We start from the raw sequence: 57671 nt of genomic DNA on the forward strand, positions 1-57671 counted from the left end.
GTATGCGCTACCGTGAGACGAGTCGCTCAAGACACGTCCCTTCGGGGATATGGGTGAAGACCCAGAACCGAGTTGGCCCTCGGTTTGAAACTCAGACACGGCCCCGCCCTTGGCGGGGCTCTTGTCATGTCAGGGGTCGATCACTCCAGCTATTGAGATGTGTTGGCGTCTGCCGAAAGAGGCTGGGCGGACGCGGGCTTTCGGGCTTGTGGCGCTAGGCGTCCCTCCTTAAGTAGGTGCGGATGTGGCCGGTGTGGGTGACTGGCCGTGAGGGTTCGGTGCGGTCGCGGATCGCTGGGTCCTGCGGAGCGGGTGTGCTCGGTCGCGCGCCTGCCAGGGCAGGCCCCGGCACAGATACTGCTTGGGGCGTAAGCAGCGAAACCGTTTGTGCCATGGGAGGGTTGAGGACGCTCGACGGGTGGTGCGGCACGTGGAGTAGTTGCCGTTATCAGCGATGGCGAGGCGGTCCTTCCGTTGGGGCAGATGGTGCTATCGCGCAAAGTGTTACACCGGCAACGCGGTACTACCGCGCATCTGGTGCGGCGTGTCTTGAAAGACAACAAAAGTCAACAGGGCACGTGGACATGCTCCGGGCGCCGGTTTTTCACGAATGTGTCGTTGTTGGTAGCGGCTAAAGCCACCCGGGATTTATCGTCCCGAACATGACTGTCTGGACCGATAGAGCGCTGTCCCAAGTGTTGGGCGGAGTGTCGGAGGTTTTGGGGTCACCGTTCCCTGAGAACCCGGCACCGAGCGGCCCGCTGCCACGGGACCCGGCGCCGACGGTTCCGGTCACGTCGCGCGATGAGCTCACCAAGCTTGACCGGGCCAAGCTCACCTACATGGGCATTGATCCCGATACGGCTCCGATGCCCGAAATCAACAAGGCGTTGGGTCGCGATCAACCGGCCTCACCGCCTCCGCCGCCTCCTCCGGGGTCGCCTAGCCCGACGACGCCGGCCGGGACGCCGCCGCCCCCACCAGGACTCAGCGGGGCAGGTGCTGAGGCGGCCAAACGCCTCGATGCGGCGCTGGCCAAGAACCATTCGGCACTCAACGACGCTGATGACAAACTCGCCGACGCGCTGCTGCAGGCGTCAAGCTCTAGCGCCGAGGGTCGCCAGCGGCTGCAAAGCTTGCAGCAAGAGGTCATCGACCAGGTCACCAAGCTGGGGCCCTCACTTGACACTGCGACCGGCCAGCAGCAATTCGCCGAGTTTTTGCAAGGCAAGACCGATGACATCCTCAATGTGCTGAAAAGCGCTGGGCTGGACTCGGATTCACAAGCGAGGGTGTTGGACGGTCTCTCGGCGCGCTACCAGGCTTTGCAAGACAAGACCGGCGATGACCCTCGCACCACAAGCGGCGGCGATCCCGCTCCCACACCAGCGGGAGCGGGGGGAGGGGACACGCCCGCAGGCGCGGGCGACGGTACCGGCAGCGGCAGTGACCCATTGCTTGACGGATTGGCCTCCGACCCGCTGATGTCACGGTTGGGCATGATGGCTGGTCCTGCGCTGGGCGCTCTGGGCTCACTGCCCGGCGCGCTCGGTTCATCGCTCGGCGGTGGCGGTGGACTCGGTGGTGGCGGGCTGGGAGATTTGGGGTCGGCAATCGGTGGGGCGCTCCGCGATGGCGGCCATGATCCGGAGCTGGCCTCTGATGAGCACGCCGATCCGCTCAAGGACCCGTCCGGCTCGCACATCAGTGACGACAAGTCTGAAGATCGCACGCAGCCGGCCGGGCTGCACGATGCGGGCGACAAGGGCGACCAACAGGACAAAGCGGGGACTGAAAACGCTGGCAGTGGCACCACGCCGGCACCGCCGGCACCGGCAGCAGCCGGGCAGGCGCCGACGCCGTCGACTCAGGTTCAGTTGCCCGACCAATCAGTGCGCACGGCGGCCAATGGGGCCCTCGCACAGGCCGGGCGCGCGGTGCTCTCCGGGGACAGCATCGACGATGCCTATGCAGGGGCCAATCTTCAGTTGCCGCCGCTGGGTTCCCCGGTGAACGCGCCGATTGCGCCTTCGCGGTTGCAATTCGGCGATGTGGGCCAATATACCGATCATCGGGTCATGGCTCTCGACAAAAACCATGTGTGGCTCAACGGTGAGGTCACTCCGATTGATCAGCTCGAGACTGGCCCGAATTTCTTGGGGTGGACACGACAGTCGACCCCGACAACGACCACGGTGACCGCTGCGGCCACCGCACCGGCAGGGCCTGCACCAGCGCCGCCGACAACTTAAGCGCGACTTTTACCGTAACGTGAGGGAGTAGCCTAATGACCGTGAACGAGCAGGCCTTGCAGGTCAACACCGACGACCTGATTACGTGGGCGATCGCCCATGAGAACGCTGCCGAGGCATGCGAGCAGGCCCGCGCTGACCATGCCCACGCCGTGGCTGCGGCCCAATCCTGGGGACCGCTGTTTTACGAGGCGCGTCGTGCTGCGGTCGCCGCGGTCAACGACCGGGAGACGGCTTTGCGCGACCAGCAAGAGCGGCATGAGGCCATGGCCCAACAGCTTCGCAAGGCTGCGGCGCAGATGGCGGAGATGGACGCTGCCAACCGTGCGAATTTGACCATTTCCACGGACTAGAGCCATGTCTGAAGCGCCATCGACCGACTACGAGACCGTGGTGTACGAGGCCGCAAGTCGCGATGAGTCGATCGTGGTGGCGGTGGGTCGAAGCGGGAACTCTTTAGGTGTGGAGTTACAGGCGGCCGCGATGCAGCTCAGCGACGCTGAGCTGGCTAACCGCATCATCAGATTGAACACGCTGGCTCACTTGCGTTCGCAGTTGGCGCTGCGCCAGGAGTGGGAGGCCCAACACGTGACGGTTTCGAGCGCGTTGCCCACCGAGGATCAGGTTGCCAGCTATGAGGCGCTGATCGATTTCTAGACAATAGGTGGCAGCGTCAGAAAGACCAACGAAGGGAGGGCCGCGGTGCTGCAGGTCGACGTTGCGGGGCTGCAAAGCGCGGTCGCGGGCCTGGTCGCTGCCGCCGATACCCTCGCCGAGCTCGGCGCGCAGGCACCGGTGCATCCTCCGCTGGCCACTGACGAGACGTCGACGAGCGTGGCCGCCCGGCTCACTGAACACGCGGTAGTGATGGCGTCGCGGGCCGCTGATGGGGCCGCGGTCCTTGCCGCGGGCGCTCAGGCGATAACGCAGTCAGCCGTGGCATACGGGCAGATGGACGAGGCCAATCGATCCGTGGTGAGTTTGCAAGGCAACGCGACACCACCCGGGCCGGGCTTCACGCCGGCGGTCACGGTCAACCTGGTTGCTGCTGATGTGCCGGTCGCCCCGCCCGCGCCACGCCCGGCTGAAGCCACGTCGGCGATCATGGAAGCAGGCCAGCCCGCGGCTGGGGCGTCCTTCGTGACCGAATGCGCCGCTCTCGCACAGGGATTCAGCGCGGCCGAGCAGTCGGCCCGGCGCGGGGCGGTAACGGTCGGGGAACATCTCAAAGGGGAGGCGGCACCGCGTATCACCGCGGCGCTGAATCGTTATGCCGATTGGGCACAGCAGATGGCCCGCCATGCCAATGCGGTCGGGCAGCTCGCCGACGACCACAGGGGTAGGTTCACACAGGCCAAGCAGGCAACTCCGACGCCCACGGAATTTGCTAACCGTCACCGCGAGCTCCACAACGCGATAGCGCTCAACAGCTCCTATCCCAGTCCTGGGTCGGCGGCCGCGGTGTCCCAAGCACACACCAACTTGACCCAGCTCACCAACCGCACCCACGTTGTGGCCGCTAACTACCACACCGGGGAGCAAATACCCGAGGCGCCGCCGGGGCCGCCGCCAGCGCCCGCCATCGTGGAGCCGGGTAGCGATCAGGGCGACGCCCCATCATCGACAACCCAGCAGGGACCGGGTTCGAAACCCGCGCGCGGGCATGCCGGCAACACCGGCGGGGACGACGTCGACCCCGATACCGACGCCGCAAGCGCTGACGGTCTGGACGCAGGCGACGGTGATCCCGCCGCTAATCCGCTCGCGCCCGCAGACGCAGGCGTGGGGCCGGGAATGGCCTCCTCACTGCCACAAATGTTGACCGGCATGCTCGGGGCCGGTGTCGGCATGGCCGCCCAGCTACCGCAGAAACTGGGCCAAGAGCTCCAGCAATTGGCCCAGCAAGCGACCCAGGGCGTAACCGGCTTAACACAAGGGCTCGGGGCCAAAGACGGCCTGGACGGTACCCCCCAAGATGATCAGCTGGCAGCCGACTCCCTGGGCGGCGGTGCTGGGGGAGGCGGCGGTGACGACGGCGCGACCGCCCCGGCGGCCAGTGGCGGCGCTGACCTCAAGCCCGCCGCGGGGATCTCTGGAATGAGCTCACCGGCGTCAGCCTCGCCCCCGTTGGCCGGAGCCAGCCCGACCCCGAGTCCCACCGCTGCCGCCGCAGAAAGCGGTGTGGGCAGTCCACCGATGTTCATGCCGCCGATGGGGGGCATGGGCGCCGGCGGCGGGGCCGCCAACCGCACCGTGAAAGACCCCGATAAGTCGATCGACATGCCAGCGCGACCTCATTCGGAGCCGGTCAAAGGCGAACGCGGCGACTCGCTTCGACACACCGCCACCGTCGACGCCGCTGTCACCCCCAAAAGCGGCGCCAAGCGCACGGTGACTATCAGGTCACGCAACAGGCCCGTGGACCCCGACCCCGGGGACTCGCAGTGACGACAATCCGATCACGAGCGCCTGGCCGGGGCGTCGAAACTGCCAAATCCGACGCCTACCAGGCCGATAAGAAGCTGACCGCCGGGGTGCTGGCGAGGCTCGAGCTGGCGTCGACAGCCCTGAGCAAGCTGCGGGAAGAAATCGCGGCCAACGATGATCGTGAGGTCAAGTGACGGTCTACGAATACGACGGCTATCAGGCGGACAAGAATCTAGCCGCCAGTGTGATAGCGCGCATGGAACGGGTGTCAACGATGCTTTCCAAAGTCCTCGAGGAGATGGATAGCATCGACCTCGAAGCCACCGGCGGAGACGGCGACGTCGTGCTGTCGGTGAACTCGCACGGGCAACTCACGTCGTTGTCCCTGGCTCAGGGCTGCACCACCCGCTACTCACATGGTGCGTTGGCCGAGTTGATTAACACGACGATCGACGAGGCAGTGAACGCCGCCGCCGCCGAAACAGCCAGCGTCGGCGGCCAGGACCAAGAAGCGCTCGACGCCGCAGTGCAAGCCTTCATCGACCCGAACAGTGAAATCTGGACCGCCCCCTGAGAAGAAGCGGTAGTCCCTGGATTCGGGCGCAATGGTAGCCCGATGTCGTAGGACAGCGATACTCTGATTGCATGTATCCGCAGGCAGTTGGGCAGCCAGGCTACCCGGTCGTGCCGGGCAGTCCGCCCATCCCGACCAGTGGAGGCGGCGCGCCGACAGGTGCCGCGGTGTTGCCGCCGCCCCCCAACTACCTGCCGCCTGCGCACATCCCTGCGCCCCCGCCGCCGTATCGGGGACGCCGGCCGGGCTGGCTCGCGGTATGGGTGATGCTCTCCCTTGCAGTGCTTTTGGCGCTCAGTGCGACAGTGATGAGCGCTTTCAAGCTGACCGCATCAACCCCGCCCGCGACAACCACCACCGTCACCGCCCCGCCGCCGCCGCCCAGCTACAGCACCGACCAAGTCGCCGCGGCCAAAAAAGAAGCCTGCGACGCCAGCAATGCTGCCGCCGGGCCGATAGCGAACTCACAACAGAACTTCGCCGCAGCTGCGCGCGACCGGCAGACGCCGCAATACCAGCCAGCGCTTGCCAACTTTCAGCTTGTGGTCATGGTCGAGACGCAGTACTTGCAACAACACCTGACCCCAGCTGCGCCAAGACCTGTGCAAGACGCCATTAACGGCTATATCAGCGCAGTTTTGGCCGCGGTCGATGCAGACACGCGCGCAGTGCCAAACCATGATGCGCAAGCCTTTGTCGATCGGGTCGACAAGGCCAGCACTGAACTTGACAAGGTGTGTGAGTGATGCAATCCGAGGACATTCTTCAGGTCGTGCCTGCGGCCGCGCAGTCGGCGAACATGTTGACGGGCTCGGCAACCGTAGAGTTTGCTGCGTCGGTGCCCGAGCACGCAGCCCACGGTGCGGCGGCCACCGCACTGGGGACGGCTCACGCGGCTTCGATGTGGGCGCCGAGCGTAACAGCGAGCACAGGGGTGGACCAGCAAGTGGCGGGGGCCGGGGCGGCGCTGGCGCCGTACGGTGGCAAGGTTGCTGAGCGCAATGATCAATCGTTGACCGAGGTCGTCGAAACTGACAATCAAAATACTCAGGATTTGTCGCCGCATCCGGGCGTGACCATATGACTACTGTCCTGGGCCCGCTCCACGCAGGGACACCGGTCCCGCCGACCCCGCCGCCATTCCCAATACCACCACCGCCTCCGGTGGGGCCGGGCCGCGGGGCGGTGGGCGCGTCGGTAGCGGTGCTCGTCGTTTCGGCCGCGGCCGCAGCGCTTGCGACAGCGGCTTGGATGACCCCGTCGACGGTTACCAGCAAGGTGGTTGTGCCGTGGTCGCCGCCTACTCCCAGCTCCGACCAGGTGGCCGCCGCGCGCGCGAAAGCGTGCGAGTTGTGGGGGTTGACCGCGACGACCATGGACGACGCCACCAATGCCGTGGCGCATGCTCCTGCTGACTGGAACGATCCTGGTACTCAAGATGCCTTGGCTAAAGAGGCTCGGGTGATCTTGGTGGAAAGCGCCTTCTTGCGCCGCGAGTTGCCGATCGACACACCGGCAGCGATCCGGTCAGGGATCGACGATTACTTGGCGGCGAGCTCCGATATGGAAAATGCCACCACCCACCGCAAGGGCAGCCTGCGGGATGCCGCGATCGAGCGTGCAAACACCGCAGAAGCGAAGGTCAACGCCGCTTGCCGGTAACGGGCCGAAAGGGGGAGCCGTGGCGGACGTGCCCGCTACCAGCATCGCTGGCAACATCATCATCACGCCCGATATGGTGCCGCCAGCAGCGGAGCCGTTAGAGACACAAGCCGCGCACTACAAGGCGTTGGCCGAGAAGGTTGGTGAGCTAGAGCAGCAGCTCAGGGCCGCCAACGCGCTACGAGAAGAAGCCGCGCAATCGCCCGGTTTCGAGGCTGGCCACGAGAAGAATCGGCAATTGGCTGCTGACTATGGTCGCATGGCCGGCATCTACGGCGCGGCGGCCGACTATTTCAACGGCGTGGCGGGGGTCTACCGGGACGCGCACACGGCTCAGCAGAACATTGTGGTGAAAGCCAACGCTGAACTATCCCAGGCCAAAAACCCGGTACAACAGCAAGAGATCGTTGCGCGTTGGCACACCCGCGCGCGGGCTCTGACTACCAGTTTCGTGGGGGACGCTACGGCCAAAGCTGGCGTTTTCGAGCACACTGCAGGCACGGATATCACGGCACTGACCTCACGGCTGGGCGGGTCGGCACCTCAATACCCCGTCCTGCCCGTCAACGGCGGGGACGGCATAGCCGTCCCGCCCGGCAAGCAGGGCACCGGGCTGGGCGATGACAACGGAACTCCCGGCGCAGCAAATGGTGACGACGGTAACGTGCCGGCAGGCGCACATTCTCCAGGTGGGCACCATCCAAAATGGGGCGATCGTGACGTCAACGGAACAGACCCGCAGCCCGCTCCTGTACTGGGAAACCCTTTTGCCGGCGGTGGCGGGCAGATGCCTGGGGGTGGCGGAAGCGGTATACAGTCGGTTAGTTTCCCGCCGGGGTTGACGTCGATGTCTGGGCTGGGCGGGTCGATGCCGGGTGCGGGAGGCATGGGCGGCCTGGGCTCGGGTGGAGGTCTGGGCGGGCTACCGGGGGGTTTAGGTCAGCTGCCTGGTACGCAGGCCGCTGGGTTGGGGAACCTGCCTGCCAGCGCCACTCCGGCTGCCGGGGCCCCGGCTCAGTTGGGGCCGGCGTTCTCTCAGGGCGTCTCCGCAGGATCGGCGTTGGGGTCGTTGGCGCCCGCGACGGGCACGGGGACTCCGGCCGCGGGGCAGGCCTCCGCAGCTCCGGCGGCGGGCATCACGTCAGGTGCCGGTGTTCCGTCGGCGGGGGTGGCGTCGGCGGGCGCAGCTCCGGCCGCGGTCAGTCCCGCGGGTGCGGGGCCGACTAACGCGGCCGCTCCAGCTGGTGGTGCACCGGCGGCGATGATGCTTCCGCCTCCGGGGATGGGCGCTCCGGCCGCCCCTGTGGCTGCGGGCGGCGCGAGTGCTTCGGCACCGGTCGTCCCGGCCGGCAACACCGGTACATCTGGTGCGGGGGCGTCCGCGTCTGCGGGGCCAGCGGGGGGCTCGAGTACTGGCTCGGGTGCGGTGGTTGTGCCCGCAAGTATTGCCAGTGCCGGGGCTGGTTCCCGGCAGCGCGGGCGCCCGGAGTCCGCTGAGTTGGCGACTGCAAAAGCGTTGGCGCGCAAGCTTCGTCGTGACAGTGATGTGGTTAACTACGCGTGCATTGAGTGGGCAGTCGGGGTGTTTCGCCGTGAGGCTGGTGGGCCCACTGAGTGTGTGGTGATGTCCAATGAAGGCTTCGGCTACATTCCGCAGGGAGTGTTTTTGCCGCGTACTGCGCGCCTTTTGGCCGCAGATAAGCTGGTGGACAATCAATTTCGGGATCGTTGGTTCGGGGCGTCGGATCCCGCTGAGGTCTTAGCCGAATACGCAAGGTTACGAGGCCGCGGCGGTACGCATCTGGTCTCCATGGCGGTGACTGCGGACAGTCCGTTCGGTCGGGCGCCTGGTGTTGAATACGCGGTGTGCCAACGGGAATTGGACGAGAGGGCCTACGTCCGGCCGACTCTCGACGATATGCACATGCATCGACTGGAAGCCCTGCACCCGGAGCTGCACGCTCGGCTGCAGGAGATGGCCACGGCGGGTCCCGAGGCGCGTGTCGTTGAAAACCGCGCAGTTGTGAGCCTCGCCGATCAGATGATGGAGACGGTGAAGAGGTCCCAGCAGATGACGCCGGAGCTGCGGCAGATGTGGGACGCGCTGGGCACCGGCGATGAGATTTCCGAGGATGCGTGGAGCCATTACCGGATCGCCTCAACCGTCTACTACGTGAACCTCAGCGCGAATAGGCCGCGGCCGGAGGCCACCACGGGAGATCGCGAGCGTTATCAGGCGCAATGGGTTACTGCTCGCACGATGGAACTGCTGCAAGGCTGGGAGCGGCGCCCGGCCGATGTCGCAGATATGGTCTACGCTGCGGCCGCCGCCTACCCCGGTGATTTCGGCTCGAAGTTTGACTTGCTATTGCGCGCGGTCGAGTCCGAAGTCGGCTGCAGCGTTGGGTGAGCAGCGGACCTTCGTGGCACGGAGTCCTGTCACGTGACGAAACTTCGATGGGCTGGCGCGTAAGGCCCTTTCCGCTGGTTTTGGTGTTGTGTCCGGTTCTAGGCTGGGGTTTCATCCATTTTGGACGCCTTGGTAGCGGGGGCGTAGTGATTGGCGGTACGGTGCCGGTGTGCCGTTGAAGTTGGCGTCCAAGACGCAGGTTTCGGGTCATTTCTTCGTGCGGCGACGCTTGTCGTTTGCGTTGCTGCGCCGTTCGGTGAGCATGGAGGTCAATCCGGTTCGTTGGCATCGAACGTTGCTGATGCTGTCGGCGGTGTTGGGTGTGGTGCTGGTGGTGGGGTCGTTCGTCTACGGGTGGTTTCGGCCGGCTGGGGTGATCGACGACTCGTCGAAGATCGTTGCTGATCGTTCATCGGGTGCTTTGTTTGTCGTCGTCGACAAGCGCCTGTATCCGGCGTTGAACCTGGTCTCGGCGCAACTAATTGCTGGTGAGCCGGATCGGCCGACGTTCGTGGCGTCGGGGGAGATCGCGAAGTGGCCGAAGGGGCCGACTGTGGGAATTCAGGGCGCTCCGGTGGAGACACCTGCGGTGCTGTCGCCTCAGGTTTCCCGTTGGGCTGTGTGCGACACGGCGCCGACTACCATTGATGGTTCGCCGCAGGTGACCGGGATTGATGGGCAGCTGTCGCTGGGTGAGGGGGCGGGGGAACTGGCGGGCGGTGAGGCCTTGTTGCTGTCTTACGGCCCGCAGGTATACCTGGTGACAAATGGTGTACGGATGCCGATCGATCTGTCTCAGTCAGCGGTCGCCGGGCCGCTGGGGATTGCGCCCGCAGCGAAGGTGACGGGGATGTCGCGGGCGCTCTTTGATGCGTTGCCGGCGGGGGGACCGTTGGTGGTTCCGGTGGTGCCCGGCGCTGGCGGACCCGCTCAGGTGGATTTGGGTCCAGGTGTGGTGATCGGTGCGGTGGTAGCGAGCCGGGACGTGGCCGCGCAGTCGGACCGTTTCTATGTGGTGCTGGCGGACGGGGTTCAGGAAGTCTCGCCGGTGGTGGCTTCGATTCTGCGGCAACATGATTCGTTCGGTTTGGCGACCCCGCCGCAGGTCTCGCCGGATCGTCTGGCTCACATTGCGGTGCGTCATGTGCTTGACGTGGAGTACTACCCAAGGTCGCCGGTTCGCTTGGTTGATGCGGGCAGTCGGCCAGTGTCGTGTGTCGCGTGGCAGTGGAGTGTGAGCGAACGCCAGGCGAGGCTGGCGGTGATCTCGGGCCGGGGGCTGCCCATACGGGCGGATCAGCGGTCGAAACTGGTGCCGCTTGTGGGTGCGGGCAATGGCGGGGTGCAAGCCAATCAGGTCTTGCTCAGTGATAGCGCTTCGACGTTTGTGAGCACTACTGGTCAGGCGTTGGATTCGCCTGCCCGCGAAACGATGTGGGTGATCAGTTCTACCGGGTCGCGCTATGGTGTCCCGTTTGACGACAACAGCGTGCAGGCGTTGGGGCTGGTGTTATCTCAGGTTCGTCCAGCGCCGTGGTCGATGCTGCAGGTGTGGCCTGCGGGGCCGGAGCTGTCTCGGGCGGCGGCGTTGACGGTGCACAGCCCGTCAGATGCTGTGGCGGTGTTGCCGACGAAGACCAATGTACGGGCTGGCGGGTAAAGGGGAAGCTGGTTATGTCGACGATTCGTTTCAGCCCGTCTCGGCGGATGGCGGCGCCCAAGGTTGACGGCGGCGTGCAGTCAGTGCCGGATTCTCCGATCGCACCGCGCCGACTGCCGCTGACCAAGGCGCAGATTATTTTGCCTGCCGTCATGGGCGCGGCGTTTCTGGGCATGATGGCGATGATTTTGACCCAACCTGGGCTGCGCTCGGGTCCGATGAGCTTGTTCTCGCTGTTTGTGCCGGTGATGATGATTGTTTCGTTCGCCGGGGTGTTTATGCAGGGCCGGTTTGGCGGCGGTGATAAAGCGTTGTCTCCGCAGGCGCAGGAAGAAGAGCGCCGTGTGTACATGGATGAGCTTGACCAGACACGCGATGTGATCCAAAGCGACGCCGAGCGCCAGTTCACCAACTACCAGTTTCTGCATCCTGAGCCAGCGTTGCTGCGTGGGTTGGTTGGGTCGCCGCGGATGTGGGAGCGGTCTAGTCCAGCTGAGGACTTGGCGATGCACTTCGGATTTGTGCGGTTCGGCACTGGGACTTCGGATTTGGCGAAGAAGCTGGCTAAGCCGCGGTTGGGAGAGTCGGCCGATTACGAGCCCGTCTGTTATGACGCGCTGCGGAAGTTCTTGTTAGAGCAATCCAACATTGGTATCGCCAAACCGCTTTCGCTCAAAGCGATCCCGTTGATGACGTTGGTAGGCGAGGACGGGCCGGATACCGTGCATGGTGTAGTGCGGGCGATGATTTGTCAGGCGGCCTGTTTTCATTCACCGCAGGACTTGAAGGTCATGGTGGTCACCGACGAGCCGGCGCGATGGGATTGGCTCAAGTGGCTGCCACACTGCCAGCATGATCAGCTCGTTGACAGTGGCGGGCCCTTGCGGATGGTGTGGACCTCGCCGGCGGCGATGGACGCTGCGGTGGGTCACGAGCTGCACGGGGCCCGAAAGAATTACGGAGACCCGGGCGCCGGAGACAAGGTGCGCCCGCACTGGCTGGTAATCAATGACCAGCTACGTGTGGACAGTGAGTGGGATACGTTGAATCGCAGGGGTGTCGGGGGGGTCGCGGGGGTGACCTTCGTGCGTGTTGTGGTTAAGGAGGGTGGGGCAGATGACAGCTGAGTTCACATTGCACGTCAAGCGCGACGGCGCATATGACGAGGCGGGGTTTTTCGCGCTCCCAGACACGTTGGACACAGCGTCCGCGGTCGCGTTTGCGCGGAAAATGGCGCGTTACCACGCGGATTCGCGGATCGCTCAAACCTCGGCTGTCGCTGCGTCGAAAGTCGTTGATTTGTATGAGATTCTCGGCCACCCCGACCCAGGCAATATCGATGTCGAGGAGGCCTGGGCAGCGACCCGGCTGGGTCCGCCGCTGCAAGACGATGAGGGCGAGTTGCAGTGGGGCCGGGAGTGGATGCGGTTCCCCATCGGGATAGATCCACGCAACGGCCAGACGGTGGCGCTCGATTTGAAGGAGACGCACGAATTCGAAGGAATGGGCCATCACGTCGTCGTCGTGGGCACGACGGGAAGCGGTAAGTCGGTCTTTTTGACGGCGCTGATCACCTCGGCGTGCCTAACGCATTCGCCTGACTCGTTGAAGGTCGCGGTGTTCGACTTCAAAGGTAGTGCATTGGCGCATTTGGTGGCAGGGTTCCCGCACACCGTGGCCGCGATGAGCAACTTGCGAAACGACCGTCTGTGGATCGTGCGTATGGAAGATGTGCTTTACGGCGAGATGGAGCGGCGCAAATCCTGGCTGGACCGGGCTGGGGTCAGTGACATCGCCGAATATGAGTATTTACGCATCCACAAGAAAGAGAAGCTGCGGCCGATGCCGCACCTGTTGCTGGTCGTCGATGAGTTCACACAGATGTTCGCCGAACATGACGGCGCCAAAGCGGTCATGGACGAGGTAGGTCGCCAGGGCCGCTCGCAGGGGCTTCGGTTGGTGATGGGCTCGCAACGACTAGGTCACCAGATGCAAGGCGGCATCATGAGCAACATCCCGGTGCGGGTGGCGCTGCGCACGGTCGGCGACAACGATTCCCACGAGGTGTTGGGTAGCGACGAGGCCAACCACTTGCCTAAAAAGCCGGCCGGCGCGGGGCTATTGAAGGTCGGCGCGAGCAAGAACTTGACCCGCTTCCAGACCGCATTCGTGCTCAAGAGTTACGTCCCGCCCCAGCGTGCTGCCGCGGCTGCTGCCCGGCAAGAAGCCGGTTACGTTGAGCCGCAAGAGTTTCAGGCAGTCGGTATGCCTGCGCTACAGACGGTGCGCGACGTCGAAGCCGATCAGGGCAACGTTGTCGAACCGCGTGCCGTCATTGGCGCTGATGGCCGTACCGTCAAGCAAGTGCAGGCCACGGTGGAGTGTCTGAACCGGCTGAATCTTCCTCCGCTGCAGCCGATGTGGCTACCTCCGCTGGAGCCGTTGCCCGTTGAAGAGCTGGTGCGACGGTTGCGGGGCCAACCGTGGGATGTCGACTACGGCGCGGCGCAAAGCGAGCTTTCGCGGCTGATGTTCCCGGTCGGGATTGAAGACCGACCGCGCGATCACCGCCAGCTTGTCTATGCGCCGAACTTGGCTGAAGGGAACTGCGCGGTCGTCGGTATGGGCAATTCAGGCAAGACGGTGGCCATCGCCACAATGCTCTCCGGTGCTGCCCTGCTGTATAGCCCTCGGCGGCTTCAATTTTACGTCATCGCACTGAGCGGCCCGGACCTGAACGTGGTAAGGGATTTGCCGCATGTCGGTGGCTTCGCGCGTGAGGATGATATCGAGCACGTCAAACGAATCATCGCCGAGATGCTGGCGCTGATCGATCAGCGCGAGCAAGCCTTCAGCAAGCTCGGATTGACGCTGACCAAGCTGCGGGAGCGCAAATTCGGCGGCGCCGCCGGTGAGCTACCCCGGGATGATCCTTTCGGTGATGTGTTCCTCGTGATCGACGGCTGGCCGACATTCGTGAAGAATTGGGAGTTACTGCTGGTCCCTGAGGTGGAACGCATCTTGGCGAAAGGGCCCGACGTCGGCGTGCATTGCATTGTGTCGACAAGCGGCTGGGTGGCCAACAAATTCACCTCGGGAATGAGCAAGCTTTTCACCAGCAATGTGGAACTCAAGCTCGACCAGATGGATGATCTGGCTGTCAACGAACGCAAAGTCGCCAAAGAGGTTCCGTTCGGGGAACGCAAGATATTCCTGGACGAAGATGACGACTCCGGCGGAGAGGTCGAAAGCGTCAATACGGTCAAAATCCGGGGCCGCGGCACGACCATGGACGGGTTCCACTTCCAGGCCGGGTTGCCGCAGGTGACGGCGGAAGGGCGACGCGTCGACGTGGGGGCAGCCGTCGAGACGATCCAGCGGCTGGCTGGACCCGACAGCGCGGCCGCGAAAGTTCGTTTGCTGCCCAAACTCATTGACATCGACGAAGTTTTCGCCCAATGGGAGCAGCGTGAGCCTGGCCCGGGCGGCCTAGACCGGGCGGGCGTGGTGCCGTTCGGGATTTCCGAAGTCGGTTTGCAGCCAGCAGTCGTAAATTTCGCTGCCTCACCGCATCTGCTGTTCGTCGGGCGGCCCGAATGCGGACTCTCGAGCGGGTTAGCCACCGTCGCCCAGGCCGTGATGAGGGTGTACAGCCCCGAGCAGGCCCAACTTTATGTGGTCGACCCGCACAACGAGCTGCTGCGGGTAGTCGAAGGCGAACATCTGGGCGCCTACGTTTTCCGAGAGGACCAGGTCCGCGCGTTGGGGGAAAGCCTGGGCGCGATCTTGACCGAGCGCATGCCGATGACCGATCAGAGTCAAGAAGAGTTGGCCGCGGGCACACGGCGCTGGAGCGGCCCGGAGATCTTTGTCTTCATTGATCGCGAGGAAACCTTGGCCAGCTGGGACAGCGGCGGGTTCGTACCTGGTACGGGATACCCCTTGGGGCCGGTCACGCGATTTATCCCGCGCGGTAAAGAGGTCGGCTTGCACTTGATTGTGTCGCGCCGGATCGCCCAGTGGGGCCGCACGCAAACCAATCCGGTGATTGCCGAGATGGTCAAAAGCAAGGCCCCGGCGGTGGTAATGGACGGCGACCCTGACGAAGGGCCGATCATCGGCCACACGAAAGCCGCGCCGGCCGACCCCGGCCGTGGACTCTACGTCACCGACCGGGTGGTGGCGCCGGTGCAGGTCGCGTTCCCGGCGAGCACGCATTGAGCCAGGTGGACCCCGCGCGGCTGCTAGCTGACTGCGTCGATCAGGCCCGCCTGGAACAGGGGCTGTCCAAACATGACCTGGCGCGGCTGGCGCGGGTGGCTCGCCCCACGATCTCGCTGCTGATCAACCACGGCAAGGTCCCGTCTCGTGCGGCCACGCTGGACAGGATCGGCGCGGCGCTGGGCTGGGAGGCTGGCACCTGCGCGGCGTTGTTGGCAGGCCAGCCCACGCCAGGCCCGCGCCCGCCGGCGACCCGCTCGGCGCAGCTCCTGGCGCAGCGACTCACCGAGATCGCCGAGGAGGCGCGCACGGCCGTGTGCGCGGCCGAGCAATCAATTGTTCGGCTCAAAACGATCGAAGAACGTGCGCGCACGGCGGCTCACTTCGTCCTGGGAGGCTCAGCCATCGAGTAACCAAAGGCAACAGGGGGTGTTGCCTTTGGTGGAATGTGGCCGGTTTGGTTGCCGGTGTCACTGGCGGCGATTATCGTCGCAAGCACTACGGCTCTATCGCTTGGGGCGGATAGGATAAGCGGACAGGGGATGGATTGCAATGATGTTTGTTGAAGCACCTGCGCTCGCGGCGCAGGCGGCAGCGGAAGGCTCGGGCGGGGCGACCACGGCCGCCACGCTAGCCGCTGGGGCACCGGCCATGGGCGCTGTGGTGCCGATGGGCGGCGAAGAAGTGTCGGCCATGTTCGCGCAAGCTATCGCAGCGCACGGCGCGCAGTTCTTGGCGGCAGGTGCTGTAGGTGTGGCCCAACGTGAGGCGTTCGCCGCCACCGTGGCGACCTCGGCAGCCACCTACACCGCCGTGGATGCCGTCGGCCAGGCGCTGCTGTCGCTCTAGTGCGGCGGTGCACTGATGTACTGGGGGATCCCACCGGAGATTAACGCCTTCCGGTTGACCAGGATGGGCGCAGGTCCGACCGCGCACATTCCGCAAATCACCGCCTACACCGCTGCGGCGGTCACCCACTTCGAACAAGGTATGCAGCAGCAGGTGACCGCAGCGGCGACCGCACCGGTTTTCCAAGGCTCGGGCGGAACAGGGATGCTCGACAGTGCCACGCCGATGGCGGCCTGGCAGCAGACCGCCGGGATGCACGCAGAATCCGCGGCGGCCACGATTCAGACAGGGTTGGCCGCCTACGCGGCCGCGGTGTCGGCGACCATCCCTCATGAAGTGGTGGTGGCCAATCGGGTCCGCGAAGCCACGCTGGAAGCAACGAACTTTATGGGGTTCAACACCCCTGCGATCGCCGAGGCCAACGCCGAGTACGGCGAGTATTGGGGCCAGAATGCTGGCGCCATGGTCGGCTACATGGGCGCCATGGCCCCCGTGGTGAGCGCGTTGAGCGTTCCGCTGCCGACGTTGCCGGATATGAGCAACCCGGCGGGCCCTGCGCTCGGTCTGACCGGGCTGATCAGCGACGGGGTGAGCGCTGGCGTTGGTGTAGGCGTGCAGGCCCTGAGCACAGGCATGAGTGCCGGTAGCGGCGCCGTCTCGGCCGGTACCGGAATCGCCACCGGGGTGTCCAGCGGGGTGTTCAACGGCACCGGAGCCGGCGTGCAGGCGGCAGGTTCGAGCACTGGCAGCGGGCAGGCTCCGGTTTCCCAGCCCGCGCCCACCGGCACGACCGCGGGCCAAGGTGTCCCCGCAACAACAGGCACCACCCAGGGCCTGACGAGCAACTCGCCACAGGCCAAACCACCTCTGCTGCAGGGAGGGCAAAGCGGCCAGCCGCCTGCCGAGCAGCCAGGACAATCGTTGCTCAGCCAGCTCACGCAAGCGCCGACCGAGATGATGAGTTCGCTGAGCTCACCCCTGGAGTCGATGGGCCAGCTCCCGCAAAGTGCCGCGGGCCAATTGAGCGGCCTGATGGGCCCGCTTTCGGCGCTGACCGGTGGTATGGCCGGGGGCCTCGGTGGCCCGCCGGCCGGGGGACCACCGGGACTCAGCGCAGCCAGCGCCCCGTGGTCGGGGCTCAGCGGCGCCAATGGCGGCTTCGCCGGCGGCGGCTCCACGGTAGCCGCGGCGTTAACCAAACCGTCTGCTGGCGGGCTCGGCGGCCCGGTGGGCGTGCCGGGTGGTTGGTGGGCCAACGTGCCCGACGCCGCTGATGCCGGTGAGCAGCCAGCCGCGGGACTGCGCAGCGGCGCAACAGCGGCCAGGGGCGCCATGGCGCCGGGAATGTATGGGCCGATGGCGTCCACGGCGCGCTCGCAACGCGGCAACGAATACGCCGCCGTCGGCGAGCAGGATAAGACGATCACGCTGCCGGCATCCGCGCACGCGGCTCCGGTGCTCACGTCTGAAGGCGTGGTCCACGTCGGGCAGGGAGGATAAATCCCGGCAGGGGCCCGGGGTCGTTGCTGAACTGATCGGAACAAGCAGCAGTAACCACTTTGCAAGCGAAGGAGATACACCGCCATGGCGTTGAACGCTGATACCGCGCAGATGCTCGCGGGCGCAGGTCAAATGCACAACATTCAGCAAGAGGTGATGTCGGCGTTGGGCCGCTATGTCACCATGAACCAAAACCTCACCGGTACTGGCTTCAGCGGGAACGCCGCGCTGGCCTCCATGTCGACGACCGAGGATGTCAACCGGACCGGCCAACAGGTCAACGCGCGTTTCCAAGCCGTCATCGACATGATGAAGCGCTCTGCGCACCAGTACAGCGAGACCGACGCCCAGAACCGCGCCGCGTTGGGCTCGATCCAGGCCTAATCGCGCCCACACCCGATCTAGACGACTTTCAGAAGGAGAATGGTTATGGATTCAATGCGTTACGACCACGCGATGATGGCCGATCACGTCTCGGCACAGGGGCAACTGGTCGCCCACATGAACGACCTGCGCAGCCGCGCGATGGGCGTGATCAACCAGATGGCCGCAGTCTGGACGCAGCACGGTTCCGACGCTGCCCAAACGTGCATGCACGAGATCGATCAGGCCTTCCAGGCGGTCTTCCAGACGATCGAACGCCACGGACACGCCGTCGGGCACGCCTCGACGAATGCGTTGGGCACCGACCACGCGGTGCAGGCCGGTTTCCGGGGCTTGTGACCGAGACCGGTACCGCAGTTTCAGCGCGGCTGTCGACCACGTCGGAAGGCTTGTGGTTGACAGCCGCGCTTTGCGGTGTGGCCCAATTACCCCCCGTGCTCAAGATTCGGCCCATCGGGGCAGTGCAGGCCACCATCGCCGACCATCCCGGTATGGAAGTGCTGCACGATGCGGGCATCTATCGGGATGGTGCAGTTGACCCCAGCGTGGCCTCCTGGGTGGGTGTGCTGGGGCGTCCCGACGTCGAGATCGACGTCACGATCACACGCCCCGAGACGGCCCCCAACCGCCTCGAAGGCCCACCACCGATCTTCACCGCCCCAGATGACCCGATTGAGGCCGCTGCAGCGCTGGCCCAGTGGTATGCCCAACGCCCCCCGCAGCGTGTTGTCACGCTGTGCCGTCGCGACAACGCTTGGGTGGCTGCCGCGCGACTGTGGCGTCCGGGCCAAGACGCCAACGATGAGGTGGTGGTGAGCCCGCTGGGGGAGGCCGAGATCACCCACGCCGTCGTCGACACGCTCGGGCCAGCCGAACCGGCCCAGTTCCACGGCATCAATAGCGAAGCGGCGGAACTGCATACCATTCTGGCGGCTTGGCAGGCGAACCCCGCCATCGACCTGGTCGCCGGCCTCACTGAGGTGGGCCTATCTGTGCCCCAGGCACGGCTGATCGAAGCGGTGGCCGACCGGGGAACCACGCGCGCGGTGATCGGCGCGGCCGAATTCTCCATCAGCGGGCCAGCGCGGGCACCGATGGCGGTAACCGTCGCCGACACCCTCCTCGGCCGCGTCGTTGTCAGCAACAGCGTTGGTCCTGATGGCAGGCAATGGACAACGCTGCTGCCCGGCGCTGAGCACGCCATTCACACAGCTGTGCTCGAGCTGCTTGAGACGTTGCCCTCGGGTCGCGGTTGGGCGACTCACCGGCGAACCTAAATTCGATACGCACTAATATGGTGTCCGTTGTAGACGGATGAAAACCGAGGTTGTTAGTGTCGCGCTGTGGCCAAAGGAAGTGCGGCTAAGCGAAATTCGGATACGGTTCGGTGATGAGGGGACACGGCATGACAAACCCACATGGGCGCGACGAACGCGACTTTTTCGACGACCTGACGGCCACGCCCGCGCCCGACGCGCAGCCCGCGCCAGACGCCGCGCAGGCCAGCCGTCCTCGTGACATCGACGACACCACGACCAGAGAAGATGCGCGCCCGCGCTTTTCCCCGCCGGAGGGCACTGTGGCACCCCGCCCTCACGACCCACCTCCGCCGCCGCCAGCCCCACCGACGTGGCAGCCGCCGCGCTTTGCACCCCCTGAGGGCACCTTTGCACCGCATTCCCAGGACGCTGCGTCAACCGCATCATGGGAGCGACAACAGCCCGGCTTCGATCAGCCCGCCATCCCAGGTGAAAACTACGGCGACGCAAACAATTTCGGTCGCCCCCCGCACGGCGGGTCAGAAGTGGCGCTCGGAGGACGTCACGGCGGCGCGCCGCAGCCGGTCGGGCAACCACTTGCCGGCCAGCACCAGCCGCCCCACCCGTCGGCAGCCGAGCGCGGTTGGCGTGCGGCGACACCGCCACCGGCGCAGCGCACCGCGGGTACCCCACGGTCCTCGGATGCCCTCCGAGAGCACCTGCGGGCCACGGATCTGATTACCCCGCATAAGGAAGCGTCGTCGAAGGGATGGCGCAGGGCGCTACTCAAGGCTTCCGGTGGCCTTATCAACGTCGGCGAGTCCAGCGACGAGCGCACGGTGCGTGGCTTGAAGGCCTCGATCGGCGCCAATCTGCGCGGCACGTACACCATCGTGGTGCTCGGAGGTAAAGGCGGCTCGGGCAAAACCGCGATCACGGTGGCCACCGCCAGCGAGTTCAAGCGCAACCGCAACGACCATGTGGTCGCCGTGGATGCCGATCCCGCACAAGCCGCGAATTTGGCGGTCCGTGTCGATCCCAGCGCGTCGTCGCTGCGCGCAATCAACGAGGACGGCAACTTGCACCGCTACGCCGACGTCGAGGCCTTGACCGGCCACAATGCGGTGGGTCTGCATGTTGTCGCGTCCCCGCGTCATGGAGGTGCACGCGGTGACGTGCTGACCGCTGACGACTTCACCAAGGGCCATAAGCTTTTGCAACGCTTCTACAGCGTGTTGTTCGTTGACTGCGGCGTTGACCTCGAACACGAGGTGATGAAGGGCGTGTTCGAGCGCGCCGATGCGGTGTTGATGGTCGCCTCAGCCGTGCCCGACGGCGCCGAAGGGGCGAGCACCAACTTCGAGTGGCTGCGCGATGAGGGCTATCACCAGTTGCTATCGCGAACGGTATTGGTGATCAACCACATTCGTCCCGCACGCAACCGCAAGGATCGCAAGGAGACAGCGAAGCTGGTTGCCACGTTGCGCGAGCATTTCGGGAGCTGGGTCAAAGCCGATCGCATCATCGAGGTCCCGTTTGACCCTCACATCGCCTCAGCCGGCGAGCTCGACATCCGCCGGATCCGCCCGAAAACCGCCCGCGCGGTGCTGGAAACCGCCGCCGCGCTCGCGGCAGGATTTTCCACAACGACTGATGCCCGATGACTACGGCAAATCCCGCACAACAGGCGCCCGAGGTCCCACGCCTGTGCAAGGTGCATCTGCTCGTCGGTGAGGACACCCTGATCGACTACGTGCTGCCGGCCGGGGTGGCGTTGATCGCGGTGATCGAGGACCTCATCCCGCGGGTCAACGCGATCCTCAAAGACCGCGGCCGAGCACCGCTGGATGACACGCTGACCTATCAGCTGTGTCGGGCCGACGCCACCACACTCGATCCCCAACGATCCCTGGACGACAGCCGTGTCTACGACGGCGACTTGCTGTGCTTGTTGCCCCTCGAGGCCACTGAGCGCTTCGCGCCCGTGATCGAGGAGGTGTCGACCGCGCTAGCTCGTTCCGCCCGCGAACAGTTCTCCACGGTGAACATCACGGCAGCGCGCCGTGTCGCCGGGGGGCTGTTCGCGGCGTTGGTGGCGTGGACGGAGATGATGTTGGCCCAGCTGTGGTGGCAACAGCACGGCTGGCTGCCCGCCGCGGTGTCGTGGGGCTTAGCCGCCGTCTTCTTGGTGTCGGCCAGGGCGGCGGCGCGGGCCCGCGATGAGCAAAGACGCCACTCAGCAGATTTCTTGGTGTGGTCGGCACTAGTGTCTGCCGGCGCGGGGGCGGCGATGTCGGTGCCCGGCCCGCCCGGGGGCTGGCATGTGGTGGCCGCGACGGCCACCGTGTTGTCCGGCGTCGCGGCGCTGACGATGCTCACTGGCCGCTATCTGGGTGTGTTCGCGGGGATGGCCGTGATCGGCTTGTCTGCGGGCGCGGTGGCAGTAATTCATGCCAGCGGCTGGCGGGTGCTGCCAGCGCATCTGGCGGTGGTCTTTCTGGTCCTGGATCTGGTGCTGGTGACGTTTGCGACCAGCATCGGCGTCATGGGAGCAGGTGTGCCCGGGCCTTGGTTTCCGTCGGTCACCAACCGCGGGGTCTTTGAGACCCGAGAAGGCGCTGCCCTCAACACCGTGTCGCCGGTGGAGCGGCCAGGCAACGAATCTGTGGAACAGATCGCAACGTGGGCTCGGCGCGGCACCACTATCGTGACGGGGCTGCTGGTGGGCGGCGCTGTGGTGCTGGTCGTGGCCGCACGATATGCAGTGATGCCCGAAACAGGCGGCGGATGGCGCTATTTGGCGTTCACATTGGGAATTTGCGCCATCTTTCTGCTCAGGTCACGCTCGTTTGTCGATCGCAATCAGTCCGTCACACTGGCCGTGGGTGCCGTCGTTGCGGTAGCGGTGGTGATCGGGCGATACGCCAGCGCGCCGAATCCGGCGTCGCCGGTCGTGACATTGATTTGCGTCGCCGCGACACTGACATTGGCCGGGATGGGGCTGCTCGGGGTGCTGGTGGTGCCCAAAGCGCGCATCAGCGCGCCGGTGAACCGCGCCGTCGAGGTCAGCGAATACGTCCTCCTGATTTTTGTTGTGCCATGGGCGATTTGGCTGCTCAACCTGCTGTGGGTGGTACGGAATGCGGTGCACGGATCATGAGGAAAGCCGCGAGCAGCCTGGGCGCGGTAGGACTGGCCGCCGCCCTGATTGCCGTGTCCGGCGGGGTGGCCGGCGCGATCGATCCCCCGGTAGTGCCTCCTGGCCCACCGCCGCCTGATCCCGCGCCCGCCCCGGATCAACCGATGCACCAAATCGCGGCCTGCACAACCACCGGGGTGCTGCCGGGCAGTGATTTGCGCGAGCTGCCCGCACCGCTGCAATTGATGAACATGCCTCAGGCCTGGAAAGAATCCACCGGTGTGGGCGTGCTGGTGGGGATCATCGATACCGGCGTGGCGGCACAACCTCGGCTGCCGCACTTGGTGGCCGGTGGGGACTTCGTGATGGGCCAGTTTGGTGACGGGCTGTCTGATTGCGATGGCCACGGGACCGTGGTGGCCTCACTGATTGGGGCCGCGCCCTCGGGGGCAGCTCTGGTTCCTAAGCCGTCCTGGGCAGTGCCCGTGGCTCCGCCCGCGGGGGCGCCGCCGCCACGCCCGATTCCCCCGCCACCGCCGCCGCCGACGGTCACGGTGACCCAAACGGTGGCCCCGCCGCCCCCGCCCCCGCCAGACGACCACCCAGCCTGGCTTGGTAGGTCGGCTCCACCTCCGGTTACCGTGGGCCAGGAGCGCGGGTCAGAGCCGCTAGAACCGCCCCCTGGTGGCGGTCCCGACGGGCTGATCGGCGTGGCCCCGGACGCGATGCTCATCTCAATCCGCCAAACAGCGCAAACGTTCGGCCTCCTCGACCCCGGAGTGTCCGACAATCCTGAGGACATTCGACGCGCCGGTGATATCAACTCGTTGGCCCGCGCGATCGTGCACGCCGCTAATCTGGGCGTCAAAGTGATCAACATCAGTGTGGTCTCGTGCATCTCGACAACCAAGCCGCAGGATCAAAGCGCCTTGGCAGCCGCGGTCCGCTACGCCGCGGTCGACCGCGACGTCGTGATCGTGACCGCCGCGGGCAACGTTCATGCCCAGGGCTGCAACGTACAAAATCCCGACCCGCTACCGGGTGACCCCACGCGGGGCTGGGCGTCGGTCAAAACCATCGCCACCCCGGCGTGGTTCAGCGATTACGTGTTGGCCGTGTCGGCCACCGATTCGACCGGTGTTCCCGCCGGGGGCGACAGCGCCTCCGTGCACGGCCCGTGGGTGGGCCTGGCCGCACCGGGCGCCGACATCGTGGGCCTTTCGACCAGCGGACAAGTGATCAACGGATCAGTCGATGACGACAAGCTGCACCCGATCGCGGGGAGCTCGTTCAGCTCGGCGTTCGTCGGGGGCGTGGCGGCGTTGGTGCGCGCGAAGTTCCCCAACCTGACCGCGCATCAGGTGATCCACCGATTAGAGGCCACCGCGCACCCGCCGGCCGGTGGGCGTGACAACGTGGTGGGTTACGGGACGGTGGATCCGGTCGCGGCGTTGACGTGGGATGTGCCCCCAGGAGACACGTTTGCTCCCGGAGTTCAGCGCGCCCAGCTCAAGGTGCCGCCCCCGCCTGCGCCACGCGACCCGCGCCCGGGGTGGGTCGCGATGGCCATCACCGGCGTGGCCGTCACCGGTGTCCTGGCGGTAGCTGTCGGCGTCACGGTCGGACGTCGTAGGGAGCAGGTCTGATGCGCCAACGGTTTGTCTCGGCTCGTCTCACTTCTCGCGCTGTCATCACCGGGGAACTGGTCGCGGCTGCGGTGGCGTTGGCGCTGAGCACCACGCTGATATCGTGGCCGGTCGCGATGGCTAGCGCCGCAGTGCTGGGCCTGTTGTTCTGTGTGCTGACCCTGCGTGGGCGCACGATCGGGCAGTGGGTGGGGCGCGTGATCAACTGGACGCTCCACCGGGAGCGTAAGCTTCGCTTGCCTGAACCGGTCGACGTCACGCTCAACGAACACACGATCGGTGTCGTGATCGACGGCCATACCGTGTGCACGATGATTTCGGTGCTGGGTAAGCCCTACATCCCGACCCTGTTGCACGCCGACCACACCAAAACGCCCAATACCGTGCCGATTAGCGTGATCGCACAGGAGATGCAGCGCTGCGGATTAAGCGTCGACGTCGACATCGTGTGCGAAGGCAGCCGCACCGCCAGAGACAACTATGCCGAGCTGTACGAGGCCGCCTTGCGGGGTCTGCCGGCTGCCGGACAGCGCAGCGTGACGCTGGTGGTCCGTTTCGATACGCGCAGTGAGCGGGTAGTGCCGGGATTGTTGTGGCGGCGTGACACTATCGCCGCGGCGGTGGCCGCGTCGCAGCGCATCACCAGAGCTCTCAACCAAACGAACTGTCGCGCACGGCTTTTAACTGCCTCGCAGATGACCGACGCAATAATGGCCAGCCTGGGTGGTCCCGAGAACGCAACAGCTTCCTATGAGGACCGCTGGACCAATCTGCAGCGCGGCGGGAAAGCCTATGTGACAGCGTATTTCTTCAGCGCCCAAGATGTGCGCTCTGCTGAACTCGACGATGTGTGGGCCTACCAAAGCGATCACACCACCCTGGTGATCGCGTTGCGCAGCGAGCCCACTGGGGTGCAGGCGTCGGCCCTGGTTCGGCTGACCACCGTGCAACCACTGGCCACCTCACCGCGATTGGTGCTCAACCCGATGGCGGGCCGACAATGGGAAGCGGTGGCGTTGACCGTGCCGGGCCGCCAGCGGCTCAGCTTGCCCTCCACGCCGGTCACCGCTGAACTGGACACTGCCGTTGTCGCCGGCGCATCCGGTGTTCTGCTTGGACAATGGCGTGACGCCATCTTGCTGATGCCGATGTCAGATCCCGCGGCCCCCACCCGAATCGCTTTGCACGCCGATGACGACCAGGAGGTCCGCCGGCTTATTCGCCGGGCCGCCGCGGCGGGCGAACAGGTCGCTGTCTATGACCCCACGGGCCGCTGGACCATGGCGTCGGCATCCCCGCGGATCTGGACCACGCGTGATTTGACCGCCCAGCCGCCTCGCCCCCCAACGATGGTGATACACAACGGCCGAGCAAACAGCTACCCGGCGGCGCGGACATCCGTCACGGTCGGCGATGTGCCCGCTAGCGCTGCACCCGACATCCGCATCGAACAACGCGGCGAACGAATCAGCGTGAAAACACAACGGTTTCGCACCGTCTTGCGGCCGATCACTTTCCGCAACGAAGACGCCTACCTCCGCTGAATTCATCCCGCCGAAGTGGCTGGTCTTGGTAGACGAATCGCGGGACCGGCGTGCACGATGGCAGGTATGGCTTGCGACAGCGCGGGTGATGATCTGTTTGACACCGATGCGCGAACTCACCGACGCGCGGTGCGGTTCTTCTGGGTGGTACTGATTGGAGCGAGCGTAGCCTCCATCACGGGGAACGCGTTGCACGCCGTCGTGCAGGCTGAGCATGTCGCACCGGCGCTGGCGGCCGCGGTAGCCACCGCGCCGCCGTTGGTGTTGCTCGGATCCACCGAAGGGCTTTCGCTGCTGATCAAGGTTCACCGTCGCCCCAATCTGACGTTCTGGGCGGCACTCATCATGACGCTGCTCTTGGGTGTCGGTGCGTTCCGCCTGTCTTTTGATGCCCTGTGCAGTCTGGCGATTCGATGCGGCATCCGCCCGAGCCTGGCATGGTTGTGGCCGCTGATTATCGACGTCACCACCGCTCAGGCCACGGTCGCGTTGGTAGCCCTGACCCGCCTTCACCACGGCCGCGCACAGGCGCCGACAGCGGGCGTCAACGACAACGCCCACGATGACAATGAGGACGACGATGATCAGCGAGTGGGCGTGGCACCGCGGCAGCTCAGGGGCGCCGAGGCAGCCGCGCTCGAGAGCGCCGTGGCGCCGGTCGACGGGGCGACGCATTCGCTGCCAGTGGCCACGAAAGTCGAACCGGTGACCGTGGCATCCATCCGCGACAAGCACGACGGCGTGGTCCGCACGGTGGTGGCGTCGAAACGGACCAAGCAGAAGCCAGAAGTCATTGAGGCCGTGCTGCGCCGCCACGCTGCCGGGCAACGCGCTGGTGAGATCTCCGAGGAACTGAAGTTGCATCACACGACGGTGAACCGAATCCTCGCCACGGCGCTGCACTCCCGTGCGGCCGTCTAGCGGCGTTATCCGTAACAAATTGAGTCCAGACGCTCATCGGTGCAGTGCCAGACATCGAACACGTGAGTAAGACGTAACTATTTGTCGCAGTTGGTCATTCACATGCCTAACGATAGAGGACAGATGAACATGAATGCAGAAGGTGAAGTGGTACGGCCGCGAGAGGAACGGCTGGCAAGCCTGGCCGAGTTGGGGGTGACAGAGCTAGCGGAGACCCTTGACCGCATGATGACGGTGACGGTCGGTCTGGGCGAACACCTCGCGGACATTGCCGAGTTGGTGGGCCTTGACCGCGATGTCGAAGACTTGGCGATCACGCCTCGTGTGCGCGAGCTTGTCAAAGATCCCCGTGTCCGCGGACGAATTCGAGGACGCACGACGTGCACGCCGTTACGGATAGCACTGTTCCTCAAGCTGATCGGGCGCCGCTCGGTGCACATTGTGCAGAGTCTGATACAACCAGCTCACCCGTTACCGATAGACAACGAGTACGGGCGTTTCACAGGCCGCTGACATCGCGTGGTGGCGAATGTTGCTGCTTTGATAGACGTTTGAGGGCAGCGGCGCCAATGATGGGATCGTGGACAAGGAACCGTACACGCCGTACTGCGGACTGACCTACAATAGGCAAAACGTGGCCGCGCGCGCTGCGACAGCACCGCACATTTTGGTCAGCGCGCCAACGCGTACCGGCAAAACCCGCCGGATTCTGGCCCCCGCGGCGCTCCTCCATCCTGGGCCCGCGGTGTTGGTGTCGTCCAAACCTGACCTTGCTGAGCTGGTGTTGACGCGGCGCAGCACGGGTGTCACCGGTGTGATCGATCTGCGCCCGGAGCATACCGAGGTGTGGCCGGCCGGGGTGCGGCGAATGGTTTCGGACCCGACGCGCACCATCACCAGCGCCCACGAGGCGCTGACGGTCGCTGAGACGATGCTGGCGACCTCGGGTGTGGGTTTTAGTGGTGCGAGTGGTAATGCAGTTGCCGCAGGCGGGCTTTGGGAATCCCAGGCGGCACCGCCATTGGCGTGTCTGCTGTACGCGGCCAGCCCGTTAGGCAACAGCCTGGGAATGCCGTGGGTGCTCGATGCGGTGCAGGACTTCGGCATCGATGAGGCCGGCGGGGACGATGGGCGTCCTATCCCGCAGCTGGGGCGTCCGTCATGGTTGACCGCTTACGGGCTATGCGAACAACCCAAGCTCGCAGCCCCGCTATATGCCGTGATCGCGGGAATGGATTCCCGCTTGCGTGACAGCATCAAGATCACGGTGTCGAAGGCCGTGACACCCTGGCTGCGTTTGGGATTAAGCGCCGATGAGGGCGTGTCGCACTTGAGTGCAGTGGAGCGCATCAGTGTGGAATCCTTTGACGTCCGCATGCTTGACGAGCCCGAAGCGACGCTGTTTGTCATCGCACCAAACACTGGCTCGGTCGCTGGCGCTGCGGTGGCGCTGATCGACTCCATTGTCCGGCATTTCCGCCGCAAGATGGCGAACCATCAACTGACCCATCGGCTGCTGCTCGAACTTGACGAAGTGTGTAATTCGTGCCCGCTGCCGGATCTGTTGACCTACGTCGGAGAGTCAGCGGGACTGGGCGTCAACATCTTGGCGACAGTTCAGGCGTCGTCGCATTTCGATGTGGTATTCGGGCCCAAATATGCTGACGCGCTGCGGGATATGTTCCCGGGCACGCTGATCATGTACGGGGCTCATGAGCGTCACTTGCTCGAACAGGCGTCGCACTGGCTGGGCGAGACCACCCGGCGCACCGAAGCCTACGAGCCGACTGGCGGCAGCCGAGGACAATCCTCACAGTTCGGCCAAGCCATCGGTTGGCAAGAGCTGCTTCCCCAATCACGAGAAGAGGCGCAGCTTCTGCAGCGGGGCACCGCGGGCGAGCGCTTGCACATCCCCGACTGGACCGAGTTCCAGGCCCTATTCGACCAAGCGGTGCAACAGCGAATTAAAAAGGCGCAGTAGCGAATCTACCACGACTGCCCCAAGTACAGGGTTCGGCGCGTTGCCGCCTATGAAGGCGGGTGGAGCGCAGCGAACGACAACGTCTGGGAGCTCGGCTGGTCCAAGTGCTGGTCGGCAGAACCTAGCAGGGCGTTGACCGCGCAGATCAGGCACCAGATCGCAATTGCCGAGACGACCGCGGCCCCGCCGAGGATCGGCCCCCAGTGGATCGGTGGCGGGGTGCGCCGGCGCACATGCAGTGAGGGCGGGACACGGCGGGCGGGTTCGGGCTCAGGGGATGGATCTAAGACCGTGGGCATCGGCAGCATTGACCCCAAAATCAGGTCGTCGTCAACTTCAACCGCTTCGGGCGTCAGTGGCCACCAGTCGCTGGAACCTTCGACGGCTAGCCAGCCTTCAAGGAGACCGTAAACCGCGGCCGTGAACAGGGCTGCAGGTAGTTGGACCAGAAGCCACGGGACCAACACCTCGCTGCACAAACCGGAGGATGGGTCATAAAGCGGCAGCGGCAGGGCTGCCAGCGCGGCCCCCCACAGCAACGCCGGTATCGGATAGGCACGGAGCCGCTCCGGGATGAGCCTGACGATCAAGAGATAGGCGAGCTTGCCCACCACCCACCCAAGCGGAGCGATCGCCGCACAGCTTAAGACCAGCGCGGCTTCCAAGGACCCGCTGGCAGAGCCAGCGGAGCGCATCGGTAGCGGCGGGGCGACCACGTCGTCGTGCGGGTCAGGCCGGGCACCGACATGGCTTCGCGTGCGAGCGCGGATCTTTTTGGCCAGTAGTTCCGCGCGGCGCTTCTGGAAGACGAAGATCCCCGCGTGGGCCGCGATCCAGGCTCGGCGTTGATCATCGAAGATGTCAGCGGGCATGTTCGGCCGGTTCGCGTACTGTCAGCAGTTCGGTGAGTAACTGACGGGCGTCGGCCAAGATCGAGTGGCACTGCTCGACGAGGTCTTCCACCGCGTGCAACACCGTGCGTACATGGGTGTCTTGCGGCGGTGGGGTGGCAGGTAACCCGCCTTCAAGGATCGTCCGCGATGAGCCGTGGGCCCAACCCAGGGCTTCATCAAGGCGGGCCAGTGTGGCCAACGACATGGTGCGAGAGCCGTTGCTGGACTTGTGCAGCGTCGAGCGGTTGGGTCCGCCCCGGCGAGCCAGTTCAGCCCGGGACATGTGCAGGACCGCCAGCCGCTCGGAGACGAAATGATCGAGCCGCGCAGGCCCGTCTTTTGGTGTATTCACGCGCATGAAACTACCTAAACGCAACCATTGTCGTCTAACAGTGTGGACAGAATCGCTTATTACCGCCTACGGTTGTGTGCATAGGCGCCACTCCTCTAGCGGCGCCGAGACGACGAAGGGACACCGCGATGAAGGGGCTTGTGGCGGCGGTCGCAACGCTGATGACCGTCCTCGTCGCGATCACGTTGGCGATGGTTGAATTGCTGGTCAGACTGGCGCCGCTGCTGGTTGCGGCGGCGTGCCTGTGGGCGGCGCTCAAGCTGATACGGGCCCACCGCACCCGCCGTGCCGCTGAGGACCAGCGTCTGGTGCAGGTGTGGAGCCAGCCCGTTGCTCAACCGGCCGCGCAGGCGGTGCCCCTGGCGCTGCTGCCGCCGGTGATCGCCCACCGTCAACGGATGTATGTGGTGCGCGGTGAGGACACCGGGTTGGTTGCTGACCGTGATGACGGCTATGTGAATGTCTCGGCGAACGTCTTGCCGCGGGTGCACCGGTTGCCGGCCACGTACCATCACCGACGCAGGTTCGCCCCCCGCCGGACGGCGGGGCACCGTTCGGGGCGGCGGCGGCCGTGAGCTCGGTTTCTGACCAGCAATGGCTGCGCGAGATCGGGGTGGATCTGGACGCGGATGCCCAGACCGAGGACGACCGGCTCGACGCGGACCACGACAGCGTCTCAGCCGAGGACAGCGTTGAGGAGCCTGTAGACCCCGACGACGGCATCGTCCACGTCGGCGCCGCTGCGGCACTTGCTGAGGATCACCATGCCGCCGATCCCGCTGGTGCCGCCGACCCCGCTGGCGCCTTCGACGTTGAGGGCACCGGATTCGGGCAGCACGGCGCTGGCGACGTTGTTGGCGAGGCGGTCAAGCAACGCCGCCCGCGCCGATACACACCGTGGGTGCTCGGCGCCTTCGCCGCGGTGGTCGCGCTGGCGACGGTGGTCACCACCCTGGGCGTCACGCTATCTGGCCCGGATGGCCCGTCGCCGCGTCCGCGCCAACACGCGGTGAAATCCAGTGACGCACCGACTGTGGTGGCAGCCCCCGCGCCAGCTCCTGGCGAGGGTGGTGATCACCCGCTGCCGTTTACCGCCTCAGCTGACTGCCCGGCCGGCGCCTCCACCTCAGCCAAATCTATCGCCGATCCTGACAGGCCATCGCCGTGGATTTGCGTGCGGCACACCGACGGTCAGCCGCTCTACATCACCCTCGGCCCGGCTGGAATCGAACGCGCTTATGTGATCACTGCGGTCAGTATTGTGCCGGGGGATACCGCACCGGCGCAGGGCGCTGGTGGTGATCCATGGCTGCAGCACCGCGTCGTCACGTTGGTGCAGTGGCAGTTCAATGACACTGCGCACACGGTCGTCGACCAGGACACCGGCAACATCCACGGCGAAGCGGTCAAACCGATTCCGGGGATCAGCGCCTCGAAGATCACGGTGATCATTCGGCAAACCAGCCGCCCGGTGGCAGCTCCTCAGCCTACCGCTACGGCGCCAGACGGTGGACCGTTCGGCGGCATCCTGGGCGGACCTGCGCCGGTCAACGGCCCGCAACCGCCGAGCGGGCCTGACTCGCCGGGTTTCGGATCAGGCCACGACACCGATCCCAGCGACGGAACGTTCGCGGTGTCCAGCATCAAAGTCATTGGACACAAGGCGATTTAAGGACGACATGCTGAAGATCAGCAAGGTATGGAAGCAGCGCCTCACGGTGCTGGGCCATGGCGCCGGGCGGGTGTCCCTGGTGATTCTGGTGGCGAGCTCGTCGATCAACGGGATCGCGTTGCTGTGGCGGTTCGTGTTTCCTCCTGAGCCGCCGCCCGTGGCGGCCGTGGCTCGCGAGGTGATCAACGAGACCGACCCGGTGAAGGCGTTCGCCGTCAATTGCGTACGGGGCCTTCTCGTTGGAACCGCTTCGGGCGCGAGCAATCTCACGCGGTGTTTTCCCGGCGGACAAAAGTACGAATTGCCCACCACCTCGTCGATGACGGTGTCCAATCCCACGGCGTGGGCATCAAAGCGCAAGGACGCCTCCAACGACATGGTCCTTTACAGCGTGAAGGTGCAGATCGACGAGCAGCCCTACCCTTCAGCGCCGCCGATCACGGCCTTTTACCAACTACCGGTCGCGGTGTACCGGGATAAGGGCATGCAGGCTCTTGATCGCATCAGCAGGGTTGATCCGCCGCCGCCGGGCGCTATTGTGCCCCTGGGCTATTCAGTGACGATCGCCGCCAACAGCCCGCTGTTCACGATGCTGTCCGGGTTTGCGACAGCGTTTCTTACCACCTCGGGCGGCCTGGAACGGTTTATCACCACCGACTCAGGCGTCACGCCCGTCGGGTCCTACTCGTCTGCCTCGGTGACTGCCGCCCAGGTCGACACCAATCCCTCTGATGCGCCGACGGATAACAGCGAATTGGCGGCGCACATCGATGTGTCGGCGCGCAGACCGGACTACACGCTGGTGTCGCTGTCGTACTCGCTGACGCTGCGATCGGTGGGCGGCACCTGGTTTGTCGCCCAGATCGACGCCATCCCGGTGTTGGCCGATGCCACACCTACCCCGGTTCCCACGACGGTGGCCCCGCGGAACTAGGCGCCGCTGAGGATTCAGAGAAAGAGGTAATCACCGTGATCGGTTCGTATTCCATCCCAGTCCTGGCTAGCCACACCATCAACATGGCTGCTGGGGCCGGGGTCATCAACATGAGCCACGAGGTGCTCTACATCATCGTGGCTGTCGGCGGCACATATTTCTTGGGCAGTGGCATCGTGCGCGGCATGAGAGACCACTGGAAGCGCGGTACCGGCGCCGGATTGTCGGCAATCGCAGGCGGTGTCGCCTTGGCGGTTGTCGTGGCACACATCGTGGGGCTGTATCAGCGCGGCAATCAGGAATTTGAGCACCTGCCCGGCAGCGTCGGCCACTCCAACACCCGCGGATGGTGACCACAGCACCGGTTGCCCCACCACGACCGGTAGAGAAGGCCGAAGCATGGTCGGGCATCCGCGACATCGACATCCAGATCGGGGAAGCCGCTCCGGGCCAGGAGTGGCCCGGCGGCCCTTATCGCGGGATCGAATGGGTAGCCATCGCCGCGATCGCTGGACCCACCCTGCTGTGGGTCGACAGCCAGCCCGCCGGCACCACCTTGCCGATCCTGGCCGCCGGCGCGGTGCTGTGTGTCGTAACCGTGGGGCTGATGCGGCTGCTGCTGCCTAAAGGCCGACCCTCGTTGTCCACCCGGGTCATCTTTGCCCGCAACACGGTCCGGCCCCCTCACCTGGTCACCTCCGTGCCGCGTCGCACCGACCGGCGCTTCCGTGCCGACTCCAGCTTTGACCCTCCTGAACGTGTCGAAGGCAATCTGGTCTTCACTGCCGGAGGTGTCTACGCCGAGTTCCTGATCGACGGCTTGTCGGTCAACATGCGCTCGCTCGACGTCCACCGTCGAGCCGCGCGCCTGACCCGCAACCTGGGACGCTACTTGCCCTCAGGCTCCCAAGTCCGCGGCCTTTTGGTCGCCGAAGACCAAAACGCCATCCTGCGGGCTATGGTGGGTCCGCACACCACCAATTCGGCCTGGATCCGCCAGTGCAAGCACTGGGTGCCAATCATCGCTGATGCCAACAAATGGATCAGCAACGGATACCGCGGGCCGGTGCGGCCTCGTTTTTGGCTCACAGTGCCTGTCGACGCCGGCGCCGCGGGCCGTACTCCGCTCGGACAAGGCAGACGTGTGTGGGATTGGGTCAGCGGACGCGACAAAGACTCGAACACGTCGATTCAGCACTATGCGAGCGTGGCCCGCGAGATCTGTAGCGCTTTGCCTGACGAGTTCCACGTCCGCCCGGCCAGTCCGGCCCAAATTCACTGGTACCGGCGGCATCGGGCGATGCTCGGTGTCATCCATGAGCCGATACCACCGACCAACGCCGGCCCTGCCTCGCTGTGTGCTGACGACTTCGCTCCGATCGCGTTCGACGAGGGAGACAACGCCCAACGATCGTGGTGGCGGCCGAGTTTCAAGCCAATGGTCCGCGTCTACTATCCCGACGACCCCCACCGCCGGTCGAGTTATCAGACATTTTTGACTGTGGAGCACTTCCCCGAGACAGGGCTGGCCTTTCCGCGCGCGTCGTATTTGCATGCGCTGCTCAACGTGAACACTGCGGCCAGTATTGAATGGACCCAACATATCTATATTCGCACACCCCAGGATGCGCAGGCCCGAAACTTCCGCTACACCAAGAACATCAAGGATCAGATGCGCCAGCGCGGGCACCGCGGCGCCGAAAACGACGAACTGCCACGCAAACTCGCGCGCACCCGGGCTTACACCTCACATCTGAACGGCAATCCCGCAGAGCGCGAGCTCGACCACACGGTGGTCATCGCTGTCGGGGCCGACTCCCCGCAGATCCTTGAGGACGCGGTCAAGCAGGTCCGCCAGGAGCTCGACACAGTCGGTATTGCTGTCAAACGTCACCGCGGAGCCCAGGCGCTGCTGTGGAAGGCGTTCAACACGGGGAGTGAAAATGCCTGCCCGCTCGACGAATTCCGCAATCCCACCAGCGCACATAAGTGGTCGTTGTTCTTGCCGTTGATTTCTGGACGCGTCGGCAACGTCAGGGGCAGTGCGCTGGCCATCGACCAGACCTCGATGCGCCCGGCAATCATCCTGCACGATCCCGAAGGAACCGCGCGCCGCAATAAGAACACCGGTCTAGCAGTTGTCGGAGACCCCGGCGGCGGGAAGTCCAACCGCACGAAATTGTCGGCCTATGAACTGATTCTGCGGGGCGGGCGGGTGGTGGTGTTCGAGCCCGACACGATCGCCGAATGGAAACGCGCGCTCACCCCGATCGAGGGAGTGCGCTTCATCGATCCCACAACTCCGCAGTTCCTGTATGACCCGCTGGTGATCTTCCCGGCCCATCTGGCAGGGCGCATCGCGGCCGCACACATCTTGCCCTGGATCGGACTGTCCTACGACAGCCTCCTGGCCAAACGATATCGACGGCTGCTGCGGCCCGACAATCGGGCCGCCCACGGGATTACCAGTCACCGGGCGCTGCTGGACTACCTGCGGTCACAGCCGGACGCCGATAACGATGAGTTGCTGCTACGCCTAGAGACAGCACAAGAGGATTTTCCTGGCCTGTTCGATGATCACTTGCCGCCCTACCGGCCAGAAGACTCACCAGCGACGGTCTACCTCACGGGCAACCTGGGGTTGCCCAACAGCGAGGATCTGGCCAACGCTGATCTTTACGCCAAACTATCCGGGACCCAGCGTGCTGGCATGGCCATTTATGGGCTCCTCATTGAGCTCGAGCAGCGCTACATGTTCGATCGCCTCGACGTCTTCGACATCATGATCTTCGAGGAGTGCGCCGAACTGCTTGCCTTTCCGACCACAGCGCGCGTTGCGCACAAGTTCACGCGCCGGGGCCGCAAGCACGCCAGCGGAATCTGGTTCATCACACAAGATTTCCGAGATCTTGCCCGTATGGGCGATGAATTCGTCACCCAGAAGTGGATCTTTCGTGTGCAAGACCCGCAACTGGCCTACGCCACACTGAAGTGGGCGCGTATCGACCCCGACATGTATCCCGAGTTCGTCAGTGCACTCAGTGAGGACACCAGTCCAGGCTCCACCGCTGATGAAGACGTCTTCGCTGATCGCGGAGAGTGGGGAGGCGATATCTTGGAGGCGGGCGCGGTCGATCGCTCCCGCCTCGGCGAGGGATTCCTGGTCGACGAACTAGGGCGTCCGGCACGGGTCCAGTTCTTCGGTGCGCCGACCCAAGAGCAGGCACGCGCCTTCGACAGCACCGCGACGGTGATCGCATGACCGCCAACGATTCCCTGGCAGTCTGGCTAGCGCTGCATCCGCGGTTGCGCCGTGTGATCGGCGCCATGACCGGTGTCTACGTGCTGTGCTTGTGGGCAGTGATCGCCGCACCGAGAGCCTCCGCTGCAGTCGGTGCCGCCGCATTGGGGTGGACCGGGCTGCACGATTTGGATAACGTACCGGTCGCTGACTACTTCCTGTCGATGGTCGACACCACAGAAGCCACGCTCAACAACGGCCAACACGTCAGCGCGTTCGATCCCGAATCGTGGGGGTCGTGGATCGTCAACGCCACCCAGACCGCGATCTCGCACGGCACCGCCGCGTGGTGGCTGACTAACGAAGCCGCTCTTGTGGTGTTCGCCATCGGGATTGCGTTGTGGTTCCTGCGCTTTGCGATGTCCAGTGCCTGGCTGCTGGCCCTCGTGCAAATCGGGCGCCCCACTTACGCCGCAGTCACCATGCTCGTCAACCAGATGTGGCTGGGACCGCTGGCAATCGCCATCTGCGTGGTGTTGGCGGGATATCACCAGCAGCGCGGCCAGCCAGCGCAAGCGCGCAACATGCTGGGTACCGCCGCGGTGCTTTCTGCTTTGGTCTGGACGGTGTTCCGTGACCCCATCGACGATTTGGTCAGCGAGCACGGCCTGTTGGGGATGGGCCGCGCTACGGGCTTTCAGATCGCCCAGGACGCCCGCCAGGCCTCCTACGCTCCGGGCCAGTCATTGGATGCCCAACTCGACGCGCTGCTGGCACAGCTGATCTCCTCCACGGCGCGCCCCGCTCTGCAATTGCAGAACTTCGGCATGGTCGTCGATGATGTGGGCACCTGCCGGCACGCATGGTCACAGGCGATCTTGGCCGCACACAGCCAAGGACCTGGCCCCGCGCACGCGATGGCCAGTTGCGGAGCGCCCCAAGCGTTGGCACACGCCCAACAGATGGGTGCCAACGACTTTGTGCTCGGACTGTTCTTCTTGTTCGCCGCTTTCTGGATCGGCCTTTTCATCTGGTACGTCGGCATGAGCACCATGCTGGTCGGCGCCAAAGCCACCTATTACTGCATCGTCGTGGTCCCTGCGGCGATGGTGGGCATGACCGGTTGGGTGCGCGGAAAGCAATACGCCATGCGCTGCGTCTCGCAAGTGTTGTTACATGGGGTCGAAATGATGATCTTCACCGTCTTTTTGGCGTTGAGCGCGGTGGGGATGGGGTGGGCGCTAACGACCCCTCAACTCGGGCACGGCGGCGCCACGGTGGTACCGCGACTGTTACTGGTCAGCCTGGGCTCGGTCGTCGGCATCTTCTTGTTCCACTACATCGACAAGCACTTCTACACAGACAGCCTGGGCACCATCGGCCACCACCTGAGCGGGGCGTGGCGCTCGACCAGCGCCGCCGCGCGCGAGGAGTACAACGAATACGCCGAGGCGGGCCGCAAGACGCGGGGCTTGTTCCGCCGGGCCGCGCGGCGCGGTGAGGGCGAGCAAACCGGTGACGACGACAGCGCCGAGAGCGATGCCGACATCTCAACTCCGGGCTTTGACGCCATCAAACCGCGACCCAGCCGGGTGCATGGCCCAGACCAGAGCACCGCAGCCCACACGGCGCAAACCGCCACAAGGGGTGCTGCAGAAAAAGCTGGAGCACGCGACGCGGCAACGACCGCGGCCGAGGGCGCCGGCGGCGCAGCCGCAGCAGAAGGTGTCGGCGCGGCCGCCGCCCCAGAGCTGGTGATTCCTGCCGTCATCGCCGAAAAGACCGTCCAGCACGCGCGCCGACACCATGCCCGCAACGGCTCAGACCCCGCGCGTGAACCAGGTGATCCGAGTAGCGACTACGGCCAGCACCCGCCAGGGTTGACCACGTCGAGCAACGGCCACCCTGGCGGGTCAGATCACGGCGACCCGGTGTCGATGGTCCCCTCAGAGGGATTGCCTGCCCTGCCCAGCCATCCGCGCAGGCCCATGCAGCAGGGCGCAGGACGCCACCAAGCGTCACCGTCGGCAAATCCCGATGAGGACCCCGACCTGCCCCTGGATATGTCATTTGAGCAGCAGCGACCGGCCGAGGTGTCTGATTCGCCCGTAGAATTTCCGTCACCACCTCGACCACGACCAAGGGATGATCGCAAGTGAGCGCCCGTGAATACTTCGACATGGGAATCAGCCGCCTGGGCTTTGGTGAGGGCCAGGCCGACTTCCCGGGGGCACGCGAAGCCTTCACCCAAGCCACTGACATGGATCCCGGCATGTGCGACGCCTGGATGGGGTTGGCATACGCGGGCGATGTCACCCCTGACACCTTGCGCGGCGCCTACGACGCGCTCTCAACGTTGCACCGCGAAACGCGCCGGGTCGGCCTAGCCGATTCAGCGTTGGCGCCCACGGTGGCAACGCCATTCCTCATTGATCTCTACCCGTACACCCCCACCGGGGTCACTCTCGCCTACGCGGCGACACTGGTGAGCCAGGGCGACTACGATCAGGCCGAGAAGCTCCTCGACGAGGTCGACCTGACCATCGAACCGGCCCAGGCCCAGATCCACCGCTTCGTCGGGGCCACCATGTTCTTCCTAACGCGCCGCTGGACCGACGTGCTGGACTGGACCTCGCAGAGCTCGGCAACCAGCGGCGGCATCGTGGAGACCGCCACCCGCCTACTCAAGGGAATCGCCCAAACCTCGCTCGGTCAGTTCGAGGCCGCGATGGCCACATTGACGTCCGTCGTGACGCAAGCCGAGCAGGCCAGACTCGCCCAGAGCGTCGATACTTCCCACCTCCTGGCTGAGGCGGCCCTGTATCGCGGGCTGTGCCACCGCGCAATGGGGGACGAGGCGTCCGCCCGCAAAGAATTCAGCGCAGCCAGCGTCGACGGCCAGCTGCGCCCCGACGCCGCCGCCGCCCTCGATGACCCCACCTATGGCGTGACCGTGACTACCCCCGATGTCATTGAAGCCCGCTCCAACCGGTGGGATCCCAATTCCGGGCCCAGCGTCGCTGACCTGCGCAGGGCCGAGCAACGCAAAGAAGCCGTACGCGTCCTCGAGCGCGCCGAACGCGAGCTCGACGAATTCATCGGGCTGCGCCGCGTCAAAGAGCACGTCAAGGAACTCAAGTTCGTCAAGGTCTACGACCAGAAGATGGCCGAACGCGGCGTGCAGATCGGCGAGCGTGACACCTTGCACATGACTCTGGTCGGCCCGCCGGGAACCGCGAAAACCTCGATAGCACGGCTGATTTGCGAGATGTATTTCGGCCTGGGCATCCTCGAATCACCCGAATTCATCGAAGTCTCGCGCAAGGATCTTGTCGACGAGCACATCGGTGGCACCGAGAAGAGAACTTCAGCGATTCTGGAAGCGGCCAAGGGCTGCGCATTGTTCATCGACGAGGCACCCGAACTGTACAAACCCGACAACGAACGCGATTTCGGCCATATCGCCGTCGACGTCATCATGAAGTGGGCCGAGGATCACCGACACGACACCATGATCGCCATGGCCGGCTACGCCAGCCCGATGAACCGACTCTTAAGCGCCAACCCCGGTCTGCGGTCACGATTCCCGTTTCAGCTCGAATTCACCTCATGCGACACCGACGACCTAGTAAGGATCGCTGAGCTCTTCGCCGCGCGGTTCCACGTGGCCATGGAACCCGCCGCCCTCAAACGCTTCAGCAGCACAGCGGAGTGGCTATGCAACACCCCAAGTACACGACCCGGCGAGCCGCAGATGCTCATCGACGTCGCCGCCAATGGCCGATTCGCACGAACGGTCATCGAACAAGCCCTGCGAAAAGCCAAGGCCCGCATCGCCGCCGATCCCACCGTGGACCTACTCACCGCCGACCTGGGCAGCATCAGCACGATCACGCAAGCCGACATGGACGCCGCCCTCAACGACGTCCTGCTGTCCCTTGAGCTTGTGACGCCCTGAACCGCCCACACGTGTCAACCCCCGGCACACCTCCGACAGGTGTGAGTGCTGCGGTCACGCAGCACCCGAGAATCGCGTCAGCCAAGCGGGGAATTCCTCTGCCAACGGTGCGGCCACTGCGCCGGCAGACGAACATGCCGCACGGCAACATACTCCGGGCTGGACTGGCCGCACCGCAACCGCGGCGTAAAAGAGGCCGGTCGCTTCCAGCGGCCGGAGAAGTCACAAGCACATGGATGTCGCCCCCTCCAGCACCTCGACTAACTTGCCTGCTGTCGAAGTTGGGCGCGGTGGTAGAGAAACCGACACCTGAGGTCTTAGGGTGCTGGTCAGTGTCGCTCTGCGGCGGACATCTATTAGATCCGATTTCGGTGAAGGACGGCTATGGGCGACGCGATTAACGGCGAAGACGTGACACTCGTTTGGACCTACGCTGCCAACTGCATCCTGTACGAGGAAGATGGGGGTCCAGCGGAGCTAAATATTGGCTCCACCCTTGAGCCGCATTTGGTGTCGCGGTCCGAGGCGTTTCGGGATCTTTACGCGCACCAACTGCTCGAATCACTTGGTGCAGAACGGGACCGGATCACTGCGCTTGCGAGGTCGATTCCCCTCGCTCGGCGACAGAGCCCCTCCGCTGAGGCTGTGTGGAGCATCGCGGTGGATCTGTGCCAACGAGCCAACGCGATCATCGAGGCCACAGGCGCGGCCGACGATGGCCGCGCCCGGCGCCGGTTACTTGCCGGAACCAAACATCTCAATCGCACGGTGGTACTCGGCCAGTGGGTGCCTTCCTATCAGGTGGAGATAGACAACGAACTGCTGCAAGAACTTTCCGCCGTAGATGAATGATCGGAGAGAGTTGACCGATCCCCGCGGGGTGAAGCCGATCCCGTCTCTTGGTCCGCGTAGCGGGCCGTTGTCGTAGGTGTGGTGACCGGACCCCAGGAATTGGTCCACGCGACTTGCGAGAGTCGGTTTGGTCGTTCCGGTTGCAGCGTAGCGGGGAAGCGGGCGATCACAGCGGGAATTTCTTTGCTCAGGTCCGTACATCCGGTAGGCGGAAGTCGCGCTGCATGAATGTGGAGTCAGCTGCGGTGAAACCGAACTTGGCGTAGACGGCGTGTGCATCGTTGGTGTGCAGCATCCATCGGAAGTCACGACCAGGGCCCTCATCGATCATGACCCGCAGAATTCCGGTGCCGACGCCGCGACCGCGCTCGCGGCGATGGACGTACACGTCGGCTAGGTAGGCGACGGCGGCACCGTCGGAGAACGCCCGCGCGAAACCCACCATCCGGCCGTCAACGGCGTCGTATGCGCCGACCACCCGCCAGGCAGTGTGGAGTTGCTGTTCGAACATGTCACGAGTGCGGTACTTGGCCCAGTAGGCATGGTCGATCAGTTCTTGCCAAAGCCAATCACGATCCACACGGTCTACGGTGGTGCAAAACTCGACCTCCAACGATTGGGTGTGGTCCCGGATCGGTGTCACTCGGCCAGTATCGCGAGCCAGCACTCCACCGCGCTACCGGATTTCGACGCTCACTGTGCAGCCTGGGGTTGACGGTCCTCCTCGTGCGACGTCGGTGGGTGCAGGCGACGGCATAGACCGCTGGGGGCTGATAACCCAGTGCGCTGTATCCTGCGATCTTCAGTCGCGGGAGAAGGTCAACAGTAACCGCATGAAAAAATGGTCGTCATGAGCAGTTTGGTGTGCGCCCGGTCCGCCTGGAGGCGACGGTGAGTCGGCGGCGCACCGCGGCGCCGTGGGCGGCGACCAGCGTTCCCGTCATTCGCCGCCAGTGGTGCAACGCGCTTGACGCGGTTGCTGAGATCTCGTTCGACCAGTACAAGGTCCCGCCTCCGCCGAACAGTCCGGCGGCCGCCGACCCTGCGGCGGTACGGAAGGTTCAACGGCTCGTGGCGAAGTTCGAGTCCATTGCGCCAACGATCAGTGCGGAAGCCAACGCGTTGCGCGGCGCCGAACTGTACTGGGTGTCGCGCGACATGGTCGACGTCGTGCGCCGGGCAGCTGGTTCCCTACCTGAGTGGACGCCGGCGGCTGCCCTACCGTCTCCCGTCGGCCTGTTGTGTTGGGCCAGATCAGCGGGCACCGTGTCCTCCGGGCTCCTGCGGCCAGAGGCGGTCGAAGCCGACCTCAACACGCCCGGACATACCCACCTCGGATTGAGCGGGCTCACCTCGACGATCACCGAGCTCCCGTGGGATGGAGTGTGGTGGTGGGACCGGCCAGAGAACAACCTGCTTCAACTGGTGCCGTTCTCACGCCAGGACCAAGACCTCGACATACTGCGCCTCGCCGGCACCACCTCACCCGTGTGGGCGGCGCAAAGCATCTTCATCAACCGCGATGTGCCGCGCACCGAGGAAGCCACCGGCTCTGAACAGGCGCATCCCTTCATTAGCGCTGTCGGCGCCGCTTGGCTGCTCATGGCCGAGGCGAACGTAACCCAAACCCGCGTTATCGGACGGTCAGCACAGCCACTGTCGGGCCCAGACGATGCTCTCGATGGCGACGCGCCAACCGTGGGGCCGGCGCGAGCACCGTCTACGGTGACGCTCGTCGAGCTGCGGGCCCGGGCCGCAACGTCTGAGCCCAGCGCGGCTGCTTCCGGACGTGGTTACACGCATCGCTTTCCGGTAACCGGACATTGGCGTCAGCAGGCGTACGGGCCAAATCACAGTTGGCGGAAGCCTCGCTACATTGGCGACTACATCAAGGGCCCCGAAGGTGCCCCGTTGATTGCCCCTAAACCGAGAGTGCACGTCCTACGCAAAGGACGCTAATGCGGCGGTCCTCAGAGGGTCGACCTCAGGTTCAAGCCTTCCCGGGATGCTCCCAGTCCTCGAACCGAACGGCGCGAGTCGGGTCCGCAGCATCGCGCTCAAGCTTCTCCATATACCCGGGACGTCGTCGAAGCGCGTCTTCGAGGGCGGATCGCACAACCGCCGGAGTTAGGGTGATTGTGCCGTCAGGGCTGGTCGACACCATATACAGGTCGTATTGTGCGCTCTTGGGCAGAGTGATCCGTCGGCGGTTGTCCACCTCAATCAAGTCCACGAAGTCCTCCCGTATATGACAGCGCGCTGATAATTAAACTTATCGGGTTAAACCCATCAAGTCCAATACGGCAGGAGGGTTTGGGGGTAAAAGGGCACCAGGGTATAGGGTTGGTGCGCGTTGGTCCCAACCCAAGAGGAGCACCTGTGGCGCTCACGTTCGACCCCGAGGCCGCCGACCGGTGGAGGTCGCTGTGTCTCAGTACGCAGGCCTACGAGGGGCAGGTGCGCGCCGCGGTCGCGACCATCCTGCGGTCTCTTGCGCAGTCACCGCAGGATCATCGGGTCGGGGCGATCCAGTTCCTGACGACGCCAGTGACGTGGGCGAGGACAGTCGCGGCCACCGCGGGCGCAAACTGGCTGGTGGTCTGGACCGTGGACAACGCTGACATCCGCGTTTTGAGAATTGAACCGGCGCCGTCCTTTTGATTAGTCCGGGATTCCGATGTCTCGGGCGTCGTGCTCTGGGTGGTGGCCGCGGTCGCGCAGCCAGGTGGCCTCGAGGTGACGTTGGTAGGCCGCGCGGATTGTGTTGCGGAGTTGGTGTGCGTGGTTGAGGTGTTCGCGAAGCTGTTCGTCGAGCAGGGCTGGGTGCAGGCGCTGCGCCTGGATAAGTGCGGGGTCGAGGTCGGGCGCGCGTAGGCGGCCGAGGATGGCCGAGTCCGGGGGTGCGCCGATGGCGGTGGTCCACGGTAGTTCGGTGTCGAGGAGTTGCAGGAGCCGCTGGGCAGGCTTGGGGGGCCAGGTTGGGCTGGTGGTGTCGAGCAGGATGAGGCCGGACTGGGTAGCTGCGGCGTGTTCGGCGAGGTCAGCGATGACCGCGGGGTCTGCGCTGGCGGCGTCATCGACGATGAGGAGACTGCCGGGGGGTAGCTCGGGGTGCTGCTTGCCGGTGATGCCGGCATGGGCGTCGGTGATGGTGGCTGCGGTGTCGGCGAGCTCGTCGGCGACGGCGCCTTCGGCTTGGTCTCTGGTAGGGCTGCACCAGAGCACTCTGCGGTCAGCCGATGCCGCTGCGCTGCGCAGCGTGTGCAAAGCGGCGCGGCGTTCGGCGCCGGGCTGGGCATGCACGACGGTGACCGCGAAGGGCAGCCTGGCGGTGTTGGTGATGGCGGCCGCGGCGGTGGGGGAGAGGTCGGTGACGGCGCTGGGGGCGATGTTGAGCGAGCGGTGGGGTTGGAAGCGGCTGGCGGCTTGCAGGACACGTAGCTCGGTAGCCAGGTGGTCGAGTTGGGCGGTGATGTGCTCGGCTGAACGGGTTTCGGCGGCCGCGAAGGCGGCGGCTGCCGCGAGTTCGGCGCGATCGAGGTCGCGGCGCAGCTGGGTGCAGCGACGTCGGGCCGCCAGGACGGCGCGATCGTCCTCCGAACGTACGGCGGCTAGGAGGTTGTCGACGTCGGCGCCGCTGATGACGCGCTCGGCGCCGCCTGCGGCTTGGGCACGCGCAGCGAGCGCTTCGCGCAGCGCAGCTTGGTAGCGTTCTGCGGGGGTGGTGTCGGGTAGGGCCATGAGGCGCAGCCGGACGTCGAATTTGGCCCACGCGAGGTCAAGCGGGTCGACATCGGGTTGCGACTGCAGCTTGGCGAGCTGGTCGCGGGCCCAGTCGACGTCGGCCTCTGCTGCCTCGTATTCGGCTTCAGCGTCGGCCCATTGGGCCGTGACGTCATGCAGTGCGATCAGGTAGGGGCGGTCGGCGTCGGCGCGTTGGCGCAGTTCGCGGATGCGGGGGGTGGCTTGGCGCATGGCGGGTCCGTCGCCAATCTTGGCGCGGGCATGCAGCGCGTCGTGGTCGGCCAGCGCCTGCTGGTATTCGGTGCGTAGGACCGTCAGGTCGAGCAGAGCCGCCGGCAGGGCCGGGGCATCTCCGCGTTGACGGGGTAAGTCTTCGAAGTCCAGGCCACCGAGTTCCTCAGCGCTGTCGGGCGCGGTGTTGATGGGGTCGGGCTCAACAAGTTCGGGATGCCACGGTTCGGTGGACAATTCGGTAGCGGGCATGTCGATCCTGGGGGAGTGCGGGTCGGGGGGAAGTTGCTCTTCTTCCTCGGGGTGCAGCGGGGGTTGTTCGGGCAGCGGGTGCTCGATGTGGTCGTGGTGGCCGCCGATGAGGTCGACGGTGTAGGTGATTGCTCGGGCGTATTGGTAAGCGGGGATGGTGTGGTCGGGGTCGACATCGGCGAGGTGTTCGGCGGCGACGTGGAGTAAGTCGGCGGGGGTCCAGCGGGTGGGGTCGGCGGCGTTGACCGCCGAGACGAGGCCGGGCCAGGCCGGATCGGCGATGACGGATTCAGCTGCTGCTGACCCGAACACGTTGTGCAGGTCGGCGATCCAGGTGGGGCGCAGACCGGTATGGGGGGTGTCGAGGGTGGCCGTGGAGGTGAGTTCGCCGGCAAGGCGCCACCACAGGGCGGCGGCGGGCAATTCGTCGGGCAGTGGGCGCTCGGTGGCGGCGGCGCGCACGAGGGCGGGCAGGTCGGGACGGCTGGCGGCGGCTTCGGCGAGGTGGGCGGCCAGTTGTGGCCAGTGCCCGTCGGCCCGGATGCGCGGGTCGATGGAGTCGATCAGCTGCTCATAGCGGCGGGTGTGCGGGTTTTGGGTGCGTACGACTGCTTGGGCATGGTTTTCGAGCAGTTTCTGGACGGCGCGGGCGCGCGCTGCGTACTGAGGCGGCCCGAGCAGGCTGGTGTCTTCGGCGGCCACGTGGTGCGCGGCGCGGAAGACCGCGATTTCGGCGGTGAGCTGAGGGTTAGCGGCCAGCACGGGTTTGGCCCAGGCCGGTGCGGTGGCCGGTGTCCAGTCTTGGGTGACGGATTGGCGGATCTGGTCGGCGAGCTCGGCGACGCGCTGGGCGCGCCCGCGCAGGCAGTTCCCCCAGTCCGGGTCCTCGGCGAGCGAGGTGGGGGTGGCGGGCAGCCAGCGCAGCGGGCCGATACCGGTGGAGTGGCCGCCGGTGGGGTCAATGCGCCAGTCGATCACCGCGGCTGGGTCGTGGGCGCTGAACAGTTCGCCCGCTGTCGCGGCCTCGGTCAGTGTGGTGGCGGGGTCGCGGCCGTCGGCAGCCACGAGGGCCAGGTGTTTGCACAGCACCGGCCATGCTTCTGCTCGGGTCAAACCGGGGTAGAGATGGTCGGCGGTGATGTGCAGTTGGGCCAGCAGGGCAGGCGAAGCACGATGTTGTGCGGCTTCGCCCAAGGCGTCGTAGTACATGGCCGCGGCCGCGCCCAACCGCAGGAAGGGGTCGTGGGCCTCGCGGGCGGCGCTGGTGGCCGAGATTTGCGCTCCGTCGCGTGCCAATGTCTTTGTGAGGACGTCGACGGCTGTTTCGGGGTGCGTCGCCTTGGGTGACAGCACTCGGTGCGGGTCGGATTCTGCCGTGGACAAGTAGATGTGGTTTTCGATGCGCCCGCGAGTTAGTGCCACGTAGAGCAATTGGCGGGTGAGATGTCCCGCGCCGACGATGTGGCAAGCGTGTCCGGCGGTGAGTCCTTGTGCAGAGTCAATGGTGGCTGCATAGCCCAAGGTGACGTGTTTTTTGACGTAATGGGCGGGCAGGTGCACTGTTCGGCCATTGCCTAGATGGCGGGCGGTAATGCTGCCGTTTTTGTGGGTTTCCAGGATTTGGAAGCGGTAGCCGTTGCGGACGTAATCGGTGCGGCTCATGCGTAGCCAGCGGGCGTTGCGGCGGGTGCGGATCAAATCGCCGGGCGAGGCGGCGAGCCGGTCTGAGAGGGTGATTTCGTGGCCGCGCAGGGTTGCGGGGACGGCAGACGCGAGGCGATCGAGTCGGGCCCGGGCGTTGAGGGTGTCGACGATGTCGTTGGTGGGGGCGAGCAGAATCGAGTCTCGGCCTGCGTCGAGGTCGGCGGCCCACGCGGTGTAGGCCATGTCGGCGGCGGTGTGGTCGGCGCCGACGTGTACACGGTGGTGGTCGATGTAGAACCCGAGTCCGGAGGGGTCGCCTTTGCGGATCGCGAGGGTGGCGGCGCTTTCGGCGGTGGAGGCAAAGCGGACCAGCTGAGAGAGCGTCAGGGCGCCGGTTTCGTGGGCGATGTCGCGCAGCACGCCGCCGGCGGAGATGGACGCGAGTTGGCTGTCATCACCGACAAGGCGGATGCTGGCGCCACGGGCTAAGGCATGGGTGATCACCGCGTCGAGTTCGAGTGTTCCGGCTTTGCCGGCCTCGTCAATGATGATGAGAGTGTCGCGTCCGATTTTGTTGAACCACGGTGGTGGGGCCGAGCGACTTGTCGCCCTGGCCGTGTCGGTTGACCACACGTATTTGGCGATGGTGTCGGTTGGTGCGGAGAGATCCTCGCCGAGTTCGATGGCAGCTGCCGCCGTTGGGGCCAACCCGATGATGGTCCCTCCCGAGGAGCGCCAGGCATGTGAGAGTGTGGCCATCGCGGTGGTCTTTCCGGTACCAGCCGGGGCAAGCGCCAAAGCCAGCCGGCGACCACTTCTGGCCATCTCTGCGACCAGCGCGACCTGGCCTTCGTTGAGTTGTTTGCCGCGTGCGGCCGACTCAGCCAGTGCCAGCTCGATGTCGATGTCTTCAACGGTGCGCCCGCTGAGCTGGCGGGCGGCTGCAAGGACGCGTCGCTCAGCGGCCAGCAGGTCCTCGCAGGTGTAAGTCGTGCTGCCGTGGCGGGTGTAGACGCTGGTTCCATCGCGGCGGCGCAGCTGCGCAGGCTCTCCCATTTCGCCGTCATCGACGTCGATGTGTTGGACCGACAGCGGCGCGACCAGCGCGGCGTCAGTGATCTTGGCGGCCAGGGAGCTGTCGGCAGCATGTCCGGTGCACCGGACCAGTCGCTGCGCCTCGGCTAAGACGTGGTGGCGTTGCCAGGTCGCCCGCGACTGGGCCACGGTAGCGATGACTTTCGCTGCGTGCGCGGCGATCCACTGGTCATCGACAGCTTCGAGCTGCGGGCTCGAGGCGGACAAGACCGTGCCCAGCATCGCGGTCAATTCCCGCACACCGCCCAAGATCTCGATCGCCTGGCCGCGCCACGTCTGGCGCTGTTCAGCTAATGAGCGCGGCTCGTGTTTGGCTTCGCGGGTTTCCAGAGTCGCTTGTTGGGCAAGGGCGATGGTTTCCACGTGAGTCGGTTCGCGCCCGTGGCTGGCGTGGAATTGCTTGGCCAGCTCAGCGGTGCGAGCTTCAATCGCCAGCCGCCGCGAGGACCACGCGGCCATCAGCTCGGCAGACATCCCGACGATTTCACGCACCGGCCGCTTGCTGCGTCCCTCGGCAACAACGTCAGCGAACTGCAGTTGGAGTCGCTGTCCGAGGTGGGCCTCCAGGCGCGTGTTGTACAGCTCGGAAGCCGCAACGGTGAACTGGTGCACAGGCTGCCCGTCAAGGGCCAGCCAGCGCAGCACGCCGTCAGCGCCGACGGTGGCGACCTTGTTGGAGATGGCCACATGAGTGTGAAGGTCTGGATCACCCGCGCGCGAGTCACGATGGGTGAACGCGGCTCCGATCAGCCCGGTGGTGTCGACCTGCGCGACGCCGTCAGCACCCGAGCGGGTGAACGCGGCGTGCGTTTCTAACCACGCCAGCGCATCGGCCACCGCCGCGTCATGGCATTCCTCGATGACTCTCGCGACGTCGAGCGGCGCGATCGCCCATAAGCTCGATACCGACTTCACGGGCGAAAATGTCAAGTCGTAGCCGGCGACTGCGGTGGTGCGGGCGCGGGTTTCTCGCGCGATGAAACCACTGAGTTCACGATCGTCGGAGGGCGCGCGGCCGTACTGTTCGGCGAACATTCTGCGCGCGACAACGGTGCGGATCGCAGCGCGTGTGGGCGCGTCGATGGGCGCGTTCCAGTGCAGTCCGGCTTCTTCGTTGTGGTCGCGGTAAGCCACGGCGAGGGCGCGTGTAAACGTGGTTTCGCCGTCGCGGATGTAGAACTTGCGGCCCAGTTTGGCGGCGTCGATCGCCGCGGTGCCGCGCGCTCCGCGTGCGGTTTCATTGGCTGTGATGGCGTCGGCGTTCGGGTGCAAACCCTCGCCGAACAACGCCTTCATTTGGGCCTCGGTGACCTGGGAACCTTCCGGAACGGCCCACAGCTCGGCCACATCACGTGCTGGTGCTCGGCGGGCACCGGCTGATTTCAGCGACGCCAGCCCTGAACCGATCCAGCGGCCCGGGGATTCGCCTTTCGATGAGTAGTAGTCGATCAGCGGCGCCCGCCCGCGGGCAGTGGAATCGACAGCCGCGACCTGCCGGATCAGGTATTGATACCCGTCTCCGGCCGTGAGCTTGTGCGTCGTCATCGTCACTGCAGTGCCGTCCTTTCAGGCGCACGTTAGAGACCGCAGCGACGATCTGTCCTACACAGACAGGGCAGTTCTTAAGAAACCCTCAGCCTTAATGCAAGAGGTGTGTGGTGTCTGGGGTGGCTGAAACCGGTTGGTGTGGAGGGGCTTTTGGTGTGCGGGAAGAGGGTGGTGGTCGGATGATGTTGGGGGGCACTGGTTTTTGGAGACGCAGGTGGTGGACAAATGTGGACATGGTGATGTTGGTGGTTTTGGTAGAGGGGGGCGGTGTGTTCGTCATATGGTGCGGCGATGGTGAATATCAACTCGAAATCGGCGGCACGCAAGCGGGTTCGTGAGGCGCAGCTTCGAGCGAACGAGGCGCGGGTAGAGCGGGAGCGTCAAAACGTCGACGACGCCGCATCGGTTCTCGTCGAACTTGGCCGACTGGCGGCCGTGGAGGAGTGGGAGGCAACCCGCATCCTCGAGGTGCGAGCCGAGGGGGAGCGGCGGCGCTACGAGCACCGCCAGGCCGCCGCTGCGGCAGTGGCTCGGATGCAGGGCCGCGGTGAAACGCTGGCGGCGATCGCCGCGTTGACCGGAGTCAAGACCAGCGACGTTCGCGCGGTGCTGAAGGCGGCGAGCGCGCGAACCGGGGCGGCGCCAGAAGCACTAGGCGCGGCCAACGGGGCGGCGCCAGAAGCACTAGGCGCGGCCAACGGGGCGGCGCCAGAAGCACTAGGCGCGGCCAACGGGGCGGCGCCAGAGCGGGGGTGATATGCGAATGACGCTGCGGCACAGAAGGACATGTCGGTCGCTTGGCTTAACGTAGTCGCGTGCGTGTTGAGCCAGGAGTACCGCTGCGGGTCGATCCGGTGGTGCACGCTGACGAATGCCGTCGCTTCGACTCATACGTCGTGCGAGGCCCTGACGCGAGCGACTGTGATTTTTTCACGGGCGCGATTGGTGCGGACGGCTACGGGCGGTTCTTCATCTACCGCGAGGGACGGGGGATTTGTGTGCGGCCGCACCGGTATGCGTTGGCGCGTCGGCTTGGGGTGGTGCTTCAGCCACACGAGTTGGGTTTGCACGAGTGCGATAGTCCGCTGTGCGTGAAAGTCTGTGTCCCCGAGGCGTCGTGCCAGCATGTGGTGGTGGGTACTCAGGCCGAGAATATGCGGCGTATGGCCCGGATGCGGCGTGGAGGTGGCCGGAGGGCGATTCCCAGTGATGGGTTATGGGCTCGGCGAGAGCGCTCGGTGGCATTGCGCACGGTGCTGCGGGAGCGAGGCTGGGATCGGGCGGCGGTGGAGGCGGCTCGGCTCGGTGGTATGCCGACGTTGTGGTGAGGGTGCGGGCACTGCTGGCGGTCTAGCCGGCCAGCGCTATCGGTCGTGCTGTTCGCGCATAGGAGGCGGGATTGCGATCCAGCCGGTAGACGGCAGTGTGCATGGCCCAGTAGACGGCGACGATGTAGGCGCCGGGGATGACGCTCGCCAGGTCGGGCCGACACGTCGGCCGGTTCGCGTCGTGTGCGACGGCGATGGCCAAGAGCGCGGTGTTGGCCTCGTCTACGGTGTGAAAGCGCAGTCCCGTTGGTCGTTCCCGTGTTCCATTCGCCCAGATCTTCAATTCGCGGATTTCCAGGCAGGGTGCGCCATTCGGCGTGCTGATGGCTGACGAGCAGTTGTGGTGCCGGCCGATGTGGGCGTGGCCCAACGCTTGTGAACGAACTCCAGCCGTGAGCGTCGCGGCGCACAGGAGCTGCGGGTGCACCGGATAGGGTTTGTACTGCGGTCCCCACGCATCGATCCATTCAACGGTGACGTTCTGCACGTCGATCGCGACGATGAAGCCGTAAGTGGTCTTGCACGTGTAGGTGGCGCACGTGCGGCTCATTGCGACGGGATCGGCGGCGGTGACGAGTTGGCCGATGTGGAATCCGTTGGCGCTGTTCATTGTCGTTGCCTGACGAGTTGGTGATCGATGGCGCCGGTGATGCGGTCCCATGCTGTCAAGATCGCGGGGCGCTCGTCGTTGGATGCCAGGGCGAGCGATTCCTCGAGCGCTGCTTTTGCGGCCGAGAATTGCCGCTCGGTGATCGGGTCAGCCAGGCGTCGCTCGATGGTAGCGACCGCGATCGTCCGGCCATCGCACGGGTCGACGAGTTCGTAGCTGGCAAAGGGTTCGGTGAGTTGGATGGCGCGGCGCGTGCAATCCAACTGGCCGTGGTAGGAGTCCAGGGCGGCGGTGGCGTCGCGTCGATCCGGGTGCACGCTCAGTGACAGTGCGCCGCGCTGGTGCTCGATGGTGAGGTCGTACATGGTTGGTCCTCGTGCTCTCACACGGCGGCGGCCAGGGAAGCCAGGCCCCGGAGACGGTCGGGCCGGAAGCCGCTCCAGTGTTCGGATCCGGCGACGATGACTGGCGCCTGCAGGTACCCCAGGCTCATCACGTAGTCGCGGGCCTCGGGGTTTTCGGTGATGTCCACGATGTCGTACTTCAGCCCGTTTTTGTCCAGCAATTTGCGAGTCGCGGTGCATTGAACACAGGCCGGTTTGGTGTAGAGAATGATATTCATGGGGATCTCCTAAATGGTGCCGGAATGGCGGTGCCGTTAGTTACTATTGTAACGCTTAATGCGTTGCTAGACAACCGATATGGGACTTTCTATCGAATGGATTCTGTCTCATTTCTGTCGCATCTCTTCGACTTATCGCATTTATGTCAGTCGCCGATTTATCTGGATTTAGTCACCTCCTATTCGATGCGATCTTTTGACGCGGGCCTGGCATCAGCCGAACTTTGTGTGCTGATGCCAAGCCCTGAATTCCTCTTTACTGGGCGCCGGCGAGTAGGCGGACGACGAAGCCGCCAAGCCACTGGGCAACGTTGCTCGACACTGCGTTGCCGAATCCCATCGTCTGTTCGGAGCGGTTCCCGGTGACGCGGTAGTCGTCGGGGAAACGTTGGGCACGGGCGTGCTCACGCGGGTTGAGCATTCTGAAGCGGCAGTCGCCGATCTCGATCGAGGAGGCTTCGACTAGGGCCGCAGAGTCCCGCGTGGCAACAGCGTGCAGGGGCTCTTCGGTGGTCTTGGCCTTACCTTTGCGGTAGGGGATCACCAGGGAAAGGTTGGGACGCGCGACGACTGAGGCCATGGGATCGTTGACGCTCTTGGTCATGTGGGCGATCCCCTGATAATCCAGGCCGCCGTGGTGCTTCTGGATGAAGGCGCCGGGCGGGACGGTGAGCCCTTGGTGGCCCCCACCGGTTCCGCCGCCCGTGGCCACGGCGGCTAGCGGGTCACCGATCGGGCTCACGTCGGCGTGGTTGCGTAACACGGTGATCCATGGCTGCGGAGTGAACAGGCCATCGGTCTCGCGAGTCATGCGGGTCCGAACGGGGTCGGCGGCGGTCGTCGGGTCGGTATTCCAAGAGCCTCCGGCGGGGACAACCATGGGCGGGGTCACCAGGGTGTGGGGGCGGCCGTTGGCGGTGATGGCTCCGACGGGATCGCTGATCGGTTTGACGCGGCGGGAGTCTCCGTCGTGGTAGGCGCGCCGGTCGAGCAGGAACGGGGGGCAGGCCACGCCGTCGCCGATTTTGGTGGATCGGGTTGGCATCGGGGCGCCGGCGGCGGGGTAGGCCCGCCCTTCGCCGAGGCGGCCGTGGTTGGTGGGGATCACGGTGGGTTCGGCGAACTGGGCGATTCCGGCACGGATGCGGCGCATGGTCGCAGCGGCCAGTGGCTTGGTCCGGTCGCCAATGCGCTGGCCCAGGTCGCTCCAGTCAATGGCCACCGCAGCGGGCCGGACGAAGGGTTCCACGACGCTGTGCCTGCACCTGGCGTTGGGGCACCGGTAGACGTATTGCTGGCGGTATTTTCCGATGCGGCGGCGGTCCAGGCGCTTCCAGGACTGCACGGAGTGGTTGATCTCATCGCATTCCGAGCACCAGGCCAGCGGGCGGGGCCGGATGTCGATCATCGGCAACGACACTTGTGTGAACACGATGTAAAGGCGGTCACGCCACTGGGGGGCATGGGGGTTGGTCTCGTCGCCGATATGTGCGGAGGACACGGAGATGAACTGATGGTTGTAGCCCATCTTGTCCATTGCGGCCAGCCAGACGTCGAACAGCTCCCAGGATGCGGCCTCGACGACGTTCTCGATCAGGATGATCTTGTAACGGTGAACTTCAGTGGCGCGCACGACATCCCAGAACGTGGCTCGGGTCCGGTCTAGCGCCGCTGTGGGGACGTGGCCTTCGGGCTCAAGTAAAGACAGCTGCGGGCTGCGGCGACGGGTGCCGCCAGCGGGGGAGAGCTCGGTGCAGATCGGCGATGCCCACAGCACATCGGTGTGCGGCAGCCGTCGCATGTCGTAGTTGGACACGTCGGCGATCAGGTGATCAGCGTTCGGGAAGTTCAACGCGTGGGTCTCGATGGCTTTCGACCAGTGGTTGGCTCCCAAAACCAAGGTCATTCCAGCGTTTTCCAGGCCAATGCTAGAGCCACCGAATCCACAGAAAATGTCGGTGTAGGTGATCCCAGTGGCCAGGCCGCTGGGTTGCCAGTCGCTATGCGCCGCGGCCAAGGCTGCATCAATTTCACTGAGGTGCTCAGCCGACAGCTCTGGTGCGTGCAGCTTCGCCGCTCGTGCAGTGGACGAGGTGGCCATGAGAACTCCTTATCTGGTGGTTGCCTATAGCCTACCATTTGCGGTAGCCTATAGGCAACCGCTCGAACGGGGGAATACGTTGCGCACAACCGCCACAAACGATTTGACGCTGCCTGGCATCGCACCTTCACACGCCGCGCCATCGGTTGTTCTCAGCTATGGAATGGGACTGGACTCCACCTGCCTGCTGTTGCGTTGGCTAGAGGAGCCCTCCTCGCGAGACTTTGAGCTGACCGATCTGGTCTTGGTCACTGCCTTCACTGGTGATGAGTTCGACTCGACTCGCCGGGTGGTGGAGCGCCATGTGCTGCCGCGCCTGCGTACGCATGGGGTCCGGTTCGTTCAGTGCGCCCGCTCCCGGCGACTGACCACAACTCGCGGGGACGGGGTCATCGTTTTGGACGACTCAACCGCACCGCAGCGCTTGCACTTCCGCGGCCGGTACCGCCTCAGTGATGAAATGCTGTCCCAGGGGACCATCCCCCAACTAGGTGGGTTTCGTTCGTGCTCAGTGCATTCCAAAGCTAATGCCCTCGAACCGGTGATCGCCGCACTCACGCAAGCACAGCCCTACCGGCACGCGATCGGATTTGAGGCTGGCGAGCGGGCCCGGGCACGCAAGGATTCGCTGTACAACAACGCGCGCCGAACTGGCTGGTATCCCCTGGTGGAATGGGGCTTCGATCGGGCCAAGGCCCAGGAGTACGTCACCGCGGTCACCGGCGAACCGTTTCCGAAATCAGCGTGCAGCTATTGCTGCTTCGCGATGGCCACGGAGACGGGCCGGGCCCACCAGGTCGAGCGCTACCGCGATGAGCCGCAGGCGGGCGCGCAGGCGCTGCTGCTGGAAACAGTGGCGCGCTCGCTCAACCCGCGCCAAACCCTGATCGCCGGCAGCAGCGCCACCGACCTCATCATTGGCGCCGGATTGACCGCGGTGCTCGCGGAGTTCGAAATACTCCTGGAGAATGCAACATTCGCGGTATACGAGGTGCGGCGGGTCAAAACCCACGGCGGTAAGGCGAAGCGAGCGATGACCGCGCGCTCGGTGAGCGCGATCGCGCGCGGCACCCGCATGGCGATGGACCAGCACCTGGGTAGCCTTCCGGGCCACCGCGAGATCGGCGCGGACGGAATCGCACGGCACTACCTAGAGAGCGCCGAGCGGTGCGAGCACCTGTTCGTCGTCGCGCCGGCCCTCGTTGAGGACAAACAGCGTCCCCAGTTCGAACGGATGTGGCAGGAGGCCCACAGTGAAAAGCTCTTCTGATCGATGCCCACCCGCGTCTGCGCGTGCTCTCGCGGACCGATTGGTGGCCCTTCATCACCGGCCCCTCCGGAACGTCGAGGCGTTCAGGCTGCGCAGGTGATGGCTCTCTGCGCCAGCCGGCCTGTAGGCTATGGCCCACCACGAGAGGGACGACAAGTGGCCGAAATTGATGAGGACAAGGTGCTGGCGACTGTCGGTGCCCATATTCTCCAGCGGCGCACCGAACTGGGTTTGAGTCAGCGCGACCTTGCCGCCGCCGCTGGAGTCGACCGTGCGTTCCTCGCCCGGGTAGAGCAAGGCCTGCGCAATCCCTCGGTCGTCGTGTTGGCGAAAGTTGCCCACGCAATGCACACCACCGTGGGTGCGCTGACGCGCGACATCGTCACCTGATTCTCACGTCGTATGCGACGACTTAGCGCTTGGATCAGCTGTTAGGCAGGCGAACTCGGGCAGACTCGGCCCGACCGCCGTACTACTGCCGCCAGGGGTGGGAGTCGAGCATGGTGGTCACCGCAGTAATGAGTGCGGGATCTGTTCGTGATTCTTGGGCCAATTGCTGCACCGCAGCCCCGATCCGGGCGAGGAGGCTGCCATATGCTCGAGTGGCGGCAGTGATATAGGTGTGTGCGGCGTGCGCGTGCCGAGCATCGCTATAACGCGTCGCCACGTCCTGTAGCTGCTCAGATAGGCTGGCGGCGTCGCGCTGCACCTGTGCGGCCAGGGTGCTCACCGCGTCTTTGTCGCCATGGTGCCCGTGGTCGACCAGCGCGATCTCCAGCGCATAGTCAAGATCACGCGCTCCTGCCAAGGCGTCCTCAATCGGGCCGGTGTGCGCTCGTAGTTCGGCGGCGGGGACAGGAAGGCTCAATAGTTGCGAGCTGGCGGGATCGACGACGTGGGCGCGCTCGGCGTCGGCACGGGCCTCCTCGGCGTCGCTGCGGGCCTGCTCGGCTTCGGCTCGTGCCTCTGCGGCTTGCGTTTGGGCCGTTCGCATGGCCTCGATGGCTTGCTCGGTCTGCTCGTGCGCGGCGGCCAGTTGTGCGGCGGTTTCGGCCCGCACCTGGGCTATCTCCTCGTGTGTGCGGGTGAGTGCGTCGTCGATTTCGGTCCTGGCCCGGGACTCGGCGGCCGCAACCCTGCCATCCGCGCGGCCTTGGGCCGCCGAGAGCTCCGCTGTGCACTGAGCGCGAACTTGTTCTAGTTCACCGCGTAGTTCTTCGAGGGCTTGTTCAGCGGTAGCGCGCTCTGCGGCGCGCTCGTTCAATCGTTGCTCGGCGCGCTCATCGGCGGCGCGGGCCTGCGCTTGCGCGGCGACCGCGTCGGCGGTTGCGTCGGCTCGTACGCGTTCTAAGTCGGCGCGCAGGTCTTCGAAGGCGAGCTGGGCGGTTCGTCGTTCCTCGAGGCGCTCCGCCGCGCGTTCTTCGGCGCGCTCGTTGGCGGCGCGTACCTGTTCGTGGGCGGCGGCTACTTCGGTAGCGGTGTCGGCTTTGACTCGTTCCAACTCGGATTGCAAGGCCTCGATTTCTTGTTGGGAGCTGCGAAGTTCGGCGGCGTGTTCGGCAGCCTGGAGCGCGGCGTTGGTTTTTGCTGCTCGGGCCCGCTCGCGCGCGTCGTCTGCGGCGCGCGCCGATTGGTCGGCTTCGGTACGGGCCATCTGAGCGGCCGCTTGAGCGTCACGTTTATCTTGGTCGGCCTCGCGCGCTTGCTGTTCGGCGACCGCGCGGCGATGATCCGCCTCGACGAGTTGCATCACTGGAGAGAGCTGTCGGGGTGCCGATCCCGCGCGGTTGCGGTGCTCAACGAGCTCACGCTCGGACATGGCGGCCACCGCGACCAATTCCGGCGGCGCGGGTTGACCGCACCGTTGGGCGGCCTCGACCGCGGCCGTCGCTGCCTGTCGGGTCAGCGTTGCCCAGGTTTCGACATCGAGGTTCTCGATGTTTTGCCGCAAGGTCGTCACTGGCGTCGTCGCCTGCCGGTCACCGCGACCTTGTTCGCCGGGCCTGGGGCGTCCTCAGTGTTCGTCGTGGGCGCGGATTGCACCGCCTGCGCTTCCGGCACCGGCTGTTCATGGTGGTCAGCTGCCGGGGCCGGGTCGGGGGCCGCAATGGGTGTGGGAAGTTCGTTGGTTTGCTGAGACAGAACCAACGAGAATTCATTCAGATACACCCTTACGGCGTCCCTGAGGGTCCGGTCGTCGAGGTCCTCAGCGTCGCGGAGCAATCCCCGCAGAAGCTCTAGGGCCAATTGGGGTCCTAATCCCACGGTGGCTGTCTGGCTGGCCGGTTCGATCCCGGCGGTCTCAACAACCCACACCAGGCGCTCCCAGCATCGCTGGACGGCCGCCGTGCGTTGCTGCTCGTTGCGTACTTGCTGAGAGTGACTCTCCTGCTGCTCAAGTTCGAGGCGGTGGCGCTTGCTTGCTCGCATCAGAGCAATGAGCGCGACGCCAGCCAGGACGAGAGCGGCCACGAAGGCCGCGGCTCCTCCAAATCCCGCTGAGGTGACAAATTCGCGCGCCGGCGGTAACGCTGGCATGCGTCGAGGCACCAAGAACATCGAATCTACTGGCGGAGGCGCAGCCATCGACATGAAAGAACCATACTCGCCACGACAGCCAAGGCCTTTGAGTAATGGGCTGTGGAACGGTCGTGGCGGTTAACAGGGTCGGCTTCCGCTCCGACAAATCACAGCCGGCGGGGTGGTTAACGGTGGTGGCCAACATGATGGTGGGTGGGCGATACTGGCGGCTATGTCGTCGATCGATGCGCTGGTGGCCGAAACGGGCCGCGCTTTGAGTGCTGCGCGCAGGCTGTTTGGCTCCGCTCCCGTCGAAGGGTCATTGCCCTCGGCGCATCGGTTGACGACGGGTCGGCAGGCGGTGGCCCAGGTTGG

Annotated in this window: 52 protein-coding genes (1 of these 52 only partly in view); 41 read left to right on the top strand and 11 right to left on the bottom strand. The window is 65.2% G+C overall.

Annotation, left to right across the window (positions count from 1 at the left end; all coding sequences use genetic code 11):
• Nucleotides 1-662: 662 nt before the first annotated feature.
• The 9 genes from SKC41_RS29735 (at nucleotide 663) to SKC41_RS29775 (ending at nucleotide 6915) form a co-directional block, all read left to right on the top strand.
• Nucleotides 663-2252 (top strand): DUF4226 domain-containing protein, encoded by a 1590-nt coding sequence (locus tag SKC41_RS29735; RefSeq protein WP_330981278.1) that lies wholly within the window; start codon nucleotides 663-665, stop codon nucleotides 2250-2252.
• A 35-nt stretch (nucleotides 2253-2287) separates the two neighbouring features.
• Nucleotides 2288-2605: a type VII secretion target gene (locus tag SKC41_RS29740; protein WP_330981279.1), complete on the top strand. Its 318-nt coding sequence runs from the start codon at nucleotides 2288-2290 to the stop codon at nucleotides 2603-2605.
• A gap of 4 nt (nucleotides 2606-2609) precedes the next feature.
• On the top strand, nucleotides 2610-2909 hold the full coding sequence (locus tag SKC41_RS29745; protein WP_330981280.1) for a DUF2694 family protein: 300 nt from the start codon (nucleotides 2610-2612) through the stop codon (nucleotides 2907-2909).
• Nucleotides 2910-2954: 45 nt separating this feature from the next.
• Nucleotides 2955-4700, top strand: a complete 1746-nt coding sequence (locus tag SKC41_RS29750; RefSeq protein ID WP_330981281.1) for a PPE domain-containing protein — start codon at nucleotides 2955-2957, stop codon at nucleotides 4698-4700.
• Nucleotides 4697-4873, top strand: coding sequence for a hypothetical protein (locus tag SKC41_RS29755; RefSeq protein WP_330981282.1), 177 nt, complete (start codon nucleotides 4697-4699; stop codon nucleotides 4871-4873). Before SKC41_RS29750 ends, SKC41_RS29755 begins: the two co-directional genes overlap by 4 nt.
• Nucleotides 4870-5253 (top strand): YbaB/EbfC family nucleoid-associated protein, encoded by a 384-nt coding sequence (locus SKC41_RS29760; RefSeq protein ID WP_330981283.1) that lies wholly within the window; start codon nucleotides 4870-4872, stop codon nucleotides 5251-5253. Before SKC41_RS29755 ends, SKC41_RS29760 begins: the two co-directional genes overlap by 4 nt.
• A gap of 71 nt (nucleotides 5254-5324) precedes the next feature.
• Nucleotides 5325-5999 (top strand): hypothetical protein, encoded by a 675-nt coding sequence (locus SKC41_RS29765; protein ID WP_330981284.1) that lies wholly within the window; start codon nucleotides 5325-5327, stop codon nucleotides 5997-5999.
• Nucleotides 5999-6337 (top strand): hypothetical protein, encoded by a 339-nt coding sequence (locus SKC41_RS29770; protein WP_330981285.1) that lies wholly within the window; start codon nucleotides 5999-6001, stop codon nucleotides 6335-6337. The genes SKC41_RS29765 and SKC41_RS29770 overlap by 1 nt, the downstream gene beginning before the upstream one ends.
• 290 nt (nucleotides 6338-6627) lie before the next feature.
• Entirely contained in the window at nucleotides 6628-6915 is a 288-nt protein-coding gene (locus SKC41_RS29775; protein WP_330981286.1) for a hypothetical protein, read from the top strand.
• 1035 nt (nucleotides 6916-7950) lie between these two features.
• Here the strand turns inward: SKC41_RS29775 and SKC41_RS29780 are convergent.
• Nucleotides 7951-8271 (bottom strand): hypothetical protein, encoded by a 321-nt coding sequence (locus SKC41_RS29780; protein WP_330981287.1) that lies wholly within the window; start codon nucleotides 8269-8271, stop codon nucleotides 7951-7953.
• A gap of 268 nt (nucleotides 8272-8539) precedes the next feature.
• Here SKC41_RS29780 and SKC41_RS29785 point away from each other — a divergent pair, with 268 nt between their 5' ends.
• From SKC41_RS29785 to SKC41_RS29865, 17 genes are all read left to right on the top strand, one after another.
• Nucleotides 8540-9325, top strand: a complete 786-nt coding sequence (locus tag SKC41_RS29785) for a hypothetical protein (protein ID WP_330981288.1) — start codon at nucleotides 8540-8542, stop codon at nucleotides 9323-9325.
• A gap of 169 nt (nucleotides 9326-9494) precedes the next feature.
• A complete protein-coding gene (eccB, locus tag SKC41_RS29790) occupies nucleotides 9495-10985 on the top strand; it encodes a type VII secretion protein EccB (RefSeq protein ID WP_330981289.1) in 1491 nt (496 codons plus the stop codon).
• Between the two features lie 14 nt (nucleotides 10986-10999).
• Nucleotides 11000-12112, top strand: a complete 1113-nt coding sequence (locus SKC41_RS29795) for a hypothetical protein (protein ID WP_330981290.1) — start codon at nucleotides 11000-11002, stop codon at nucleotides 12110-12112.
• A gap of 295 nt (nucleotides 12113-12407) precedes the next feature.
• Nucleotides 12408-15206, top strand: a complete 2799-nt coding sequence (gene eccCb / locus SKC41_RS29800; RefSeq protein WP_330981291.1) for a type VII secretion protein EccCb — start codon at nucleotides 12408-12410, stop codon at nucleotides 15204-15206.
• The gene (locus SKC41_RS29805; RefSeq protein WP_330981292.1) at nucleotides 15203-15619 is read left to right on the top strand and encodes a helix-turn-helix domain-containing protein; all 417 of its coding nucleotides are present in this window, start codon (nucleotides 15203-15205) and stop codon (nucleotides 15617-15619) included. Before eccCb ends, SKC41_RS29805 begins: the two co-directional genes overlap by 4 nt.
• Before the next feature lie 139 nt (nucleotides 15620-15758).
• Nucleotides 15759-16055 (top strand): PE domain-containing protein, encoded by a 297-nt coding sequence (locus SKC41_RS29810; protein ID WP_330981293.1) that lies wholly within the window; start codon nucleotides 15759-15761, stop codon nucleotides 16053-16055.
• Between the two features lie 15 nt (nucleotides 16056-16070).
• Nucleotides 16071-17555: a PPE family protein gene (locus SKC41_RS29815; protein WP_330981294.1), complete on the top strand. Its 1485-nt coding sequence runs from the start codon at nucleotides 16071-16073 to the stop codon at nucleotides 17553-17555.
• An 84-nt stretch (nucleotides 17556-17639) separates the two neighbouring features.
• Complete coding sequence (locus tag SKC41_RS29820) at nucleotides 17640-17939, top strand: WXG100 family type VII secretion target (RefSeq protein WP_330981295.1); 300 nt, start codon at nucleotides 17640-17642, stop codon at nucleotides 17937-17939.
• A 45-nt stretch (nucleotides 17940-17984) separates the two neighbouring features.
• Complete coding sequence (locus SKC41_RS29825; RefSeq protein WP_330981296.1) at nucleotides 17985-18278, top strand: WXG100 family type VII secretion target; 294 nt, start codon at nucleotides 17985-17987, stop codon at nucleotides 18276-18278.
• A gap of 56 nt (nucleotides 18279-18334) precedes the next feature.
• Nucleotides 18335-19216, top strand: a complete 882-nt coding sequence (locus SKC41_RS29830; RefSeq protein WP_330981297.1) for an ESX secretion-associated protein EspG — start codon at nucleotides 18335-18337, stop codon at nucleotides 19214-19216.
• Between the two features lie 128 nt (nucleotides 19217-19344).
• Nucleotides 19345-20862: a MinD/ParA family ATP-binding protein gene (locus tag SKC41_RS29835; RefSeq protein ID WP_330981298.1), complete on the top strand. Its 1518-nt coding sequence runs from the start codon at nucleotides 19345-19347 to the stop codon at nucleotides 20860-20862.
• Nucleotides 20859-22358 (top strand): type VII secretion integral membrane protein EccD, encoded by a 1500-nt coding sequence (gene eccD, locus SKC41_RS29840; protein WP_330981299.1) that lies wholly within the window; start codon nucleotides 20859-20861, stop codon nucleotides 22356-22358. The genes SKC41_RS29835 and eccD overlap by 4 nt, the downstream gene beginning before the upstream one ends.
• A complete protein-coding gene (locus SKC41_RS29845; protein WP_330981300.1) occupies nucleotides 22355-23983 on the top strand; it encodes a S8 family serine peptidase in 1629 nt (542 codons plus the stop codon). The genes eccD and SKC41_RS29845 overlap by 4 nt, the downstream gene beginning before the upstream one ends.
• On the top strand, nucleotides 23983-25527 hold the full coding sequence (gene eccE, locus SKC41_RS29850) for a type VII secretion protein EccE (RefSeq protein WP_330981301.1): 1545 nt from the start codon (nucleotides 23983-23985) through the stop codon (nucleotides 25525-25527). The genes SKC41_RS29845 and eccE overlap by 1 nt, the downstream gene beginning before the upstream one ends.
• 66 nt (nucleotides 25528-25593) lie before the next feature.
• Nucleotides 25594-26448 carry a DUF2637 domain-containing protein gene (locus SKC41_RS29855; protein WP_330981302.1) on the top strand — a complete coding sequence of 285 codons (855 nt, stop codon included), beginning with the start codon at nucleotides 25594-25596 and terminating at the stop codon, nucleotides 26446-26448.
• A gap of 129 nt (nucleotides 26449-26577) precedes the next feature.
• Nucleotides 26578-26961, top strand: coding sequence for a hypothetical protein (locus SKC41_RS29860; RefSeq protein WP_330981303.1), 384 nt, complete (start codon nucleotides 26578-26580; stop codon nucleotides 26959-26961).
• 67 nt (nucleotides 26962-27028) lie between these two features.
• The gene (locus SKC41_RS29865) at nucleotides 27029-28429 is read left to right on the top strand and encodes a type IV secretory system conjugative DNA transfer family protein (RefSeq protein WP_330981304.1); all 1401 of its coding nucleotides are present in this window, start codon (nucleotides 27029-27031) and stop codon (nucleotides 28427-28429) included.
• A gap of 47 nt (nucleotides 28430-28476) precedes the next feature.
• Here SKC41_RS29865 and SKC41_RS29870 read toward each other — a convergent pair whose 3' ends face one another.
• Nucleotides 28477-29301 carry a hypothetical protein gene (locus SKC41_RS29870; protein WP_330981305.1) on the bottom strand — a complete coding sequence of 275 codons (825 nt, stop codon included), beginning with the start codon at nucleotides 29299-29301 and terminating at the stop codon, nucleotides 28477-28479.
• Nucleotides 29291-29674 carry a helix-turn-helix domain-containing protein gene (locus SKC41_RS29875; RefSeq protein ID WP_330981306.1) on the bottom strand — a complete coding sequence of 128 codons (384 nt, stop codon included), beginning with the start codon at nucleotides 29672-29674 and terminating at the stop codon, nucleotides 29291-29293. Before SKC41_RS29875 ends, SKC41_RS29870 begins: the two co-directional genes overlap by 11 nt.
• A gap of 128 nt (nucleotides 29675-29802) precedes the next feature.
• On the opposite strand from SKC41_RS29875, the gene SKC41_RS29880 reads away from it, so the two are divergent.
• The 8 genes from SKC41_RS29880 (at nucleotide 29803) to SKC41_RS29915 (ending at nucleotide 40331) form a co-directional block, all read left to right on the top strand.
• A complete protein-coding gene (locus tag SKC41_RS29880; protein WP_330981307.1) occupies nucleotides 29803-30249 on the top strand; it encodes a hypothetical protein in 447 nt (148 codons plus the stop codon).
• The gene (locus tag SKC41_RS29885) at nucleotides 30246-31346 is read left to right on the top strand and encodes a hypothetical protein (RefSeq protein ID WP_330981308.1); all 1101 of its coding nucleotides are present in this window, start codon (nucleotides 30246-30248) and stop codon (nucleotides 31344-31346) included. Before SKC41_RS29880 ends, SKC41_RS29885 begins: the two co-directional genes overlap by 4 nt.
• Before the next feature lie 7 nt (nucleotides 31347-31353).
• Nucleotides 31354-32280 carry a hypothetical protein gene (locus SKC41_RS29890; RefSeq protein ID WP_330981309.1) on the top strand — a complete coding sequence of 309 codons (927 nt, stop codon included), beginning with the start codon at nucleotides 31354-31356 and terminating at the stop codon, nucleotides 32278-32280.
• 35 nt (nucleotides 32281-32315) lie between these two features.
• Complete coding sequence (locus SKC41_RS29895; RefSeq protein WP_330981310.1) at nucleotides 32316-32633, top strand: hypothetical protein; 318 nt, start codon at nucleotides 32316-32318, stop codon at nucleotides 32631-32633.
• Nucleotides 32627-35542 carry an ATP-binding protein gene (locus SKC41_RS29900; protein ID WP_330981311.1) on the top strand — a complete coding sequence of 972 codons (2916 nt, stop codon included), beginning with the start codon at nucleotides 32627-32629 and terminating at the stop codon, nucleotides 35540-35542. Before SKC41_RS29895 ends, SKC41_RS29900 begins: the two co-directional genes overlap by 7 nt.
• The gene (locus tag SKC41_RS29905; RefSeq protein ID WP_330981312.1) at nucleotides 35539-37680 is read left to right on the top strand and encodes a hypothetical protein; all 2142 of its coding nucleotides are present in this window, start codon (nucleotides 35539-35541) and stop codon (nucleotides 37678-37680) included. Before SKC41_RS29900 ends, SKC41_RS29905 begins: the two co-directional genes overlap by 4 nt.
• A complete protein-coding gene (locus tag SKC41_RS29910) occupies nucleotides 37677-39479 on the top strand; it encodes an AAA family ATPase (protein ID WP_330981313.1) in 1803 nt (600 codons plus the stop codon). The genes SKC41_RS29905 and SKC41_RS29910 overlap by 4 nt, the downstream gene beginning before the upstream one ends.
• A gap of 384 nt (nucleotides 39480-39863) precedes the next feature.
• The gene (locus SKC41_RS29915; protein WP_330981314.1) at nucleotides 39864-40331 is read left to right on the top strand and encodes a hypothetical protein; all 468 of its coding nucleotides are present in this window, start codon (nucleotides 39864-39866) and stop codon (nucleotides 40329-40331) included.
• Between the two features lie 187 nt (nucleotides 40332-40518).
• Here SKC41_RS29915 and SKC41_RS29920 read toward each other — a convergent pair whose 3' ends face one another.
• Entirely contained in the window at nucleotides 40519-40911 is a 393-nt protein-coding gene (locus SKC41_RS29920) for a GNAT family N-acetyltransferase (RefSeq protein ID WP_330981315.1), read from the bottom strand.
• 284 nt (nucleotides 40912-41195) lie between these two features.
• Between SKC41_RS29920 and SKC41_RS29925 the strand changes: the two genes are divergently transcribed.
• Both SKC41_RS29925 and SKC41_RS29930 read left to right on the top strand, forming a co-directional pair.
• Entirely contained in the window at nucleotides 41196-42290 is a 1095-nt protein-coding gene (locus tag SKC41_RS29925) for a hypothetical protein (protein WP_330981316.1), read from the top strand.
• A 420-nt stretch (nucleotides 42291-42710) separates the two neighbouring features.
• Complete coding sequence (locus SKC41_RS29930; RefSeq protein WP_330981317.1) at nucleotides 42711-42992, top strand: hypothetical protein; 282 nt, start codon at nucleotides 42711-42713, stop codon at nucleotides 42990-42992.
• Here SKC41_RS29930 and mobF read toward each other — a convergent pair whose 3' ends face one another.
• The gene (mobF, locus tag SKC41_RS29935) at nucleotides 42993-48842 is read right to left on the bottom strand and encodes a MobF family relaxase (protein WP_330981335.1); all 5850 of its coding nucleotides are present in this window, start codon (nucleotides 48840-48842) and stop codon (nucleotides 42993-42995) included.
• A 294-nt stretch (nucleotides 48843-49136) separates the two neighbouring features.
• On the opposite strand from mobF, the gene SKC41_RS29940 reads away from it, so the two are divergent.
• Nucleotides 49137-49601 carry a hypothetical protein gene (locus tag SKC41_RS29940; protein ID WP_330981318.1) on the top strand — a complete coding sequence of 155 codons (465 nt, stop codon included), beginning with the start codon at nucleotides 49137-49139 and terminating at the stop codon, nucleotides 49599-49601.
• Between the two features lie 59 nt (nucleotides 49602-49660).
• Nucleotides 49661-50173 carry a hypothetical protein gene (locus SKC41_RS29945; RefSeq protein ID WP_330981319.1) on the top strand — a complete coding sequence of 171 codons (513 nt, stop codon included), beginning with the start codon at nucleotides 49661-49663 and terminating at the stop codon, nucleotides 50171-50173.
• A gap of 22 nt (nucleotides 50174-50195) precedes the next feature.
• Here SKC41_RS29945 and SKC41_RS29950 read toward each other — a convergent pair whose 3' ends face one another.
• From SKC41_RS29950 to SKC41_RS29965, 4 genes are all read right to left on the bottom strand, one after another.
• Nucleotides 50196-50783 carry a hypothetical protein gene (locus SKC41_RS29950; protein WP_330981320.1) on the bottom strand — a complete coding sequence of 196 codons (588 nt, stop codon included), beginning with the start codon at nucleotides 50781-50783 and terminating at the stop codon, nucleotides 50196-50198.
• Entirely contained in the window at nucleotides 50780-51148 is a 369-nt protein-coding gene (locus SKC41_RS29955) for a hypothetical protein (RefSeq protein ID WP_330981321.1), read from the bottom strand. The genes SKC41_RS29950 and SKC41_RS29955 overlap by 4 nt, the downstream gene beginning before the upstream one ends.
• A gap of 17 nt (nucleotides 51149-51165) precedes the next feature.
• A complete protein-coding gene (gene nrdH / locus SKC41_RS29960; RefSeq protein WP_330981322.1) occupies nucleotides 51166-51405 on the bottom strand; it encodes a glutaredoxin-like protein NrdH in 240 nt (79 codons plus the stop codon).
• Between the two features lie 256 nt (nucleotides 51406-51661).
• Nucleotides 51662-53506, bottom strand: a complete 1845-nt coding sequence (locus tag SKC41_RS29965; RefSeq protein WP_330981323.1) for a DNA cytosine methyltransferase — start codon at nucleotides 53504-53506, stop codon at nucleotides 51662-51664.
• Between SKC41_RS29965 and SKC41_RS29970 the strand changes: the two genes are divergently transcribed.
• Together SKC41_RS29970 and SKC41_RS29975 are read left to right on the top strand one after the other, a co-directional pair.
• Nucleotides 53490-54776 (top strand): hypothetical protein, encoded by a 1287-nt coding sequence (locus tag SKC41_RS29970; RefSeq protein WP_330981324.1) that lies wholly within the window; start codon nucleotides 53490-53492, stop codon nucleotides 54774-54776. The genes SKC41_RS29965 and SKC41_RS29970 overlap by 17 nt on opposite strands.
• A 156-nt stretch (nucleotides 54777-54932) precedes the next feature.
• On the top strand, nucleotides 54933-55166 hold the full coding sequence (locus SKC41_RS29975; RefSeq protein WP_330981325.1) for a helix-turn-helix domain-containing protein: 234 nt from the start codon (nucleotides 54933-54935) through the stop codon (nucleotides 55164-55166).
• An 82-nt stretch (nucleotides 55167-55248) separates the two neighbouring features.
• Here the strand turns inward: SKC41_RS29975 and SKC41_RS29980 are convergent, their stop codons facing one another.
• Both SKC41_RS29980 and SKC41_RS29985 read right to left on the bottom strand, forming a co-directional pair.
• Nucleotides 55249-56736 carry a hypothetical protein gene (locus SKC41_RS29980; RefSeq protein ID WP_330981326.1) on the bottom strand — a complete coding sequence of 496 codons (1488 nt, stop codon included), beginning with the start codon at nucleotides 56734-56736 and terminating at the stop codon, nucleotides 55249-55251.
• On the bottom strand, nucleotides 56733-57248 hold the full coding sequence (locus tag SKC41_RS29985; protein ID WP_330981327.1) for a hypothetical protein: 516 nt from the start codon (nucleotides 57246-57248) through the stop codon (nucleotides 56733-56735). The genes SKC41_RS29980 and SKC41_RS29985 overlap by 4 nt, the downstream gene beginning before the upstream one ends.
• Before the next feature lie 280 nt (nucleotides 57249-57528).
• Between SKC41_RS29985 and SKC41_RS29990 the strand changes: the two genes are divergently transcribed.
• Nucleotides 57529-57671 carry the start of a hypothetical protein gene (locus SKC41_RS29990; protein WP_330981328.1) on the top strand. The gene runs 859 nt beyond the window's last position, so only the first 143 of its 1002 coding nucleotides appear in the window; its start codon is at nucleotides 57529-57531; its stop codon lies off the right edge, out of view.

This window comes from Mycobacterium sp. 050128, from assembly GCF_036409155.1.
Taxonomy (GTDB): domain Bacteria; phylum Actinomycetota; class Actinomycetes; order Mycobacteriales; family Mycobacteriaceae; genus Mycobacterium.

Excerpts from the sequence above, each read along its gene's own strand:
- SKC41_RS29855 (WP_330981302.1), top strand. The coding sequence starts at position 25,594 with ATGGCTTGCGACAGCGCGGGTGATGATCTGTTTGACACCGATGCGCGA.
- SKC41_RS29775 (WP_330981286.1), top strand. The coding sequence starts at position 6,628 with ATGGACGACGCCACCAATGCCGTGGCGCATGCTCCTGCTGACTGGAAC.
- eccCb (WP_330981291.1), top strand. The coding sequence starts at position 12,408 with ATGCGGTTCCCCATCGGGATAGATCCACGCAACGGCCAGACGGTGGCG.
- SKC41_RS29745 (WP_330981280.1), top strand. The coding sequence starts at position 2,610 with ATGTCTGAAGCGCCATCGACCGACTACGAGACCGTGGTGTACGAGGCC.
- eccD (WP_330981299.1), top strand. The coding sequence starts at position 20,859 with ATGACTACGGCAAATCCCGCACAACAGGCGCCCGAGGTCCCACGCCTG.
- SKC41_RS29785 (WP_330981288.1), top strand. The coding sequence starts at position 8,540 with ATGTCCAATGAAGGCTTCGGCTACATTCCGCAGGGAGTGTTTTTGCCG.
- SKC41_RS29765 (WP_330981284.1), top strand. The coding sequence starts at position 5,325 with ATGTATCCGCAGGCAGTTGGGCAGCCAGGCTACCCGGTCGTGCCGGGC.
- SKC41_RS29795 (WP_330981290.1), top strand. The coding sequence starts at position 11,000 with ATGTCGACGATTCGTTTCAGCCCGTCTCGGCGGATGGCGGCGCCCAAG.
- SKC41_RS29955 (WP_330981321.1), bottom strand. The coding sequence starts at position 51,148 with ATGTACGACCTCACCATCGAGCACCAGCGCGGCGCACTGTCACTGAGC.
- SKC41_RS29870 (WP_330981305.1), bottom strand. The coding sequence starts at position 29,301 with ATGCCCGCTGACATCTTCGATGATCAACGCCGAGCCTGGATCGCGGCC.
- mobF (WP_330981335.1), bottom strand. The coding sequence starts at position 48,842 with ATGACGACGCACAAGCTCACGGCCGGAGACGGGTATCAATACCTGATC.
- SKC41_RS29880 (WP_330981307.1), top strand. The coding sequence starts at position 29,803 with ATGAAGGGGCTTGTGGCGGCGGTCGCAACGCTGATGACCGTCCTCGTC.
- SKC41_RS29845 (WP_330981300.1), top strand. The coding sequence starts at position 22,355 with ATGAGGAAAGCCGCGAGCAGCCTGGGCGCGGTAGGACTGGCCGCCGCC.
- SKC41_RS29915 (WP_330981314.1), top strand. The coding sequence starts at position 39,864 with ATGGGCGACGCGATTAACGGCGAAGACGTGACACTCGTTTGGACCTAC.
- eccE (WP_330981301.1), top strand. The coding sequence starts at position 23,983 with ATGCGCCAACGGTTTGTCTCGGCTCGTCTCACTTCTCGCGCTGTCATC.
- SKC41_RS29820 (WP_330981295.1), top strand. The coding sequence starts at position 17,640 with ATGGCGTTGAACGCTGATACCGCGCAGATGCTCGCGGGCGCAGGTCAA.
- SKC41_RS29835 (WP_330981298.1), top strand. The coding sequence starts at position 19,345 with ATGACAAACCCACATGGGCGCGACGAACGCGACTTTTTCGACGACCTG.
- SKC41_RS29735 (WP_330981278.1), top strand. The coding sequence starts at position 663 with ATGACTGTCTGGACCGATAGAGCGCTGTCCCAAGTGTTGGGCGGAGTG.
- SKC41_RS29810 (WP_330981293.1), top strand. The coding sequence starts at position 15,759 with ATGATGTTTGTTGAAGCACCTGCGCTCGCGGCGCAGGCGGCAGCGGAA.
- SKC41_RS29770 (WP_330981285.1), top strand. The coding sequence starts at position 5,999 with ATGCAATCCGAGGACATTCTTCAGGTCGTGCCTGCGGCCGCGCAGTCG.
- SKC41_RS29890 (WP_330981309.1), top strand. The coding sequence starts at position 31,354 with ATGCTGAAGATCAGCAAGGTATGGAAGCAGCGCCTCACGGTGCTGGGC.
- nrdH (WP_330981322.1), bottom strand. The coding sequence starts at position 51,405 with ATGAATATCATTCTCTACACCAAACCGGCCTGTGTTCAATGCACCGCG.
- SKC41_RS29740 (WP_330981279.1), top strand. The coding sequence starts at position 2,288 with ATGACCGTGAACGAGCAGGCCTTGCAGGTCAACACCGACGACCTGATT.
- SKC41_RS29950 (WP_330981320.1), bottom strand. The coding sequence starts at position 50,783 with ATGAACAGCGCCAACGGATTCCACATCGGCCAACTCGTCACCGCCGCC.
- SKC41_RS29905 (WP_330981312.1), top strand. The coding sequence starts at position 35,539 with ATGACCGCCAACGATTCCCTGGCAGTCTGGCTAGCGCTGCATCCGCGG.
- SKC41_RS29860 (WP_330981303.1), top strand. The coding sequence starts at position 26,578 with ATGAATGCAGAAGGTGAAGTGGTACGGCCGCGAGAGGAACGGCTGGCA.
- SKC41_RS29900 (WP_330981311.1), top strand. The coding sequence starts at position 32,627 with ATGGTGACCACAGCACCGGTTGCCCCACCACGACCGGTAGAGAAGGCC.
- SKC41_RS29940 (WP_330981318.1), top strand. The coding sequence starts at position 49,137 with ATGGTGAATATCAACTCGAAATCGGCGGCACGCAAGCGGGTTCGTGAG.
- SKC41_RS29825 (WP_330981296.1), top strand. The coding sequence starts at position 17,985 with ATGGATTCAATGCGTTACGACCACGCGATGATGGCCGATCACGTCTCG.
- SKC41_RS29815 (WP_330981294.1), top strand. The coding sequence starts at position 16,071 with ATGTACTGGGGGATCCCACCGGAGATTAACGCCTTCCGGTTGACCAGG.
- SKC41_RS29965 (WP_330981323.1), bottom strand. The coding sequence starts at position 53,506 with ATGGCCACCTCGTCCACTGCACGAGCGGCGAAGCTGCACGCACCAGAG.